Consider the following 57,671-nt stretch of genomic DNA (forward strand, 5'->3'; position numbering starts at 1 on the left):
ATAAATAAAAACCTCTCCCTAACCCTCTCCTAAAAGGAGAGGGAACATTTCAATATTGATCTAAATCTTACCGAAACTAACTTTTGCAAGAAGTCTATTGATTTCACTATAAATGATGCTATTGCATTAAGTGATATAGATGTTGCCGTTGAGTGAGAAGTTTATATTTTAGAATGATATGACATATATAAAACTCAAGATAAATTATTTATATTTTCACAATGTTATTATTTTTTAAAGGACTAAAATATGACCTGTTATGCAATTGATGGTGTGATTCCTGTCGTCAGCCCAAAAGCTTATGTACACCCCACAGCAGTCTTAATTGGTGATGTGATCATCGAAGAAGGCGTATATATCGGACCTTTTGCATCCTTACGTGCTGATTTTGGTGGCATTCACATCAAGAAAAATGCCAATGTACAAGATAACTGCGTGATTCATGGATTCCCCAATAGCGTGACTGTTGTGGAAGAATATGGACATATCGGACATGCTGCGATTTTACATGGCTGTCAAATTGGCAAAAATGTTTTAGTAGGAATGAACAGCGTGATTTTGGATTATGCTGAAATTGGTGAAAATACGATTATTGGGGCGAACAGTACCGTCAAAGCCAAAGCGATCATTCCTGCCAATGTTTTGGCTTTGGGCAGTCCTGCAAAAGTGATTCGTGATTTGGAAGCCAAAGAAATTGCGTGGAAAAGCAAAGGGACTGAGGAATATATTCACTTGGCACAGCGTTGTTTAAATACATTGCAAGAGGTTGAACCCCATACAGAAATACAAACAGGGCGTTTGACGCATGAAGTTTTTGGTGGGCAGCATCAATATAAAAATTAGTCCTGTTTGTTGTATAAATCGTAAACTTGAATAAATTACAATAAAAAGCATGAGAATTTTCCCATGCTTTTTTATTTTGTTTAGATCGCTTTTACAGTATTTAATGCATCTGCAATCGCTTTCTCTTTCAGTTCAGCCCCCATATTTACACCTTCGGCACGGATCACTTGAATATCAGTCACACCAGTGAAATTTAATACTGTGGTTAATAAACCTTCTTGGAAATCCGCAGGGCTATTTTCACCATACACACCACCACGGCTACTTGCAATATATGCTTTTTTATCACCTGCTAAACCAACAGGACCAGTTTCAGTATATTTGAACGTTTTACCTGCCACACTGATACGGTCAATCCACGCTTTTAATGCTGATGATAAACCAAAGTTATACATCGCAGCACCGATCACCACAATATCTGCATCTAAATATTGTTGGATCAGTTTTTCGCTCAAAGCTGTTTGTTGAGCATTTTGCCCCATTAAAATCTCACCCGTTAAATGTGGAATGTGTTGGGTTGCAAGATCTAGATATTCGATGTCTAAATCAGCATGTTTTTGCTGTAATTGTGTCATAATCGCTTGGCTAAGCTGACGAGAAACAGAAGCATCCGCTAAAATACTTGAATCAATATGTAGAACTTTCATGTTTAAAACCGTGTTATTTAGAATATAAGTACAATATATCAAGGTTTTAGAGCTGAAAAATTCGTATTACTATGACACAGTGTTCTATTAATAGAATAATATTGATAATTAAGGCTAATTGTATTAAAAATAATCAAAATTAATAATCTTAAATGTTGATACTTAAATAATTGAATTATAATTAAAAATATTAATCTAAGTTGTTAAGTCATCGGATCAATTTTATAATGACATCAATCTTCCTTTTCTGTTTATTGAATTATGCGCCAAGAACTTGAAATCTCTCTATACCAAGATGCAGAAAACTTATCAGCGCAACATAAAAAATTTAACCGTTTGCTGAAAAAATTAGAACAACAAAATACTTTATTAAACGAATGGAAAGCTGCGCAGCAAGATATTCAGCACAAGGCACGACAAGAATTGCTGCCTAAGTATGCAAAATTACATCAGATTTTATTTCAACAACTTGAAAACTTATGGGCGCATAAAGCACAAAGTAAATTCACAGCAAGACAAAAAATTTTATTAGATGGCATGATTAAAAATCTTGCTGAACAATTATTAAATGTAGATAGTTTGTCAGAAGAGCAGTATCAAGACGTTGAACACATTTTTGAATATTTTCATAAAAGACAAACTCGAAAAAATTTTGTTTATCATGAAGATAATGTAGAAATTCAAAAAGAAAATTTAAAAAGTGTGATTCATGAAGAACTGGGGATAGAAGCTGATTTTATTGATTTTGAGTTTGATCCAAACGATATTGAAGATTTCATGGATAAACTGAATCAAAAAATTGCTGCACAAGAAGAACAGGATTTTTTAAATCAATGTACAGAGGAAGATCGTCGTGAGTTTGAAAAACAACAACAGCGAGAACATGCTAAAGAGAAAAAACAGCAAGAAAAGCGAGAGCTTGCTCAAAAAATGGCAAGCCAGTCTTTAAAAAGTATTTATGCCAAAATTGCAGCTGTCATTCATCCTGATCGAGAAAGTGATGAGCAGAAAAAGATAGAAAAAACGGAACTGTTACAAATCACAAATCAAGCCTATGAAAATAAGGATTTATTTACATTATTGAAATTGCAAATGCAGTATGTGACAAGTAAAAAACAATCAACAAAAGAATTTGATGAACAATTAAAATATTACAATATTTCTTTACAAGATCAGATTGAACGAATTGAAATGCAAATCTTTGAAATCGTGCATACTTTTGATTGGAGACGACATTCTTTTTCAACTCATAAAATTCAAGTTAAAGATCTATATAAAAAATATAAATCAGACCTGCATGAGATTCAAAAAAATATTGAACAGGCTGAATTTATATTCAAACACAGCCAAGATAGTGAAAATCTAAAAGTGATGATCAAGAAGGGCTATTTATAAAATGATTATTGTTTAAAAATAACCTTAATATATGTTTAATAACTTATTGGTATCGAATTTTCTGAGAAAATTTATTTAGATTGAAGACGGTATCTTATACTTTTAATGTGTGGGGAGCGCATAAGTTCCTGTAACATGTGCTACCGCATTTTCATCACCCATAGAAAATATTGATACTTCGCCCATCGTTAAAGTTTTGCCAACTTTCATCAATTTACAAATAGCATGTAAGTTTTGATCACCTACAGGTTTACGCAAAAAATTGATGTTCAAATTGGTGGTCACTGCCAATGACACGATGCCAATTTCACCCAAAATCGCCACATAAAGTGCCAAATCAGCCAATGCCATTAGTACAGGACCTGCAACTGTTCCACCTGGACGTAAAGACTGTGTATCCACTTTATAATAGAGTTCAGCAGATTGATTTCCTACTGAATGAATCGTAAAGTTATCATTCACTTGTGGAAAAATAAACTGTAAAAATTGTTGAATTTCTTGTTGAGTTGCAGGCATTTTTGTCTCATTTTTATTATATTAAGATTTTAGACTTTTGATTTTGTAACATGATTAACAAATTACACAGTAGAATTATGTTCTTGCTCTTTTGGTGAAATTAATTGATTTGACAATAACTTGATCACATCTAAATACGTTGGCGGCTGTTCCACAAAACCACGATCACGTAATAGTTTATGCATGCGAGGTAATTTGAAGTAGGGTACAGATGCCATCAAATGATGTTCTTGATGATAATTCACATGAATCGGTGCAACCAAAGCACGTGCAATCAGATTGGCTTTCGTGGTTCGAGTATTGGTTAAGGCATTATGACTGGTTTGCATGCCTGCATGTTCTGCCATAGAACGAATACGAATGAATAGCGGAAATGGTGTGATATATGCAATTGGCCACAACCAATACAATTTAGCATGACCAGATTTTTTCAATGCATAATATATTGCAGCATTAGTCAGAATGGCCCCTGAACTATTTTTCAGTAATGTTTTGGCAAAATCTAAAACCTTACGATTTCCTACAGGAATTTTACGTTGATCATTGGCAACTGTCCATTCAAGCAATTCTAGATCCATGAGCAGACGTCCAAACAAAAATTTTGCACCTGTTAGACCTGTGATGTCACGGGTGAATTTACGTATCAGCGATTTTCTGCTGATTGGAAAATTATCAACGAGGCTTAAATCAGGATCTTCAGGCAATGACGTTTTGGCATGATGACGCATGTGATGCGCACGATATTTGTGTAAATCATTCCAAATTGGTTTGGCACAAAACCAGTCAGTCGCATCATTTAACCATTTGCTTTTAAACAAACTATGATGTGAAGCATCATGCATTAAAATTGCTAAACATAATTGACGACCTGCCAAAACTGCCAAAGCCGCAGCAATCATCAGTACTTTGCCCCATGTTGGTAAATATTCCCAAGACACCGCCACGCTTGCAAAAGTCCCTGCAATCACTGCCCATGTTGAACCCACCGCCCATAAGCCAGCTAAGTCAGATGGCGTGGTAAGTTCATTAATTTCTTCACGAGAAAACAATTCTGTGACACTGATTCGTGCATTCATTTTAGTCCTTTAATATTTTTATTGGCTACTTTGGATTTTAGATGAATAAATATTACAGTCAATTTGTTTTTATAAAAAATATGTAATGAAATTATTTTTCATTTTAAATATATATAAAACAGTTGTTTAAATTGAGATTAATGGTTGAGCTTATGCCATGTTTCTTGTCCAATATGGTCTAAGGCTAAAACAACTTTAAAAAACTCACTACGCAGTTGTTCATCGACAAAAGGTGAGGGCAATAAAGGATCAGTCAGCATCAATGCGATAGTTTCTCGACCCAATAAAAAAGATTCACGAGCAATATTTTCGATATCCATGTTTTGATAATGTGTTAACCATTGACTAATTTTCACATGATATTTTTGATAGCGTTGGTTTAATTGTTGACTTTCCCATAAGGTTGGAATTTTGCGATGAATTGCCTGATCAAAATCAGAAATTTGTAAAAATAAAGCATCTTTTTCCAAACCTTGCTGAATAAGTTCATGTTGTAACTGATTTAAATCAAGTGATAAATTGTCTGGGCGAATAAAAAAACCTATTTCTAATTCACGAAAACCTGCACGATGTAAAATTTTTTCTCGTTGATTCAATGCTGTACGATCTGTGCGTCCTAAAGTTATCGTTAAAACAGCGATGTAATGTTGATTCCATATTTTAGTGCTGCGAATTGCCACATTACGATGGATGATAATCGAACCCCAATGTTCAGTATTCGCGCTTAATTTGTATTGCCCACGTGCGACAGCTTCGATTTTATTTTCAGCACACAAGCGGGTAACTGCAACACGAATATTATTTTCACGAATGTCTAATAGTTTTGCAGCTTGTAGTAACTGTTTGATTGATAAGGTTTGACCACCTGAAGCGAGTAATAAATCGATAATAAATGATTTGGCATTGAGTGCGGTCATAGCGTACATATTTTGTTTTACATCGTTGAATAATATCAAGGAATAATCAATTTTCGCATATATTTTTATTATGTAGAATTTTTACCCATGAGATAGAGATTTATAAATAAAATTATAAATCTCCATCTTGGCGATTATTCTGCTGTTTCAGTTGCAGTAGCTTCTGAAGCTGAAGTAGCCGTATCAGGTGTTACAGCTTCTGCATTTACTGTTGTTTCCGTTGATTGTGTTTCAGCAGCAAAAGTTTGTGCAGCAGCAATCAAAGCAACCCCTACAAGTGCAAATTTAACAAGTTTCATATCTAGTCCTTTTATTTAAAATTCAAAGTGTACTGGTGAGTACACTTGGCACAATATACGTATAAAATTAGATTTAAATGTTAAATTTTGTGTTGCTTATGTGCATTATTTTTAATGATTAGAAAATTTTAAGAGTAGAGTTGATATAAATACAAATGAAATATCATTTATATTATTGAATTTAAATTAAAAAATTATTTGCGAAAATCACTGGGTGGAACACCCAATTGTTTTTTAAACATCGCAGTAAAAGCACTACTACTATGGTAACCAAGTTTATGGGCAATATGTGAAATTGGTAAATGCTCAGACAAATAGCCTAATGCCAAAACTACATGCATACGTTGTAACCATTGGCGAAAATTCAGCCCAGTTTCTTTTTGAAACAGCCGAATTAAGGTACGAGAACTAGTACCAATTTGATCTGCCCATGTATCCATATTTTTTTGTGTATCAGGATGATCAACTAATTCTGCACAAATTTGAATTAAGCGAGGGTCGCTTGGCCAAGGAATATCTAAAGAAAAATTTAGAGATTGTTGAATTTCATTGAAAATAAGCAATTGTAATGCTTGGTCTAAAGCCAGTGTTTGTGTATTTTCAACTATTATGGTGGCATTTGGGCGATTTAAACGTAAGACCAATTCACGTAATAATGGACTTATTCGAACCAAAAAACAGTTTTCGCCTAAAGTCTGTGCTGCATTTTCCTCCACCATCGCAGAGTTGAGTACAACTTGCCCATAAGAAAGGACACTATGTTCATAATAGGCAGGAATCCACAGTGCACAATGTGGTGGAATAATCCAAATATGTTCCGCCGTATATACACGAATATGACCTTCAACCGCATATAAAAGCTGCCCACGATCATGACAATGTTTTGGAATCACACTGCCATGTTTGCGTAGCGAAGCCAATGATGTCACTAGAGGCAATGCTGCCGTTTTTGCAAGATTGATCATAAACTATTTCTTTATAATGTCAGTTAAGCGATGATTTTTGGAATATAAGCTTTGATATGACGAATTATAATGCATTTTCCTAAAGTTAGTATAGGAAAATGCAGCATGCAAAATCCGCAATCGAGTGAAATCGGCACATCGAATATAACTTCGACCCAGCCCTCACAAATGGTGACATCCATGATCGCTGCTGTCGCGATCGCACATTTGCTTAATGACCTCATTCAGGCAGTCTTACCTGCAATTTATCCAATGTTGAAAACAGATTTTCAACTGAGTTTTACACAAATTGGTCTGATTTCATTGGTTTATCAAGTCACAGCATCCTTATTGCAACCGTGGATTGGCTTTTATACTGATAAACATCCTAAGCCTTATTTGCTTCCTATGGGAATGGGTGTGACTTTAATTGGGATTGCAGGATTGGCTTTTGCCAATAGCTTTAGCATGTTATTGCTTGCATCTGCATTAATCGGAATAGGTTCTTCAACTTTTCATCCCGAAGCTTCACGGGTAGCACGTATGGCATCAGGTGGAAAATTTGGTACTGCACAATCGGCATTTCAAGTTGGTGGAAATTCCGGTTCAGCGATTGGTCCATTATTAGCCGCAGCAATTATTATTCCCAATGGTCAAGCGGCAACTGCATGGTTTATGTTATTTGCACTATTGGCAATTTGGGTGCTGTATCAAGTCAGCAAATGGACGATACAGCGTAAAAAACATGCAACCACAAATAGTATTGTGAATACAGCTCAAGTCAAATTACAGGGCAAAACCTTGTATCGTGCTTTGGGATTGATTGCGATTTTAATGTTAGCCAAATTTACCTATATCGTGAGTTTAAGTAATTATTACACATTCTATTTAATGGAAAAGTTTGATCTTTCCTTAAAAATGGCACAGTACTATTTGTTTGGTTTTTTAGCTGCTGTTGCTTTAGGAACTTTTGTGGGCGGACCAATTGGAGATAAAATTGGACGTAAAGCAGTCATTATCATTTCCTTTTTAGGCATGGCACCTTTTGCACTGATTTTACCTTATGCCAATCTTACATGGACACTGATTTTATCTGTGATTTCTGGATTGGTGATGTCCTCTGCTTTTTCTGCAATGGTGGTTTATGCGCAAGAAGCTGTACCAGGACGTGTAGGCATGATTGCAGGACTCATGTTTGGTTTGATGTTCGGAATCAGTGGCATTGCTGCTGCAGCACTGGGTTATCTTGCAGATCATCAAGGCATTGAATGGGTATTTATTTTGTGTTCATTTTTACCTTTACTTGGTATAGGTTCATTATTTTTGCCAAATACGAAGAAATAAAGTGACTCATATTTTTCAATTCAATGTTTAAGACAAAATCAATAAAATATCGTGTAAGTGTATAATTTATAGCAGCATTTACACGATATGCTTTAAAGTGGTTGATGTGATGAGTTGAGTGTAATTTATGCAAAACACCAAATTTTTAATCCTAGATTATTGATTTTTATATTGAAAAATATAATAAAATTTAGACCTAAATCAGCACTATTTTATATTTAATAATTTGATTTTTAATATTTTTAATAAATAGCATATTGTTATCACAATTTAAAAATTCATAATTTTTCATAATAAAAGCACATCTTCATATTTCTATTTTAAAAAATCATCTTCTACTATTTGATCAAGTTGTTATAACAAGTTGATTGAAATGTCTGACTCAGCCAAATTTAGCCCATTGCCATTGTATGAACAAGTTAAAGTCCAGTTACAGGAAAAAATTCAAGCAGGTGATTATTCAGCTTTAAGCCAGTTACCTTCTGAAAATGAGTTGTCAGAACTATTTGCAGTGAGCCGTATTACTATTCGGCAGGCTTTACATAAGTTGTCGCAAGAAGGGTTAATTTTTAAAGTGCATGGCAAAGGTACTTTTGTCAGTAAACCGAAAGCTTATCAAAATATTACCCAATTACAGGGTTTTGCAGAGGCAATGTCATCAACAGGGCATCAAATTCTGAATGAAGTGTTGTCAATGGAGTTAATCGAAGCACCACTCAAAGTTGCAGCCAAATTAAAGCTGCCTGTGCGAATTCAAGTTACTGAAATTAAACGTGTTCGCTTGTTGAATAACGAACCTGTGTCGTATGAGTTGACTTATTTACCTGAAGTCATAGGGATAAAAATACAAGAAAAACAGGTGGATTTACGTGTTAGCGATATTTTTACTGTACTTGAAAATGAGTTGGATCTGCCACTAGGTTATGCCGACCTTAATATTGATGCCATTCAAGCAGATGATGAACTCGCACAGTTACTTGCAGTTGATGTACATAGTCCAATTTTACGGGTTGAACGACTGACTCATGATGCACAGCAACAACCGATTGACTACGAATACTTGTACTTCTCAGGCGAAAGCTTCCAGTACCAGCTACGTATTTTCCGCTAATTAGAATAAAAGGTAAAAAGAAATGAAAACCCAATATTTAGAATATGACATTGTGGTGATTGGTGGTGGTACAGCTGGTCCAATGGCAGCAATTAAAGCCAAACAGAAAAATCCAAATCTAAAAGTATTACTGATTGAAAAAGCCAATGTAAAACGCAGTGGTGCAATTTCGATGGGTATGGATGGTTTAAATAATGCCATTATTCCAGGTTATGCCACACCAGAACAATATACCAAAGAGATTACGATCGCCAATGATGGTGTGGTGAATCAGACTACAATTTATGAATATGCCAAAAATAGTTTTAAAACCATTCAACAACTTGACCAATGGGGCATCAAGTTTGAAAAGGATGAAACTGGTGAATTTGCAGTCAAAAAAGTTCATCACATGGGGGCATATGTATTGCCAATGCCTGAAGGGCATGATGTGAAAAAAGTACTGTATCGTCAGATGAAACGAGCACAAGTGAAAATTAATAATCGTATCGTCACCACCAAATTGTTGAAAGATAACAATGGTGCAATCAATGGTGTACTTGGTTTTGACTGTCGCAGTGGTGATTTTTATGTGATCAAAACTAAGGCAGCAATTTTGTGTTGTGGCGCTGCTGGACGTTTAGGTTTGCCATCTTCAGGTTATTTGATGGGAACTTACGAGAACCCAACCAATGCAGGGGATGGTTATGCCATGGCATATCATGCAGGGGCGGAACTTTCTAATCTTGAATGTTTTCAAATTAATCCATTAATTAAAGATTATAACGGTCCTGCCTGTGCTTATGTGACAGGTCCATTAGGTGGTTATACCGCCAATGCTAAAGGTGAACGCTTTATTGAATGTGATTACTGGAGTGGTCAGATGATGTGGGAGTTTTACCAAGAACTTGAAAGTGGTAATGGTCCTGTATTCTTGAAAGTTGATCATTTGGCTGAAGAAACTATTCAAACGATTGAAGAGATTTTACACACCAATGAACGTCCTAGTCGAGGGCGTTTCCATGAAGGTCGTGGCACAAATTATCGCTCGGATATGGTGGAAATGCATATCTCTGAAATTGGTTTTTGTAGTGGTCATAGTGCTTCTGGGGTTTGGGTCAATGAAAAAGCGGAAACCTCAGTGAAAGGTTTATATAGTGCAGGTGATATGGCTGCTGTACCACACAATTATATGTTAGGTGCATTTACTTATGGCTGGTTTGCAGGCGAGAACTCAGCGCAATATGTTGAAAATGTGACTGAATCTGAACTCAATCAAACAGAAATTGAGGCTGAGCGTGAACGCATTTTTGCACCATTACAGCGACAGGAAGGTTTGCCTTCCGATCAAGTGGAATACAAGCTACGCCGTATGGTGAATGATTATTTACAACCTCCAAAAACTCGTCAAAAAATGGAAATTGGGTTACGCCGTTTTGAAGAAATTAAACGGGATATTGACCAAATTGTGGCAAGAAATCCACATGAACTCATGCGTGCAGCCGAAGTTTCAGTCATCCGTGATTGTGCAGAAATGGCAGCTCGTGCATCGTTATTTCGTACAGAAAGCCGCTGGGGTTTATACCACTATCGTGCTGATTATCCGCAAAAAAATAATGAAGATTGGTTCTGTCACGCACATCTTAAAAAAGATCAAAATGGCGACATGGTTAGTTTTAAAAAGCCCATTGAACCTTATGTGGTTGCAATTGATCAGTTAGAACAACAGTCCTATGAACAGTTGCGTATTCAACAGCCACAGCAAGCAGATTTAGCTATCGCAAATTAAAAAACGAATAAAAGGAAAATGATTATGGCGCTTATTTTTAAAGAAGTGAATCACCGCACAGTTGCACCTGTTTTAGTTGATGAAGACAAATGTATTGCGGATAAGGGTTGTACGGTTTGTGTAGATGTTTGCCCGATGGATTTATTGGCAATTGATCCAGAAACCAATAAAGCATTTATGCAGTTTGATGAATGTTGGTATTGCATGCCGTGTGAGAAAGATTGCCCGACAGATGCGATTCACGTCAATATTCCTTATCTTTTGAAATAAAAATATGGGAATAGGGCGAAATTTAAATAAAAATTGATTAAATAGAGATTAAACATGCACATTATTCATTCTAAAAAAACGATATTGAGTACATTAACAACATTGGCTTTGCTTGGGGGATTACAAGGTTGTGATCGTCAAGGCACAGCTCAAGATCAAACAAGTACAAATGCCAAGTCTGAAACAGTCCGTGTTGCAATCGGAACACAAGATACAACGATCAACTGTGCAACAGGTGGTTTACTGATTCGTGAATTGAATTTATTGGATAAATATTTACCGAAAGAGGGGCAATATAAAAATGTCAAATATGACATCCAATGGAAAAACTTTACTTCAGGTGCGCCATTAACCAGTGAAATGGTGGCAGATCGTTTAGATATCGGTGCAATGGCTGATTTTCCAGCTGTCAATAATTTGGTGGCTTTTCAGAAAGCGGGTAAACAAAGTTTATTTTTAAATCCGTTGTCAGGAAGCCCGACAGGCAGTGGAAATGCCATTGTTGTACCGAAAGATTCAAAAATAAATTCGATTGCTGAGTTAAAAGGTCAAACAATTTCGGTGCCTTTTGCTTCGACAGCACATGGTTTGCTATTACGTGTGGTCAAAGAACAAGGTTGGGAACTAGATAAAGACATTAAAATTATTGCACAAGCGCCCGAAGTGGCAGGACCTGCATTAAAGAGTAATAAAATTGCCGCACATGCAGACTTTGTGCCTTTTGGTGAATTGTTTGCTTATCAAGGATTTGCTCGCAAAATTTATGATGGTGCACAGTCTAAAGCACCCACTTTTCATGGTTCTATTGTGGCAAAAGACTATGCTGAAAAACACCCTGAAGTGATTAAAGCTTATTTGCAAGCGACTATTGAAGCGGATCAGCTGATTCAAAAAGAACCTGAAAAATATAGCCAACTTATTGCAGATAAAACAGGTATTCCAGCGGAAGTGGTGTATTTATTTCATGGACCTTTAGGTTTGCAAAACCGTGATTTGACATGGAAACCTGAATATCGTCAGGCAACACAAACGGCTGTAGATACCTTAAAAATATTGGGTAAAAATGACGGTAAGATTGACGTTAATAGTTTTATTTCCGATCAATATATTAAAGAGGCATTTGTAGCATCTAAGCTCGATTATTCACAAGCCTTAAAAAATTATGGCAAATCACCTTTAGTCGCTAAAGATGCACTAACAGGACAGCCAATTCAAACTTTTAAACATGTCACACAAATTTGGGTCAATGGCGAAGATAAAGTCCGTAGTTATGAAACTGCTGAACATGCTTTTAAGGATCTAAAACAAATTGAGCAAACAGGCAAAAAAATCCGTGTGGTTTATAGTCAGGATTTTCAATCCGATATTAAATTATTGTCTAATCTTGCATGGTTTGCTACCAATCAAACAGGACAAATTCAAGCGTTTTTACTCAAAGATGATGCAGCACAATGGGCAAAGGCACAGGGTGGAAAAGTCTATGATTTTAAATCCGTTCAGCAACTTGTGAAATAAAAGCAAGCACATTGTCCAGCTAAGTTGCCAACAATGAGGAGCAGCGTTATGAGAAGTTTAGTTGAAAAAAATCAAAAGGTTGTACATCCAACCTTTACAGTGAAATGGGATGCTAGGCACACACGATCTGTACATCAGTTTTTGCTGGGGGCAACATCACTGATTTTATGCCTTATCTTTTGGCAAGCTTTGGCACAGTTTAAGGTTAATTTAGGTTTAATAAATTTTAGTAATGTGCCAACACCGCTTGAAGTTGTAGATGCTTTTGTGCAATTTTTTCAAATGCCAACTGCTTTGGCTCATTTAAAAGCCAGTGTACTGCGTGTGTTGATAGGCTTTGCTTTAGCGGGTGTGATGGGTGTCATTTTGGGGTTAATCATTGGACAATATAAAAAAATTGCCACAATTTTATTCACACCGTTAGAAGTGTTACGTCCTATTCCTGCGGTGGCATGGATTCCTTTGGCAATTTTAATTTTCCCATCATCGGAAACATCTATGGTTTTCATCACCTTTATTGGTGCTATTTTCCCGATTTTACTGAATACCATTCATGGCGTTGAAGCAGTCGATCCACGTTTGGTGGCATCAGCAAAAAGTTTGGGTGCTTCAAATTTCGCCATTGTCAAAGAAGTAATCATTCCTGGAGCATTACCAAATATGATTACAGGTTTGTCGATTGGTATGGGCACATGCTGGTTTTGTTTGGTGACAGCGGAAATGATCTCGGGGCAGTTAGGCATAGGTTATTTTACGTGGGAATCATTCACCCTGCAAAATTACAGCAGTATTGTGGTGGGGATGTTGTTGATTGGCGCATTAGGTATGTTCAGTAGTGCCTTTGTACGTTGGGTTGGTAAGAAATTTACCCCGTGGTATCAATTGAGGAAATCTTAATGTCGAGCAAACAAGGTGCAATTGATATTCAAAATTTGTCACTCCATTTAGGACAAGGACAGCAACGCTTTCAAGCGTTAAATCAAGTCAATATACAAATTCAAGCAGGTGAGTTTGTCTGTCTTTTGGGTCCGTCAGGCTGTGGAAAATCGACCTTGCTCGGTGCATTGGCAGGGCATTTAGGTTTTACCTCTGGTGAATTAAAAGTCGATGGTGAAGCTGTGCATAAGCCACATCCTGATCGTGGTTTAGTGTTTCAACATCACACTCTATTTCCGTGGAAAAGTGTGATTGAAAATGTGGCATTTGGCTTAAAAATGAAGGGCATTGCACAAAGCAAACGTTTAAAACAAGCACAATGTATGATTGATTTGGTCGGCCTATCAGGCTTTGAGCAAAAATTTCCAGCGGAATTATCGGGCGGGATGCAACAACGTGTGGAAATTGCTCGTGTATTGATTAATCAACCTAAAGTGCTGCTCATGGATGAGCCATTTGGTGCATTGGATGCCCAAACTCGGATTCGTATGCAGCAATTATTGCTTGATATTTGGCAAGATATTCAAACCACAGTGTTGTTTATTACCCATGATATTGATGAAGCTTTATTTTTAGCAGATCGTGTGTTGATTATGAGCCATCGTCCAGGGCAGATTATTGAAGAAATTCCGTTAAATTTTAGTCGTCCACGTGACATTGATATTGTCACTACGGCAGAATTTACCCAATTAAAGAAACACTGTATGCATGCGCTTAAACGGGAAATTTTAGAAGATATGAGCCGTCTCAATCCATTAGGCATTCCTAAAAAAGCTACAGCAGAAGGATAAGAATATGCATTTTCATTACCCAGAATTAGATCATTTAGATGACGATGATTTGGGCTTTTTAGAACAATTAAATCAAGCTGATGAGAAACGCCGTTTTGTCACTTTAATGAATATCGCTGATGAGGAACGGGAAGATTTATTGCCTTGGTTGCATTATGCTGTAGCACATGATCCATCTGCTTTGGTACGTGTTGAAGCAGCAAAAAGGCTTGAAGGTTGGGAGGACTCGAATAGTTTACAGGCTTTAGCACAGGCTTTATTAGATAAGGATGTTAGTGTGGTTAATGCAGCAACACAAAGTTTAAGTGAAGTCAAACAGGAAAAATCTGCTGATGTTCTAGTTACTTACCTCTCTAATGAAGTAAGTGTTGTAAAAGTTGCCATTTTAAGAGCACTAAAACCTTTACGTTATGTTGAGGCATATGCTCAAATTACTCAACATACGCAACACAGCGATGCTTTGGTTCGACGAGAAGCTGTGAGTACACTCAGTTGGCTGCAACAAGAACAAGCTGTAGACAATCTAAGTCAAATTGCACAGCATGATTCTGATTTAGAAACTCGCCGTATTGCGACAGGTGGTTTGGGTTATGTCAAACAACCCTCTGATGCTGTGATTCATGCCTTAGCACAAGGTTTACAATCAGAAAATTGGCAACTTAGGGTGGAGGCAGCATTAACCATTGGAAAATTAAAGTTGCAGATGCTCGAATCTGATCTCATTGCATTGCTATATGATCGCTATTGGCAAGTGAGAATTGCGGTGACACGCAGTTTAGGTGTATTAAAATCGGTGCAAGCCTTAGATGGTTTGGCACACAATTTTGATTTTGATCTAAGTAATTTGCGTAAAGAAGTGGCATTGGCTTTAGGCGAAATCGGTGGAGAACGTGCTGAAAAATTATTACAGGCACATGCTGATGACGCTGATCCTGAAGTACGTAAAGCCATTCGGATTGGTTTAGGACAAATTGTGGAGCGTGAACATGCACACTAATTTACCCACAAAACCGACAGATATTCGGTTTGATGTTGAACATGATTTAATTCATTTTATTTGGGAAAATGAAAAAACAGTGACATTAAGTCATGATCAATTACGCCAAGCCTGTCCATGCGCTTTTTGTCGTTATAACAAAATCAAAAAATTACCAATTTCAAGTATGCAGCATGTACAAGTCATACAATTAAACAGTCAAGGTTATGGCATACAGATTTGTTTTAATGATGGACATGATAAAGGCATTTTCCCATGGGAATATCTTAAAAATATGTCATAAGAATTTGTAAATGCTTTTATATTTCACATTTAATACCAAAAGCCAAATGCTTTTATTCACATTTGGCTTTTTGCATTTTTGATTCAAAATGTATTCGTTATGAATTACTGAACTTTGGCAGGGAAACCATCTTCTGCTAAAGCATTGGTAATTTGATCAGTACTTGCAGTGGTATCTACAGTGACAATTTTGCTTGCCAAATCTACTTCAACTTTAGCATTGGCATCTACATCTTGAATGGTTGCAGTTACACCACGTGCGCAACCACCACAAGTCATATTTTCGATCAATAATTTCATTTTCATTCTCCAAGAGAAGTATCGTTTAGAGCAAGTCTAAACCTTAACATGGTGGTAAGGTCAAGACTTAAAATCTATTTAAAAAATCGCTTGACCTTACCATGATGTCAATCTGTATGCTTAAAACAGAATTTTAAATGGGAGGTCGAATATGAGCTCGCAACAGACTACAGCATCACAATATCAGGAAACATTGTCGATTGAGGGGATGACATGTGCTTCATGTGTTGGGCGTGTTGAAAAAGCTTTGAAAAAAGTTGAGGGGGTAGAAACTGCAAATGTGAATCTTGCAACTGAAAAAGCAGTGATCAGCTCATCAAAACCCTTAAAACGTGAAGATCTGATTAAAGCTGTTGAACGTGCAGGTTATGATGTAGCTGCAAGCCCCGTCATTGAACTGACGATTGAAGGAATGACGTGTGCATCGTGTGTAGCACGTGTGGAAAAAGCACTGAAAAAAGTTGAAGGTGTACAACAAGCCAATGTTAATTTGGCAACTGAGCAAGCATGGATTCAAACAGATGCTCATGTCAGTAGTGAACGCTTAATCCAAGCGGTGCAAAAAGCAGGTTATGATGCCAAACTTGTTTCCAGTAATAAAACGGAACAACAAGATAAAAAAGCCAATGAATTACAAGAGTTAAAACGCGACTTAATCATTTCACTGATTTTGGCTTTGCCTGTTTTTATATTGGAAATGGGTTCTCACATGATTCCTGCATTTCACATGTGGGTTATGCATAATATCGGGCAATATCAAAGTTGGTTGATTCAGTTTGTACTGACAACTTTAGTATTGATCTTCCCTGGGCGCAGATTTTATCAAAAAGGTATTCCTGCACTGTTACGTTTTGCACCTGATATGAATTCGTTAGTGGCAGTAGGAACCTTTGCTGCTTATAGCTTCTCATTAGTGGCAACCTTTTTACCGCAAGTTTTACCGAAAGGTACGGTGCATGTTTATTATGAAGCAGCCGCGGTTATTGTCAGTTTAATTTTGCTAGGGCGTTATTTTGAAGCAAAAGCCAAAGGACGTACTTCCCAAGCCATTCAGCATCTAATTGGTATGCAGCCCAAAACTGCCCGTATTCACCAGAACGGACAGATTTTAGAAGTCCCAATTTCTGATGTGACAAGTGATACCATTGTCGAAATTCGTCCAGGTGAGCGTGTGCCTGTAGATGGTGAAGTGGTCGAAGGACATAGTTATATTGATGAATCTATGATTACGGGTGAACCGATTCCTGTTGAAAAAGTTGTAGGTCAATCCGTGGTTGGTGGCACGATTAACCAAAATGGCACATTGAATATCCGTGCGACTGCGATAGGTGAATCATCAGTTTTAGCACAAATCATTCGCATGGTTGAGCAAGCGCAAGGTTCTAAACTACCGATTCAAGCTGTAGTGGATCAAGTCACCATGTGGTTTGTCCCTGCAGTGATGGGTTTGGCACTTTTAACATTCTTTGTTTGGCTGTTTTTTGGTCCTGATCCAGCGTTGACCTTTGGTTTGGTGAATGCAGTTGCGGTACTGATTATTGCCTGCCCATGTGCAATGGGTTTAGCAACACCAACTTCGATCATGGTCGGTACGGGTCGTGGTGCGGAGATGGGTGTATTGTTCCGTAAAGGCGAAGCATTACAACTTTTACAAGATGTGCAAGTCGTTGCTGTGGATAAAACAGGAACATTGACCGAAGGCAAACCGACTTTAACTGATTTTCAGGTGATGGATGGCTTTGAACGTGGTCAAGTTTTGCAAATTGTCGCATCGGTTGAAGCAAAGTCTGAGCATCCAATTGCATTGGCGATTGTAGAAGCAGCGCAACAGGAAAATATCAGTTTCTTGCCTGTCACAGCTTTTGATTCAGTAACAGGTTCAGGGATTCAAGCTGAAGTTGCAGGGCAAGCGGTACAAATCGGTGCTGACCGTTATATGCATGAGATTGGTGTAAATGTTAGTGCATTTGAAGCCGAAGCAGCACGATTGGGGAATGATGGTAAATCTCCAATTTATGTGGCAATTGGGCAAAAGCTTGCGGCTATTGTTGCTGTCGCTGACCCGATTAAAGAATCAACTTATGCTGCGATCGAAGCATTGCATCAACTCGGTTTAAAAGTGGCAATGATCACAGGCGATAACCGCCATACTGCTCAAGCCATTGCCAAAAAGTTAAAGATAGATCAAGTCGAGGCTGAAATTCTGCCTGATGGCAAAGTCGATGTGGTTAAACAATTACAGCAAAAATATGGTCGTGTGGCATTTGTGGGTGATGGGATCAATGATGCACCTGCATTGGCACAAGCAGATGTTGGTATTGCCATAGGTACAGGTACCGATGTTGCGATGGAAGCTGCTGAAGTCGTCTTGATGTCAGGCAATATGCAAGGTGTTCCGAATGCAATTGCACTCAGTAAAGCGACGATTCGTAATATTCACCAGAATCTATTTTGGGCATTTATTTATAATATCGCGTTGATTCCGATTGCCGCAGGGATTTTATATCCAAGCTTTGGTATTTTACTGTCACCAATCTTTGCCGCAGGTGCGATGGCATTATCTTCAGTATTTGTCTTGGGTAATGCTTTACGTTTAAAATATTTTCATGCAATCAAATTTGACGCATAACAAGTCGTATTTTCAGGGTTTAAGTCATCAGATTTGAACCTTGAAAATCAATCAGGAGCTGAATATGAATATCGGTCAAGTGTCTAAGCAGTCTGGCATTTCCAATAAAATGATTCGCTATTATGAGCAAATCGGTTTGTTGGATGCTGCAAAACGTGCGACTTCAGGTTATCGAGTTTATTCAGAGCAAGATTTAAAAACTTTAAATTTTATTCGCCATGCTCGAGATTTGGGTTTTTCTTCTGAGCAGATGAAAGAATTGCTGTCTTTGTGGAAAAATAACGAACGTCAAAGTGCTGAAGTAAAACAACTGACCTTACAGCATATTCAAGTCTTGAATGATAAAATTGCACAATTACAAGCAATGGTCGATTTGCTACAACATTCAGCTAATTGTTGTTCGGGTAATGATCAGGCGGATTGTGCAATTTTAAAAAATATTGAGTTGGGTAGTGTAGAGAAAAGTTAAGCTAGAATATTTTATCCTATATTTTTGTTTTTTATATATTTAGAAAATCTGAAGTAAGATACTTCAGATTTTTTTGATTTCATAAATTTTAGACTATCGAATGTTTTTTATTTATATTTTTAGCTTTAAAATGAATGAGTTTATCACCTAATAAATGAACCATTAATCCAAACATCACCACGCTTGAGCCTAACCATTGCCATATATTTAAGTGTTCATCTAAAAATAAATAAGCAAAGATCATGCTAATTACAGGAACCCACAAAGACAAGGGACTAATTTTAGCAACAGGATATTTAGCCAATAAATAAACCCATAAACCATAACCAATAATCGTGGCAAAATAGGCTAAAAAAGCTGCTGCTGTTAAGCCTTGCCAAGATATATTGAGCAAATCATGCTGTACACCATGCCATCCTTGTTGCTGAACTGCTAAAAGTAAAAACCACAGAGGTGTGAGAATATTGCCCCAAACAACTAAGCCGATGGGATTAATTTTCCCAATCCGTTTCACTACAATATTACCAAAAGCCCAAGCCAGTGCGGAACATAATACTAAGAGCAGTCCGATCAGGGGAATATTTGTATGCTGCTGCCCAAAAGCGATAATGAATAGTCCAATTGCTGCAATTAGGATTGCAAGCCATTGATTCCATTTAACTTGTTCATTTAAAAATAAAAAAGCAATGACAACGGTAAAAAACGCTTGTGATTGAACCACCAAGGCCACTAAGGAAGTGGGCATTCCAGTATGGATAGCACTGAACATAAATGCAAATTGAGCAAAATTGCTAACGATGCCGTAGAGCAATAACCATTTCCAAGAGGTTTTAGGGATTTTAACCAATAAAATTGCAGGAAAAATAACCATCAAAAAACGTAGGAAACCGAGCAACATCGGACTAAGATCATTTACACCGAGTTTCATAAAAAAGAAATTGATGCCCCAAATAAAAATAACAGCAAAAGCTGCTAGCTTATCTTTTAATAGCATAGAAAAATTCCTAAGAGGTATGCGGTCATCGGTGAAATGACCGCAGAATGTAAACGAATGATTAGGCTTTGTTTGATGGAGAGGTCGTGAGAAAGGCTTCTGAATACTTACGGCGTAAACGAGTGAGTTCGATATAATCTTTGATTAGGAAAATATTGAATAAAATACCTAAACTAGCTAATCCGAACCAAAATGCTTTTTGTAAGTTAGGAATAAAAGCCATTGCGACTAAAATACAGATCATGCCCAAGATTGCGACATAGCTGAGATAAGGAAAGCACCACATTTTAATTTTTAAACGTTCAGGTGCTGTACGTTCAAGATCACGGCGTAGACGAATCTGTGAAAGTGCGATCAGAATATAAACAAATAATGCAACTGTACCGTAGGATTCAACAAGGAAAGGAAAGACGCCATCAGGTGAAAAATACGAAGCTAAAATAGAAATATAGCCAAATAATGTACTGAATAAAATGGCACGAATTGGAACTCCATTTTTAGATAACTTGGTCAAACTGCGTGGTGCATCGCCATTTTTAGTTAATGCAAATAGCATACGGCTTGCAGCATATACACCCGAATTTAAACAACTTAAGACAGCAACTAAAATCACAGCATTCATAATGCCAGCAACATAAGGGATATCTAAAACCTTTAATGCACTGACATAAGGCGTTGCCATATCTGGGCTATTCCAAGGAACAATACATACAACTAAAAATATGGAGCAAACATAGAAAATTAATACACGTGTAATCACAGATTGGGTTGCTTTTGCTACTGATTTTTCAGGATCTTGTGTTTCAGCAGCAGCAATAGTGACAATTTCAGCACCAAAATAAAAGGCTGTTGCGGCAACTGCACCTGATAAAACAGGACCCCAACCATTTGGCATAAAGCCACCATGACTCAGCATTTCGCCAAAGCCATTGGCTTGGTGATCAGGCCAAAACCCTATGAGATATAAGCCACACAGAAAAATAAACACCACGATGGCAGCAACTTTGATAGATGAAAACCAAAATTCGAACTCTCCAAAAGACTTCACGGAAAATAAATTTGTTGCAGTTAATAACACAAGAAGAACTAGACTAATGATCCAACTCGGTACATCTGGTATCCAATATGCCATGAGCTTTGCACCCACAATGGCTTCAAGAGCGATGACGATGACCCAAAAGTACCAATACATCCAACCTGTCATAAAACCAGCCAAGCGTGATAAAAAAGGTGAGTCTTTAAATGCATAACGAGCATATGCATAAAAAGAGCCTGTTGCAGGGGATGCAGTCGCCAACTCACCCAACATTCGCATCACTAAAATGATGAGTATGCCTGTAATCAAAAAAGATAAAATAGCTGCTGGACCAGCAGATTGAATTACAACGGAGCTGCCTACAAATAGCCCCATACCAATCACCCCGCCCAATGCCATCATTTGTACATGGCGAGGTTTTAAACCACTTTTCAGTGAATGTTCAGAATGATCCATGCTATACCACTCCTGTAATTGTATTGATAATTCATTCAGTTAGAAGTTGTTAATAAAAGCCTAAAATGTTTCATGTGCTGTTTTACAAAATCTCATCTTGTAGGTAATACCAACGATAGAGCAAAGCTTGCCCCATACGGCGAAAAGGGCTAAATAGATGTGATGGCAGTGCAGTACGATAAATTGGTAAATCGAATTGCTTACGTTGAATACCCATGACACGCTCTGCTAAACGTTTTCCTGCCATTGCTGAAAATGACACGCCATTACCACCATAACCGATGGCGTAATAGATTGTTTCATCAGGATTTGGTTGTACAATGCGAGGCATCATGTCATGACTCACATCCACCCAACCCCACCATGAATATGCAATAGGTATTCCACGTAGACTTGGAAACTTACGATATAGTCCTTCTTTTAAACGTTCTAAATGAATCGGATTATGCGCATCTGCACCTGTAAGTGCACTACGACTACCACATTGCACAGAACCATCAGGCAATAAACGGTAATAATGACGTAAGGTTCGAGTGTCTGTAATAAACGTTGTACTGTGTAATCCAGCGTCTTTGAGTTCCTGTGCTGTTAATGGACGAGTGACGATCGAATTGGATAAGATCGGCATAATTTTTCCCGTCAAACTTTGATGTAAACCATTGGGGGTGTAGCCACCTGTCGCAACAGCAACACGCTTTGCTTTTATAATGCCTTGTGGTGTTCTCAGATAGTGCACACCATTGCGTGTTTCCCAATCCAATACAGGGCTAGAGGTATGTACTTTGGCACCTGCTGCACGTGCACGTTTAAGATAACCAAAAGCAAGTTTAAGCGGATGTACTCCCACACCTTCAGGTTCAAATAATGCGCCAACCGCTTCTTGGTCATTCACAAATTCTTCTTGCAGAGCTTGTTGTGATAGCATGCGGGTGTTATAGCCAAAGACATTTTTCATCACTTTGGCTTCATTTTCTAAAAATGGAATTTTCTTACGGCGATGTGCTGTATATAAATGTCCTTTATCTTGAGCATCACAGTCGATACTTGAGGCTAAGCTTTTAAAATACTCAAATCCATCTCGAATTTCTGCATCTAATTGTTTTGCAGTATCAAGCCCCCACTTCTGAATCCATTGTGAACGATAGAGCCGTCCAGAAGCATTCTGACCTTGTCCACCATTACGACTGGTACAGCCCCATGCACTTCTATTGGCTTCAAGTACCAGTGGAGCAGCGCCATGTTCTTCTGCTAAGGCAAGCGCCGTTGCAAGACCTGTAAAGCCTCCGCCGATGATGACGATATCCGCCTCAGTATCCGTTAAAATAGGACCATCATCTTCAGGAGGAGTCCCTGCTGTAGCCACCCAATAAGTGGGTGCATAGTTTTCATTACCTGTTAAGATTTTATCAGTAAGTGGGTCGAAATTTGGATTGTAGTCTTTCAATATTTGCTGTTGCTGTAATACATGTCCATGCAGTGAAAAACTTTCGTTTTGCATAGAAGAGGGTGATATTAATTTTTTATTCATTGTCTTCATTCCTTAGTTGTAAAATTTTTCTTTTGCACAGGGCGATTTTTTCTAAAGGCATTTTTGATCAAAATTTTATCGTCTTTAAATGTGAAAACATCAACCATATTTGCTTCAATCAAACCACCATCTGGTGCTGTTGCCACAAACGTTGTTTCAGAAATCCCACGTTGCTGATCTGCGCTGAGCCAATGTTGCCCATTCAACCATTGCGCATCAGGAAAGCTGGTAAATGTTTTACTAAATGCTTCACGAACGGCTGTAAAACCTGAAATACGTTGTCCATAAACATCATCACCAGCAACTGTTTCAAAAATACAATCCTCATGCATACATGCCATAAGTGTCTCTACATCATGTTCATTCCATGCTTTTGAAAATTTTTTGAGCAATGCCAATCGTTGATTATTTTCCATGAGTTTCCCTTAGTCTTTTGCTGAAATATTGCAGTGATTACAATGTAGATAAACTTTAAAAATAGGCGTAGACCCAGTGACCTACTTTTAATAGAACCAGATATTTAGTCACATTTAATTGATTTTTATATATTTTTATTATTGTGTTTGGCATGTTTAATGCATATTTCTTTTTTATTTTTAAATTTTAGTTGATTAAGGCTTTTTTATAAATTATTGCACTATTCAGGTGAAATATACTTATAAGTGCTCAAATATGGGGATTTTGAGAATGACGCATCTCAATATGATACCGATGACTTGGTCTCGTTTATATCAAGAAACCATAGACCTTGGCTTAAATTTACAAGGCAGAGTTTGCCGTATGATTTTTACTGCGATTAGTACAGGATTTTTAAAAATAGGTGAGCCTGTGCCATCGAGCCGTTTTTTTGCTGAACATTTGGGAATTGCACGTAATACAGTGATTATTGCATTTCAACAATTGGTGACGGAAAATATTTTAGAGTCACGACACCGTAGTGGACATTTTGTACATTTTGACTGTCATATACTGTATCAAACTCAGCAACTCAATGCGCTAAATCCTAATAAACAATATGATTGGTCAAAACGTCTCTCTAAAAAACTATCCCAACAAAATAATTTAATTAAGCCTTTGGATTGGGAAAATTATCCATTTCCGTTTATCTATGGACAACATGATCCAGAAAATTTTCCTGCTGCTGCATGGAGAGAATGTTCTCTCAAAGCCTTAGCAACAAAAAATGCATCATTATGGGCACAAGATTTAACACAACAGGGCGATGATATGCATTTAATTCAAGCAATACGACAGCATATTTTACCTACTCGAGGCATATTTGCCGATGAAAATGAAATATTACTTACTGTTGGTAGTCAGCATGCTTTGTATATGATCGCTGATCTTTTATGTCATCCTGATGCTGTAGTAGGTATAGAAAATCCATGTTATCCAGATGCTTATAATATTTTTTCGATGCGTACTAGTAATATTCGAGCATTAGATATCGATCAAGACGGAATTCATCCAGAACAGATCCAAGGATGTAACTATGTGTATCTTACCCCCAGTCGACATTGTCCAACTGGAATCTCAATGTCAGCACAACGTCGTACAGAACTGCTTGAATTGGCTGAAAAATACGACAGTATTATTATAGAAGATGAATATGATGCACAAATTTCTGTGCAAAAAAATATGTTGCCCTCGCTCAAAAGCCTAGATCATTGTGGTCGTGTAATTTATGTGGGGAGTCTATCTAAGCCACTCGCGCCAGGATTACGTTTAGGTTATATCGTTGCAAATACGGAATTGATAAAGGAATTACGTTTTTTAAGACGATTAATGCTCAGACATCCAAATCTGTTCACCCAACGTGTTTTTGCATTTTTTATTGAGATGGGGTATTACCACAGTATGTTACGCCGTCAACATGAAGCTCATTTAGCGCGCACATCGCTTTTGATTAAAACTTTAAACGAACATTTCCCAGAGTGGATTGTAAATTCTGCCAATGGTGGCTCATCCTGTTGGGTCAATACTCGAAATATCAATACACAATCATTGGCTCAACAGGTAAAGGAGCAAGGCGTATTTATCGAAACAGGTCAAGCCTTTTTTATCAATTCAACAATAGATCATTTGTGCTATTTAAGAATGGGGGTTGGTTCTATTGAACAAAGTAAAATTGAAGAGGGTATACAGCGTATTGCACAATGTGTAGCGAAGTTTAAATCTACAAAGCTATCTACATAATTAAGATAAGTATTATTTTCAATTGCTTATTGTTAATTATACGCGAGTATTTTCTAGGTTTTTTCAATATTTATTTTTATATAGTTCTCATTAACTTATACAAAGTGAATTTTACTCAGTTTCACCTTAGATTAAATCATTTTTATTCATGTTAGGTTTCAAGTATAAATATCTGCATTGAAAGAATTTAGATTTATTTTAGAAATTAGGTGGTATTTCCCATGAGCCAAAAATTTGCATGTTCTCTTAAACGTATCCGTTTTGATGAAAACTATCTTCCAGCAGACAGCACACGTCTAACAACTAACTTTGCCAATTTAGCACGTGGCGAACATCGTGAAGAAAACTTACGTAGAACTTTGGCGATGATTAATAACCGCTTTAATACTTTGGCGAGTTGCGATAATCCAAATGCAGATCGTTATTCACTTGAAATTGATATTATCTCTGCGGAATTAGACGTAGAGGGTAATGGTCAAACTTTCCCATTCATTGAAATGTTGAAAAGCACCATTACCGATCATAAAACCAATGAACGTTTTGAAGGTATGATCGGCAACAGCTTTTCTTCTTATGTACGTGATTATGACTTTAGTGTGGTATTGCCTAATTTAGGTTGTAAAACCAATGAAAAACCAGAAGATTTTGGTGACTTACACGGTAAGTTATATCAACACCTTGTGACTTCAGATGTATTTACAGCTGAGTTTAAAAAACAACCTGTAATTTGCCTAAGTGTTTCAACATCTAAAACATATTACCGCACTGCAAATGTACATCCTGTACTTGGTGTGGAATATAAAAATGATGAATATTCACGTACTGATGATTATTTTGCAAAAATGGGTTTAAGCGTTCGTTATTTCAAACCTGAAAATGCGACTGCACCTTTAGCATTCTATTCTGCAAATAACTTGCTTACTGACTATACCGATTTTGAATTAATCAGTGCGATCAGCACCATGGAAAGTTTCCAGAAAATCTACCGTCCTGAAATTTACAATACTAATTCAGTTGCAGGTTTGGTCTATCAACCGAGTTTGAATTATCAAGATTTCTCGTTGACTCGCGTTGTGTATGACCGTGTTGAACGTGGTCAATTGGCAGTAAAACAGGGCAAATGGACTGAAGAAAACTTCATTCAGCCTTATAAAGACATTCTGAATGAATGGGCTGCTCACTTTGTTGCAAAAACAGCACAGCAAGAAAGCGCTGCAGCGTAACCACAGCTTAATTTTAATATTGGATTTCTTGCATATTATTTAGTTCAATTTTTTGATTTGTATTGGAAGTTCCCTCTCCTTTAAAAGGAGAGGGTTAGGGAGAGGATTTATATGAACCCTCATCCTCTTGCGGAGTTACCTCCTCATCTCTGAGCCATATATGGCGCAAGAGAAGGAACTATAGGTATATTTTCAATAATCGTGGTTGTTTAAATATTTAGTTCTTTTGAGCTTATGCATGAATCCTACGTTTTTTAGATGAATTTAAAGATAGAAGATTAAAGATGACTCAACGTATATTACCTACATCTACAGCAGGCAGCTTACCGAAACCTTCATGGCTTGCAGAGCCTGAAAAACTTTGGTCGCCGTGGAAATTGCAAGATCAAGAACTTGTAGATGGTAAATTGGATGCACTGCGTTTGTCATTACATGAACAACAACAAGCGGGCATTGATATTGTCAGCGATGGTGAACAAACCCGTCAGCATTTTGTAACGACTTTCATTGAACACCTTGATGGTGTGGACTTTGAAAAACGTGAAACGGTGAAAATTCGTGATCGTTATGACGCAAGCGTACCTTCTGTGGTGGGTGCTGTATCACGTCAAAAGCCTGTATTTGTTGAAGATGCTAAATTTTTACGTTCATTGACTGATCAACCGATTAAATGGGCACTTCCGGGTCCAATGACCATGATCGATACTTTATATGACGGTCATTATAAAAGTCGTGAAAAATTGGCTTGGGAATTTGCTAAAATCTTAAACCAAGAAGCTCGTGAACTTGAAGCTGCGGGTGTGGACATTATCCAATTTGATGAACCTGCATTTAACGTGTTCTTCGATGAAGTGAATGACTGGGGTGTTGCAACTTTAGAACGTGCGCTTGAAGGTCTGAAATGTGAAACTGCGGTACACATTTGCTACGGTTATGGCATCAAAGCCAATACCGATTGGAAAAAGACTTTAGGTTCAGAATGGCGTCAATACGAAGAGGCCTTCCCTAAACTGCAACAGTCTAAAATCGATATCGTATCACTTGAATGTCAAAACTCACGTGTACCAATGGATTTGATTGAACTGATTCGTGGTAAAAAAGTCATGGTGGGTGCGATTGATGTAGCGACCAATGTGATTGAAACACCTGAACAGGTTGCAGATACATTGCGCAAAGCTTTACAGTTCGTCGATGCTGATAAACTTTATCCTTCAACCAACTGTGGTATGGCGCCACTTGGTCGTGAAGTTGCACGTGGTAAATTGAAAGCCCTCAGTGCAGGCGCAGAAATTATCCGTCAGGAATTAACGCGTTAATCCGACATTTAAATCATTTATTGAAATTACATTCAAAGTTCCTTTTTCTACGAAGAAGAGGGAACTTCCGATACACAGTTAGATCTAAACAGCACAGTATTTCAGAATTTAATTCAAATACAATGTTTTAGGCGAATAGGAACACGGTCATGGTTGATGCAACAGACTTTAAAAATGCAATGTCTTCGTTAACGAGTGCGGTCAATGTTGTGACCACCGTTGGCGAATCTGGTTTTCATGGCTTTACAGCCTCTGCTGTGTGCAGTGTAACTGATACACCACCGACATTATTGGTCTGTATGAATAAATCATCACGTTCTCATACGCATTTTGTTGAAAATAAAGTTTTGACTGTGAATGTTTTAGGTGCTCAACATGAGCAACTTTCCAATGCATTTGCATCATCTAAACTCAGTTCAGATGAGCGTTTTGCACTTGGAAAATGGTCTGAACTTGAAACAGGTTCACCTGTGTTGGCTGATGCTTTGGTCAGTTTCGATTGTAAAATTTCAGATATTCAGGAAGTAGGCACACATACCATTTTTATCTGTCCAATTGTTGCGATTCAAAAGAACCAGGAAGATCAAGCTTTGGTTTATTTTAATCGTGCTTATCATCAGGTTGGTGAAACAGAAATCGCTTAAATCCAGGGTTTGTCATTCGTCTGTGTATTTTCAAACCCTATACGCTGTGTGTGCAAACCTAACGCTCCAAAATCTTATTCTCTCAATTTATAAAGTCAGTAACTCGTGGAACTCATCATTTTTTTAATCATCGGCGCATTTGCAGGATTTGCAGCTGGGCTGTTTGGCGTGGGTGGTGGTACCATCATTGTCCCGCTTCTATATATCGTCTTTAGCCAAATGGGCTATGATCCCAATGTTGTCATGCATCTGGCATTGGGTACTTCACTTGCAACGATCATTGTCACTTCAGTCAGCTCGTTAATGGCACATCAAAAGAAAGATGGCATTATCTGGTCGGTATTTAGAAATCTTGCACCGGGTATGGCATTGGGCTGTTTCTTTGGAGCAGGGATTGCAGGTTGGTTATCTGGGCTTCATTTGCAAATGATTGTTGGCGTATTCTTGCTTTGGGTGGCGTACACCATGTTTATGGGCTCGAAAAAGGTCGTGGACAATACTAAAACATTACCGTCGACACCGGCACAAATTAGTGCAGGAGCGGGGATAGGTATCGCTTCCGCAATCTTTGGTATTGGTGGCGGGAGTATCACTGTGCCATATCTCACGCATTATGGCGTGGTCATGCAAAAAGCAGTCGGTACTTCAGCTGCATGTGGTCTACCAATTGCGATTTCAGGTGCTTTAGGGTTCATGCTTTTTGGAATGAATGCGCAGGTGAATGTGCCTAATACCATTGGTTTTATTCATGTTTATGCTTTTTTAGGCATCAGCGTCATGAGTTTCTTTACTGCAAAATTCGGTGCAAAAGCTGCGCATGCATTATCACCAGCAATGTTAAAAAAATGTTTTGCCGTTTTATTGCTCTGTGTAGGCAGTTTCTTTTTGGTGAAAGGCTTTCTTTAATATTTTTGCTAGACAATAAAAAGTCTAATGTAGTGTCATACTGAATTATTTCAGAAAAATATCTCTTTCTTCTCTTGCAGAGTTTTACGCCTCATTTTAGAGCTATATAGAGTGCAAGAGAGGAACTTTATGATGGATTCATTTACTTTCTAATGATAAAAACTTTGAAATAAAAACTCAGTGACAATGATCGTAATCAAGCCACTGATGATTAATATTAAAATAACTTCAAACTTTACATTCACATCTAAGCCTTTGAGTTTCTAGATAAACTTCACTTTTAACAATCTCCGTCTTATTCAAAAGTAAATTTTACTCATCCATCACAGTATGGCGTTCTTGATGGTAATCTTCTTCTGTTGCTCCTTGTTTCCAATATGGCACAGCATATAAATGTGATTTTTTGACCTGATATTGCTGTCGAAATAATTGACCAAGTGAAATAACACGTGAATTTTCACCTGCCAAAGTCACAGAAATACGTTGTGTATCCCAGTTTAATTGTGCCAAAGAGTCTTTAATAGATTGTTCTACATCAGTATTTTTTATCAACCAATGCACTGTCATTGCTGTGGGGTGTGACAATGGAATTTGATCTTTTGCATCATCAATTTCAATCCAAATATCACCTTTTGCATGATTAGGAAGTTGCGACAATGATGCCGCAATCATTGGAAGGGAGGATAAATCACCGATAAAGACCCAATAATCTGCTTGAGGATTAAAGCGTTCTCGTCCCCCTGGACCTGCTAAACCTAAGGTATGACCTTTTTGGGCATGTATCGCCCAATCTGCTGCAATACCAAAATCAGTGTGACGGACAAAATCCACCACTAAGAGTTGTTCTTCAAGCAAAAAATCACGAATAGTATAGGTACGTGTTACAGGTTTTTTGCCCTCAGCCCAAATCACTTTACCTTGTGCATTACGTGTTGGGAGTAGCGGTTTAAGTTCCGCCTGTTCAGGAAAAAATAATTTAATGTGTGCACCATTCTGATTTAAGGGAAAGTCAGAAAAATCATTACTGGAAAAATAGATCCGTTGCACATGTGGCGATAGCTGCTCAGATGCCTGTACATAGATATATCGTGGTGAGGGGAGAGAAATATTTGCCATATGTAGTCCACTCTTTGAAAAATGATATGTGAGGCGACAAGATTTGACTGATCGAGGGCAAATCGTGTGGCTTTAGTGTAATGTTAATAAATATCATTTGCAAATGATAATAATTATATTTAATAATTTATATAGATGCTTGTATAAGCAAAAAAGCATTTAAAGTTTTTCAATAAATATAGTGAAAATTTTTATAGACCATTATAAAAATTGTTTGATTTAGGCGATCACTCATGCAAACAATGCAATCTCTCGCACCTTTAACTCGTGCACAACACAGTATGTGGAAAGGGCATCATTATCATGGTAGCTATCCATTTCATACCGCAGAATGGTTGGTGATCGAAGGACCACTGAATCGAGAACTTTTTCATCAAGCGATTGAAATGACACTCAAAGAAGCTAAAGCTTTACATTGGCGTGCACTAGAAATAGAGGGTAAAGCTTATCGTGTTGATGATGTTGGTTTGCGAGCAGCACAATTTGTTGATTTATCACATTTAGATGAACAAGGCATTTTAGATTGGGCGGATCAAGCCGTTGAACCACCGTTTGACCTAAGCACAGGTCATCTATACGACTATATTTTTGCTCATTTAGCTGATGAAAAATATGGTTTATTTTTTAGAGCGCATCATGTGGCATTGGATGGTTATGCTTATGGACTAATGATCAGCCGTTTTCTAGATTATTATCAAGCTTTAAAAAATGCGACAGACTTAAAAAATAAAGCCTTTGAGCATTTTGATAAATTTTTGGCAGATGAACAACGTTATTTACAATCTCCCAAAGCAGAGCAAGATTTACAGTTTTGGCGGGACAATTTTTCCAATGATCTTGCCCCCAAAAAACGTCTAAAACGCAAACTCAAACAGCCTTTTTACCAAGGTCCTCGTTATGAGGATGTGATTGATTGGGATACACAACAAAATATGAATCGTTTGGCAGCTGAATTAAAACTGCCCAGTGCTATGGTGGTCATGGCGGTCATGATGCAGTATCTTGCCAAACAGTCAGGTGATCGTCAGCAATGTTTTGGTGTGCCAATGATGTCACGTTTAGGTACGGCTGCAATGCGTATTCCCTGTTTAGTGATGAATATTCTACCTTTGCGTTTAGCAGGAACAGGACAGGAAAATTTAGCTGAAATAGTACAACTCTTGGCACAGCGTTTTAGTGAAATTCGTCCCCATCAAAACAGCTATTTTGAGCAAATGCGTTATGTGCTTGATGGTTTTGAACCGATGGAAAATATTCTTTTTGGTCCGATTGTGAACTGGATTCCCTATCCATTGCCTGAACAATTTGAAGGCTGCAAACTCACCAAAACTACGATTTCCGCAGGTCCAATTGAAGACTTTGATATTGCCATTACCAATAAATTTGTCGATGGTGTAGAGCGTTTATACCTCGCTGTGGATGGTCATAAAGAACTTTATGATGTTGAGTCTTTAGGTGAATATTGGCATGATTTTATGCGCATGTTACGCCTCTGGTTGCAGCAACCTGAGTTAACAGCAGATGATTTAAGCATCGAAAAAAAACTGCCAGTATAAATCTGGCAGTGCTGATACAAAAACCAATTAAACGCCGAGAGTTGCACCACCATCAACGACCAATTCATGCATAGTAATTTGTTGAGCTTGATCTGAAAGTAAGAACAAAATGGCATTGGCGACATCTTCAGGTTCAGCCATTTTCCCAAGTGGAATACCACTACGGTATTGTTCAAGATTTCCCTCAACAATACCACGAGGGGGGTGCTCATCTGTCCATAATTGTTTTTGCATTTGCGTCAGCGTTGAGCCTGGTAAAACTAAATTACAACGGATCCCATGTGGTGCAAGTTCTAAGGCTAAATTTTTAAAATAATGGCTCACGGTTGCTTTGGTCGTGGCATACAGTCCCATATTCATACGTGGAATGAGTGCTGCATTGGAACTAATACTGACAATTGCACCTGTTTTGTGTGGCATCATCTGCTTGGCAACCCACTGTGATAATAGGGCGGGTCCCATAAAATTCACTGCTAAATTGTGCTGCCATTGTGCTGCTGTGGTATCGAGCAGACTGCCCATTTCCAAAATACCTGCGGCATTGACTAAACCTGTTATAGGTTGATCCGCCCACGGTGACTGTTGAATATGTTCAATTAAGCTATTTGTTTGAGAAATGTCATGTGCAATCGCATGAAAATTTTGTTGTTGTGCTGGACTAAGTTGCTGCACGATGTCCCATGTGTTTAGTTCAGAATTAAGATCAATTCCAATGACTTGATGATCTTGTTGAAGTAATTTTATGGCAACAACAGCACCAATTCCACGTGCAGCACCTGTCACAATAAAGACTGAAGACATTTAAAATCCTTATGTTTATTTACAAAAAATAACGATTATCATTAATAAATGAGAATAATAATCATTATATTAGTCGCGTTCAGCTATGTTAGTCAAATATCTACAGTGCTGAATTGTTAAAAAACATAATTGAAAATGCGAGCGCAAATATGTTGCCAGTAGAACCATCAGTATTTAAAAACATGATTGGAATAACCAAGGAAGACTTAATTGAAGCCGATGTAGCAGGATTCGTATTTGCTACACCTACAGGGGCGATTTCTAGTAAAAAGCTGCTAGAAAATATTCAATTTGAACGTGATACAGCGTTGTCTTTTGAGGAGCAGCAACACGCATGGTTAAAGCATGCACAACAGAAACTTCAACAAAAAATTCAAGAGATAGGTAATTCTGAGCTGATTTTGGTCGGGAGTTTACCTTTTGATCATCGTGATTTACCTGAGATGTCGATTGCTGAAGCAAAAAATACTTATGTTATAGATGGTTTGGAACACTCAGAATCAAATGAAGCACATTCACAAGTTCAGGCAACCCTTGTGCCGCCACAAGCAGATTATGTCAATGGAGTGACGAAACTTGTGGAGTTAATGAAAAGTACTGCATTGGAAAAGGCGGTTTTAGCACGTGCGATTGATTTGCACAGCACGCATAAATTCTCCGTGGTTGAATTGTTCTATCGTTTATTTCACAACAATCCCGAAGGTTATACCTTTGCTTTGGCACAAGACCCGAAAAAATCAGGTTGGTTCATGGGAGCAAGTCCTGAACTCTTGGTTGCCAAACAAAATCAGTATGTGTTTAGCAATCCTGTTGCAGGGACATTAGCAAGAAGTGTTGATGCAACTGAAGATCAAGCACAGGCGGAGCGTTTATTGGCTTCAGCGAAAGATCAACATGAACATGCTGTAGTGATTGAAGCGATTGCAGATCAACTATCACCTTTGTGTCAAAGTTTAACTATTCCCAAAATGCCATCTTTGATCAAAACCCAAACTGTATGGCATTTGGCGACACAAATTAAAGGCACATTGAAAGATCCTAAAATGCATGTTTTTGATTTGGCTTCTATTTTACATCCTACACCTGCGGTTTGTGGTCAGCCAGCACCTTTGGCACGACAACTCATTTCAGAATTAGAGCCTTTTCAGCGCAATTTATTTGCAGGCACGATGGGATGGAGTGATGTTCGAGGCAATGGTGCGTGGGCTGTGAATGTCCGTTGTGGACGTATTTTTGAACATTCTGCACGTTTATATGCGGGTGCAGGAATTGTTGCAGCATCACAACCGACCAGTGAGTTGAACGAAACGATTGCTAAGTTCAAAACCATGCTGAATGCATTGGGTTTAAATGCTGATCAACTCAGCTATCAATAAGGTGCAGCCATGTCTGAACAAACATTATCGGAACAAAAATTAGAACAAAAGCTGTGGGATGGCATCGTGCAATATCCGCCAGAGTTTGTTGAAAAATATATTGCACAGGGTTATTGGCTTGGACAAACCTTAAGTGAGTTTTTCATCGAATGTGCAGATAAATATGCCGAAAATACGGCTTTAATTTGTGCTGATCGGCATTTTAGCTATAGAGAGTTACAAAATCGTATTGATGAATTCGCCGTGTATTTAACGAAAAAAGGCTATCAAATTGGCGATAGTGTCGTAATTCAGCTGCCAAATATTGCAGAATTTTTTATCGCTTATTTTGCTGCATTACGTATTGGAATGCGTCCTGTGATGAGCCTACCTGCACATCGTCATGCAGAAGTCAGCCATTTTATCAACCAAACGCAAGCAAAATTATATATCTGTGCTGATAAATTTATGGGCTTTGATTATCGTAAGTTAGCACAAGAATGCCAGACACGTTGTAATTCTTTGACACAAGTGATTGTAGTTGGAGATGCTGCAACAACAGGTTTTGATACATGGCCTGAAACGGCGCAATATCAACAGCAGCGCGTAGTATCGCCTGCATTAACTGCACGTCATGTTGCATTTTTTCAACTGTCTGGCGGTAGTACAGGTACACCAAAACTGATTCCACGTACACATGATGACTACTTATATAGTGTACGTGCTAGTGCAGACATTTGTGAACTGAATCAACATACTAAAATGTTAATGGTGCTGCCTGTAGCTCATAATTTCAGTCTGAGTTCTGCAGGCTCATTGGGTTTATTTTATGCAGGCGGAACTTTAGTTTTATCGCGAGATCCTTCAGCAAGTACGTGTTTTGCATTGATTCAACAGCATAAAATTTCGCATGTGGCATTGGTTCCTGCATTAGCAGCAACATGGGCTGAAGCTGTACAAAAAGGTGCTGACAATATCTTTGCACAATTAGAAGTTTTACAAGTCGGTGGCGCACGTTTGGCAGATGCTTTAGCACGACAACTAATAGAACACTATCAATGTCGTTTGCAACAAGTCTTTGGTATGGCAGAAGGCTTGGTGAATTACACCCGTTATAATGATGATATTGAACAAATTATTTCAACACAAGGCAGTCGTATTAGTGCTGATGACGAGATCAAAGTCGTGGATGATGAGGATCAAGAACTTGCGCAAGGTGAAGTGGGGCATTTATTGACTCGAGGTCCTTATACCATTCGAGGCTATTACAATGCGCCAGAACATAACCGTAATGCATTTACAGTAGATGGGTTTTATCGCACAGGGGATTTGGTACGGATCAATGCGGCAGGCAACATCATTGTAGAAGGGCGCAGTAAAGACCAAATCAATCGTGGTGGTGAAAAGATTGCCACAGAAGAAGTCGAACAAGTGCTGAACCAGCATCCGCAAGTGATTCAGTCTGCATTGGTGTCAATGCCAGATGCCATGTTAGGTGAAAAAAGTTGTGCCTATATTCAATGGCGTACAGATGAAGCCGATCCTAGTTCAACTCGCTTAATGATGCAACTTCGACAATATGTTCAAAACTATGGGTTGGCGACGTATAAAATTCCTGATCGTATCGAGTTTGTTGCAGACATGCCTTATACCGCTTTGGGCAAAATTGACAAAAAAGCCCTCAGACAACGTTTAGTTGCATAAATACATTTTTTAAATTTTATAAATAACTAGGTAAATCACACATGGCTATTCCACGTATCGCAAGCTATCCGATGCCACAAGTACAACATTTTCCCACCAATAAAGTGAATTGGACAATTGATCCGAGTCGTGCCGTACTGTTGGTACATGATTTACAGCAGTATTTCTTAGATTTTTATGATCAAAGCCAAGCGCCGATTCCTGAACTGATTCAACATTGTCGTCAGTTGTTAGATCAATGCCATGCACAAGGAATTCCTGTGTATTACACCGCTCAACCCGGTGATCAAAGTACAGAACATCGTCAATTACTCACCGATTTTTGGGGCAAAGGTTTGGCGGCTGACCCGAATATTGTACAGATTATTCCGAGTTTACAGCCTGAAGAACAAGATACCATTTTGACCAAATGGCGTTATAGCGCATTTAAGAAAAGTGATTTTGAACAACGGATTAAGGATGCAGGACGTGATCAATTACTGATTTGTGGCGTTTATGCACACATTGGCTGTTTATTAACTGCGGCTGAAGCCTTTATGTTGGATATGCAAGCCTTTTTAGTGGGGGATGCACTGGCAGATTTTAGTTTAGAAGAACATGAAATGGCACTGAAATATGCCACAGGTCGTTGTGCCAAAGTGGTAGACACCGCAACAGTATTGACTGAATTACAAACGGCGTTAAAAACAGAATTAAAAATGGAGACGGTAAAATGAGCCACGCAGATTTAACGTTAGAGGGATTACGTCAAACCATTGCAAAACAACTTGAAATAGACGCAAGTGAAATTCAAAACGATGACAATTTATTTATGTTGGGTTTAGATTCAGTCAGTTTAATGACTTTGGTTGGACAATGGCGTGAACTTGGCATCAGTGTTGAATTCCAAGATTTGGTTGAAGAACCTACTTTAGAAGATTGGCAGCGCCGTTTAAAGCTCAGTCCTGCATGATCAACGTATTACAAGAAAAGCGAGTGAATCTTCTATGCAACTAGAAAATTATTATTCATCACAACAATGGCAAAAAATCCAAAACTTTGCTGCCAATAAACCCAGTCCATTTTTAGTGGTCGATTTAGATCGGATTGAATTTAAATATCAGGAACTACAACAGAGTTTCCCCAAAGCACATATTTTTTATGCAGTGAAAGCTAACCCAAGTTGTGAAATTATTCAACGTTTAGATCAGCTTGGATCATATTTTGATATTGCTTCGATCTATGAATTAGACCGAGTGCTTGCCTGTGGGATTGCACCTGAACGCATTTCTTTTGGCAATACCATTAAAAAAGCCGCAGATGTGAAATATGCATACGACAAAGGTGTTCGTTTATTTGTTACGGATGCAGAGGCAGACTTAGCACAAATCGCACAGTGTGCACCAAATTCTCGTGTATTTGTACGTGTTTTGGTTGAATCAGGAACAACATCTGATTGGCCATTATCACGTAAATTTGGCTGCGATCCACAGATGGCAATTGATCTAATGGTGAAAGCCAAAAAAATGGGGCTACAACCCTACGGCGTATCATTTCATGTTGGCAGTCAGCAAAATGATGTCACCGTATGGCGTACAGCACTGAAAACGGTAAAGCAGGTCTTTGAAACCCTTGCACAGCAACATGGCATTCAACTTGAATTAATCAATGCAGGAGGGGGATTTCCTGCACAATATTTGGCAGATATTGACAGTATTCAAACCTATGCGCAGCAGATACAAGGCTATTTGGATGAATATTTTCAGCAAAAAATCACCTTGTTTTTAGAGCCTGGTCGTTCACTGGTTGGAGATGCAGGTGTGATTGTTTCGGAAATTGTGCTGATTTCCAATAAATCTGAGCAGGATGAAAAGCGTTGGATCTATACCGATGTGGGTGTATTTAATGGCTTGATTGAAACTTTGGGAGAAATGATTAAATATCCGATTTATACGCCTAAAATGCAAAATAATGCAGCTAAATCTAATGTGGTTTTGGCAGGTCCAACTTGTGACTCAACCGATATTATGTATGAAAAAATCGCTTATCCTTTACCTAAAGATTTGGTGATGGGGGATCGTCTATATTGGTTAAGTACGGGTGCATATACCACATCTTATGCATCGGTTGAGTTTAATGGTTATCCACCACTGAAAACGTTTTATTTAGAATAAAAATCTTATTCACATGAAAATCAACCCAATTTCATCAAGATTTAGTGATGCTTTTGGGTTGATTTATTCAACAAATCAACAATAATCTATATTCACCCTCATTTTCCTGTGGTGCTCGATGTACGCAAGGTAAAACCTGCTGTGTAGGATGATCGACTGCTAAACGCCACAGATGCCCAACACCTAAATTGGTTGGCTTTGCATCTATGTTCGGCTGATAATGTAAATCGAAAAAATATTCTTCTAAAAAGTTTTCAAATTCAGCATCTAAACCACCATGTAATTCTTGTAATTTTGCTCGAATTTCAGGAATTAAAATCTTTTGCTGAACCTGATCATTGGACACAATATCACTGGCAGCACCGTAATAAGTACATAAAAAGGTATCTGTTTCAATTGGTGAACGATCAACATGAAAAGAATAAACATCGGTTGAAATAAAATCGAGTTCCTCATCACGTTCATAATTTTTTAAAAGATTCAGTGTGGGCGATGCACCAAAATCAGTCAGTAACTGTATATCTTTTAAGATCATGTTTCGAGCAAGATTGGCATTTTCTGAAAGTTGTAAAGCACACAGATCATCGACAGAAATTTCAGTTATATTTTCATCTAATTCAAGTTTATTGACAATTTCTTTAAAATCACCCACTAAGTCACGCTGCCAACAAAGAGCATTGATCTCACCTTGAAATTTTGTGTTGGTCAGTGCAGAGAAAGTAGAAACCACGCCAATTTGATGATGATCAAAAAGTGTATTTTTCATATCAGAATTAAATAATAATAAACTGTGACTCATCATACACGTAGTGCATGAGAAATGAGAATTCATTGCAAAGATTGTAATCATGTAGCAGGCAAAGTGACGATGTTGCCTGCTACAAGAGGAAAAGAATATAAAGAATCTCAAAGAAATGAGGGGATTGCCTCAATCATAGGGCAATCCTACAGCCTTTAATGGTATTAACGTTTTGCAGAAATCTACTTTCGTTTTGAGCGAAATAAAAATCATCTAAAACTTACCAATCATATTTTAAACCAACACGGAAGTTTGTAGGTTCACCATAGTAGCTATTTAAAGTCGATAAATGATATTTTTCATCAAATAAGTTATTCACATTTAAATTTGCTGTGAGGTTTTCATTGATTTTATAACGAGCCATTAAATCAACAACAGTATAATTTTCTTGTTCAGATTTAAACTTATTGGTTCGTGTAACATATGCATAAGTATCGCTTTGCCAACGAATGCCTGTACCTATCGTTAAAGCTTGATCGAACTGCGGTAATGTATAAGAGGTAAATAATTTAGCAGTATTGCTTGGAATATCACTATTTAAGCTTTGACCTTTATTATCTTGGGAAAGATTACGTGCAAAACTGGTAGAAATTTGCCATAAATCAGTAAGTTTTCCAGTTGCTTCTAGCTCAAAACCACGACTTTTGGTACCTGATTCAGCACGGTATGGCGAAACTTTTTGCCCATTAGGCAATGTAATTTGTTCAGCCCCTGTGATTAAGATTGCTTTATTGTCTTCATTGGTTTGATAAATTGCAGCACCAAGATTCAGTTGGTTATTAAAGAATGCGCCTTTAATACCTAGCTCGGTACTGTCACCGATCACAGGCTCAATAAATTCACCATGAATATCATAACGGTCTTGCGGGTTGAAAATATTGGTATAGCTGGCATAAGCTGTCCAATTTGGCGTAACGTCATAGGTTAAGCCAATATAAGGAATAACTTCTTTTTCTGCTTGTTTTTTATTGGTTGCTATACCTCCTGTTTCTGGATTGGTTTTTGAAATCCGCTCCCAATCATCAAATCGAGCTCCAATAATCATCGCAAGTGGGTCAGCCAGTTTTAAACGTAGTGCACTAAAAGCGGACAAACTTTTTTCATCAGTACTATACCAACCATTGGTTTTAAGTTCTGGTTTAGGAGGATTATAACCATCCCAAGCGAAAATATTATCTATAGGACTAATATTCCAACCCGTTGAGCTAGGGCGTTTATTTTCACTTTTAGCATATGTTGTTCCAACGATCAGTTCATGCGTTTGATTAAATAAATCAAATGAGCCATTCAGGGTTAAATTAAATAAATCTTGAGTTGGTTTATAATCCCAGCGGGTGCCATACAGTACACTGCCAGCGCCTGTATCTTTATTTATGCCTGAACCTGAAAATACATAGCCAACTATTTCATCAGATGAGGTAATTGTCCGTGAAATCGTCCCTTTGGCTTTCCAATGTTCATTTAACTGATGCTCAATATTGGCAAAATAGCCTGTTGTTGAGCGGTCTGTATTAGACCAATTTGCAGAAGCAGAATCTGATCGTGACCAATTAATCGCTGTACCATCTGTGTAGTAAGTAGGTAAACCACTACGAGCAACACCAGTCATATCAATTTGTTGATAACTTATACCTAAGCTTGCTGTCGTTTTATCCGATAGATCTGCTTCAATAACACCATAAGCAACTTTTCGCTCTTCATTATAGCGATCAATATAAGAGTCACCATCTTGATAAGCAAAAACAGCTCGACCACGTACATTACCTGATGAGGCGAGCGGTGTGGAAATATCGAGATCTGTACGATATGTATCCCATGAACCCGCACTCGCACTAACTGAGGCTTTAAAATCTTTGAATGGTTTTTTTCGAACCATATTGATACTTGCACTGGCTGTACCTGCACCTGTCATTATGCCATTAGCACCACGAACGATTTCAAATCGGTCAAAAAGGGCAGTATCTTGGCTTTGGAAAATACTTGAATAAGAGCTAAGTAGCTTTACACCATCCAATAAATAATTGTCTACAGTTTGACCACGAGCATAAATAGGAGAATTATCTGAGCCAATATTTCCACCTTGTTTAATGGTTAAGCCTGCTGATTGGCGTGCGACATCTGTGAGTTGACTCAGATTTTGATCTTCCATTTGTTGGCGAGTCACTACACTGACCAATTGTGGTGTTTCTTTTAAACTGAGCGTTAAACCTGTCGAAGCAGTCGTGGCTTGAGCAGTATACAAGTGAGTTTCTTCTGTGGTAATCACATCATTTTTCTTTTTACTTGCAGTAAAAGTGACTGTGGGTAATTGCACAGGTGCATCCGAAGCGACATATACAGAATTACTTTGTCCATTATTCTGCATTTCATGTGTTTGCATTTTTGCTGTTTGATGCACTGCATTATCTTTTAATTCAATAATATAACCACCATTTTCAAGTTTAATTGCTTCAAGTTGATGTGGTTTTAAAATTAACAATAAAGCTTGTTCTACAGAATAATTTCCTTTGAGTCCATTGCTCGCTTTTTGTATGAGTTGAGCTGTGTCATAACTCATTGTAGTTTTCGTTTGAATTGCCAATTGTTTCAGAACTTGATCAAGCGTGCCTTTTTCTATCGAAATATTTTGTGCTGTAGCCGCATAACTGATAGATGGGATTAAATTACAACTGATTACTGGAATACCAATTAAAGCCGCTCGAATAGCTAAAATTAAGGAGTTTTTTACACGGAAATTTTGCATCAATTATCTCATCTGAAATCACATTTATCTAGTAAGTCGAATAAGATGAAAAAAGAGTTCATAATTAATTCATTTTTTATGATCTAATTGTTTAACATAGAGCATATACGAACTATAAAAATCTAATTTAAGCTGATGTGCAGAAGCGAGTGTTTCTAAACTTTGTTGGGGATCTGACAATGAAAATACCCCAGAAACAGGAATATCTTGAATCGCTTTATCTATGAAATAATGTCCTTCTTGATAACGATAAAGCTCATGTAACACTTTTTTTTAAGGGCCAATTTTCAGCAACCAGTAAATGCTGTGTCCAATAAGGTTGATCATTTTTTAAAGGAATCGATTTAGAAATAAAATGATCATCAAATACAGCACGATGCCCTTGTTGAATAACTTGAGTGGATGGTTGATGATGTGCATGAATTGCAACTGCATGCTGATATACATTGAGCTTTGTTTTATGGTTTTCGTGTAGGACTGAAAATTGTGTACCTAAAGCTTGCATATCGCCATATTGAGTTTCCACAATAAAAGGACGCTTTTTCTGATCTTTTGCGGTTTCTATATAAATTTCACCACTGATCAATTCAACCGTTCGAGTTTGATGTGAAAAATGAATATTGACATAGCTATTGCTTGCTAATGTTAATTTAGATCCATCTTCTAAAGGAATATTCTTAATTTCACCAATATCAGTGTGATAGTCAGCTTGCCATTTTGACCAAGGTAATTGATACAAAAAAAATGTGAGCATAGAAAGACCGATTATGCTCAATAACGTATTATTTTTTAAAGTTTGATGAAATTCATTCTTTGAATGAGCAAAAGATTGATGTTTTAAATTTACGGGTAGTTCATTGAGTCCTGAGATGAATTTTTGCACTTGCTCAATGGCAAGTGCATTTTCAGGTTTTTGATTTTTCCATTGTTCAAATTGCTGATATTGTTCACCAGTGACTTCTCCAGAATGTAGAATTACGAGCCAGTCAGTCGCTTCATCTAAAACTTGTTCGGATATTTTTTCTGGATTTGTCATAAGTGAATTAAAATTATTGTTGTTGTAAGTTTATACAAGCAAGAAAAGCAAGCTTCATATCACGTTTTACGGTTGCTTCAGAAATTTGCAACTGTTCTGCAATGGTTTTGTAAGTCAAACCATCAAGTTGTGATAATAAAAACACTTGAGTTGCTCGTGCGGGTAATTTTTCTAAGACTTTATGGACTTGAAATAAAGTTTCTCTAATACAGATTTCGTGTTCAGCAGATGGATAGTATTCAGCAGGCAATTGGGCTAATGCCTCTAAATATAAACGTTCAACTTGTTGATGACGCCAATGATCAATAATGACATGTTTGGCAATGCCGAGTAACCATGCTTTGGGTTCTTGAATATTTTCATGTTGATAATGGCTTTTTAGAGCACGATAAAAAACTTCCTGACTTAAATCTTCAGATTGATGATGATGTTGAAGTTTATGCTTAAACCAAGAGAGTAAAGTCGTTTGATGTGCTTGATAAACATGGCTAAACCATAACTGTTTATGTACATTTAAATTCATCGAATAGCCTTAAAAACAGAATCAATCAAATCCAATTTCAAGAAAGAAATAGAATTTAATAAAATATTTATTGAATCTTAATGATAATCATTATTAAATGCAATATTATTACTTACACAAAGTAACATTTATTTTGAGCTGTTTATCGATCTCATCCGTCTTAGTAGGTAACGATGCGTAATCACTGTATTACGTTTGCAATGTTAGTGGTCTAGTCATGAAATCCCATTCTTTCAAACTCAATGCTCAACAGCATTATCGATTTACTGTGTTTATACGCATTTTACTTGCCGTATTTGGTGGTTTTGGTGTGGCAAATTTAACAGTTGCTATGGTGGGATTATTCTTTCCAAGTCAACAGGCAATTGCCACATATACAGGTTTTTTGCTCAGTTTTATTGTTTGGTTGGTGTTGATCTTGGCTGTATTTAGTATGAAAAGTACTTTGAAAGCAGTCAACTTATCCATTGGTCTGTTATTGAGTCTTGGTTGTATCGTGAGTGCCTTAAAAACTTGGGGGAGCATATGAAAGAGGGCTTTCGTCAAAGTATGGCTTGGCTTCATACATGGACAGGTTTAGTTGTTGGTTGGGTTTTGTTTTTTGTATTTTTAACGGGCACAGCAGGTTATGTTCAAATTGAACTGACACGCTGGATGCAGCCTGAACAAGCTTTACAGTCCAATGTATTGGTTTCTGAAAAAGAACAGGTTGATAAAGCCTATGCGTATTTAATGCATCATCCTGAAGCACAAACAGCTGAACGTTGGGGGATTAACCTACAAACCAATCAACGTGGTGCAGATGCATTTGCAGTGAATTGGAGCTTGCCACCAAAAGAAGAAGGACAACGGGGTAAGTATCAGAAAGAAGTGCTTGATGTTTCATCGGGTCAACCTATTTCAGAGCAAATTAAACCACGTGAAACGGGTGGTGGTTTTACACTTTATCGTATGCATTATGCTTTGCACTATATTCCTTATGATTGGGGTATTCGGATCGTAGGCATTTGTACGATGTTTATGTTTGTTGCCATTATTTCGGGCATTATTACCCATAAAAAAATATTTAAAGATTTCTTTACCTTTAGACCCGCCAAAGGTCAACGCTCTTGGTTGGATGCGCACAATGTCATTAGTGTGATTGCTTTACCTTTTTATATCATGATCACCTATAGCGGTTTAATTTTCTTTGCCAATGCTTATATGCCTTTGGGTGTGCCAATCGTGTACGGCGCAGGTGAAAAAAATACAGACCGTTACTATGCAGAACTATATCCGAGTTTTCGGAACAATGATCATGCTATCGCTTCTCCAAATATGGGAGAAATTAAGCAGCAATTTGTCCCTATTCAACCTTTGCTTGCATCAGTACAACAACAATGGGGCGGGACTGATAAAGTCAGTCAAGTCAACTTTTACCCTGATCAAGGTAAAACACCTGCAAAAATTGAATTCTACCAAACGGGTAGTGACACGATTGCAAGAAAACGAACATCTTTAAGTTTTGATTTATATACAGGTCAAAAGATTGTTCAGGAAAAGTCCAATGAAGATAAAGCACCAATGGTCTTTGGTACAACAGTACTGGGATTACATGAGGGCTTATTTGCATCACCATTTGTACGTATTTTATATGTGCTGACAGGACTTTTAGGCACAGCCATGATTGCAACAGGTTTAGTGCTGTGGACAGTCAAACGCCGACCAAAACAATTAAAGTCAAACCGAATGAGCTTTGGGCATGCACTTGTTGAACGCTTAAATATTGCCATGATTGCAGGTTTACCTCTTGCCATCGCGGTGTATTTTTGGGCAAATCGTTTGATTCCTAGCGACTTTGCCAGCCGTGCCAATTGGGAAGTGCATTGCTTATATATCACGTTATTGTTGAGTTTTGTTTATGCCTTGAGTCGACCCATTGTCCGAGCTTGGATTGAGATATTGGCTTTTGCTGCTTTGGCTTATTTATTGTTGCCTATCCTTAATTTTATTACGACAGATCGTCATTTGGTTGTATCACTGCGTCATCAAGATTTCGCTTTAGCCAGTATAGATTTGGGATTTATTTTCCTTGGGGTCATCTTTGCGTGGGCAAGTTATCGCGTGTGGAGCAAGCGGGATTCTATTTTAAAACCTGTTGTTAAAAAAGCCAAAAAACCACGTGTTGCTCAGACAGATGATGTGACTGAAATTCCGCGTTCAGAGGAGTTGTCATGAGCATTGTGTCGATCAATATTTTAACCACGCTATTTCTGAGCTATATCGGATTATTCGCTTTGAATCTTTCAATGGAACGCAATGCAAAATTGGTTTTAAAAGCACCATTGTCTTTGAAAAAAAATCAGATCATCAAAGTTTTGGGATGGAGTTTTCTAGCACTTTCATTATTGCACTGTATCTGGGCATGGGGAATCTCTATAGGCATTGCTGCATGGTTTGGTGTGATTACGCTCATCGCTGGCATCATCGTCTTTATTCAATCTTATCAAGCACGATTGAATTTAAATTTATCAAGTATGGCTTTTTTGATTGTGATTGGATTGCAATTTTTTCGACTGTAAATGAGTGAGTTTTTATGAGTGATTCAACGGTAGATGTAACAAAGAAGCATCTTTCTTTTGGTCGAAAATTGAAATATGGGATTGGCTTTTCTTTATTGATTGTGTTGATTATTGGGGGGATGTATTGGAAAAAGATCTCCAATAAACCCAAAGAAGAATATAGCCAATGGAGTAAGCCTGTTCCTGTACGTATCGTCCCTGTACAGCGCAATAACTTAGATGTTGAAATTAAAGCCATTGGTACCGTTGTCCCTGTCCATACTGTGAATGTGCAAAGTCAAGTTTCAGGGGTATTGCAACAGGTTCATTTTAAAGAGGGGCAATGGGTGAAAAAAGGGCAATTGCTTGCTCAAATTGATCCTGCACCATTTACAGTGGCTTTGGCACAGGCTGAGGGTACAAGACAGCAAAATCTTGCACAACTGCAAAGTGCAGAAAATGAGCTTAGTCGTTATCAATTATTATTTAAGCAAGATTCTATTGCAAAGCAACAAGTTGAACAACAGCAAGCTTTGGTAAATCAGCTTAAAGGGCAAATCCAATCCAATCGTGCACAGGTTGATGCAGCAAAACTACAATTGTCGTATAGCAAAATTTATTCACCGATTGAGGGACGTGTTGGTTTTAAGCAAAAAGATGTAGGAAACTTGATTCAAGCCAATGAAAGCACTGCTTTGGTGACCATCACGCAAGTTCACCCGATCTATGTGCAGTTTGCCATCGCTGAGAATCATCTCGCAGGATTACGTGAAACCTTAAAATCAGGTCAACAGGTCAAAGTCAGTGCATGGGACAAAGCTGAACAGCAGCAGCTCGCAGTGGGTCATGTGCAAGCTTTGGACAATCAAATAGATGTTAGTACAGGGACTTTAAAGCTAAAGGCGACATTTGATAATCGTGATGATCGCTTATTTCCAAATCAATTTGTCAATGTTCGTTTAAATGCACAGACCATTCAGAATGCTGTCAGTATTCCGAGTGATGCCGTTCAGCATGGTGCAAAAGGCACGTATGTTTATATCATCAACAAAGACCATAAAGCCGAGGTTAGAAGCCTAAAATTAGGTTTAAGTAGCAATGGTCAGATCGAAGTTTTAGCAGGTTTAGACGGTACTGAAAAAGTGGTACTTGAGGGAATTGACCGACTTTCAGATGGTAAAGAAGTTCAAATTATTTCTGATGAGCAAAAACATCGTCCTGTAACGGAATCTGCTACTGGATAAATCATGAATATTTCAAGGTTCTTTATTTTACGTCCAGTGGCGACAACACTTCTGATGTTGGCATTGCTAGTGAGTGGTCTGCTTGTTTGGCGAATGCTTCCTGTATCTGCGTTACCGCAAGTGGACTATCCAATTATTCAGGTGTATACCTTTCAGCCGGGTGCAAATCCAGATACTGTGCAACGAACCATTACTGCACCACTTGAACGTGAAATGGGGAAAATTGCAGGCTTAAAACAGATGTCCTCCAATAGTTCAGTTGGGGCATCTGTGATTACATTGCAGTTTGATCTCCGTGCTGAATTGGGTGTCGTTGAGCAAGAAGTCCAGTCTGCATTAAGTACTGCGAGCAGTAAATTACCGAGTGATTTACCTACGCCACCGATTTATCGCAAAGTCAATCCTGCTGATGTTCCTGTGATCACCCTTGCGATTAGCTCAGAAACTTTATCTTTAACGACCGTGTACGACATGGTGGATACTCGAGTTGCGCAAAAGCTGTCGCAATTGACAGGTGTAGGAATGGTCAGTCTTGCTGGTGGACAGCGACCAGCAATCCGAGTGCAAATGAATCCAACTGCATTAGCAAGTTATAAAATGAGTGCTGAAGATGTTCGATCTGCCATTCATTCTGCCAATGCAAATCAGCCAAAAGGTAGTTTTGATGGACCATTTCGTAGCACAATGTTGGATGCTAATGATCAGATTCGTTCAATTGCGGATTATGAAGCTTTAATTCTTCGTTGGAATAATGGAGCACCCATTCGCCTTAAAGATGTTGCGACCATTATCGAAGGTAGTGAAGACCGTTATATGGCAGCATGGGCAGACAGCCAATCTGCAATTTTAGTGAATGTGCAACGTCAACCGAATGCTAATGTGATTCAGGTTGCTGATCAAATTAAACAGGTTTTACCTGAGCTACAACAGAATCTCCCTGACAATGTCAAAATTCGTATTTTGACTGATCGAACTGAAAGTATTCGTAGTTCGATTCATGATGTGCAAAAAGAATTGGTTTTTGCAGTATGCCTAGTGGTGATGGTGACATTTTTATTCTTAAGAAATCTCTCTGCCACCATTATTCCAAGTATTGCTGTACCGCTGTCGATTATCGGTACATTTGTTTTGATGCACTTTCTAGGTTTTTCAGTCAATAACTTAACCCTCATGGCGCTGACCATTGCCACAGGTTTTGTCGTTGATGATGCGATTGTGATGTTGGAAAATATTGCCCGACATCGAGAGTCAGGCGAAAGCTTGTTACAAGCGGCACTCAAAGGTTCACGAGAAATTGGTTTTACCCTGATTTCACTGACCATATCGTTAATCGCCGTTCTCATTCCTTTATTGTTTATGGGCGATGTCGTGGGGCGTTTATTCCATGAATTTGCCGTGACTTTAGCAGCGGCTATAGCATTATCCCTCGTCGTTTCTCTCACGCTTACTCCGATGATGTGCGCTTATTTACTTAAAAATACGAAACACACGGCTTCACGTAGCCGATGGAGTTTGGATTGGGTGATTCAGCAATATGGCAAAGGTTTAGAATGGGTATTTAAACACCAAATTTTCACTTTAGCAGTGATGCTGAGTACAGTCATCTTGGCAGGAGTCATGTATTGGATGATTCCAAAAGGCTTTTTCCCTGTACAAGACAGTGGCGTGATTCAGGTCGTGACAGAAGCACCTGATGATATTTCGTTCCAAGCCATGAGTGAACGTCAACAGGCTTTGGCACAACAAATTTTAAAAGATCCTGCGGTTGAAAGTTTGTCCTCCTTTATTGGCATTGATGCTAATAATCCGAAGCTCAGTAATGGTCGAATCCTGATTAATCTGAAACCTTATGCTGAACGTGATCCCGCATCACAAGTGATGACTCGTTTGCGAGGAGAATTTAATCAGATCAAAGGTATTCAAGGCTGGATGCAGCCTGTGCAAGAGCTGAGTATTGAAGATAAAATTAGCCGAACACAATATCAGTTGAGTCTTACTGCAACTCGCAGTGCAGATTTAGAGCAATGGACACCTATTTTAGTCGATGCTTTGCGTAAACAAGCTGAATTTGCTGATGTGACCAGTGATGGTGGCGGATTGGGCTTACAAGCTTTTATTGATGTCAATCGTGATGCAGTAGCACGTTTAGATTTAAATATTGAAGACATTAGTTTAGCGCTGCAAAACTTGTTTGCACAAAGACAAATTGCCACTTTATACACGCAGTCGAACCAATACCGCATCGTGTTGGAACTCGCTCCAGAGGCGACACAAGGTTTTGATGCTCTCGCACAAACTTATATCCACAATAAAAATGGTGAACCGATTCTACTCAGTTCAGTGGCAACAATTGTTCAAAAGCGTGTACCGATTCTGCTACAACAACAATCACAATTTCCAGCCAATGGGGTGTCATTTAATTTAGCACAGGGCGTGGCATTGGGTGATGCAATTCAGGTGATTCATCAAGTTGAACAGCAACTGAATTTGCCGATCGATGTCAAAGTGAAATTGCAAGGTGCTGCGGCAGCCTATGAAAATTCAAAACAACATACATTCTGGTTAGTGATTGCTGCGATTGTCACTATGTATATCGTATTGGGAATTTTGTACGAAAGCTTTATTCATCCTATTACCATTCTTTCGACTTTACCCTCAGCAGCAATTGGAGCTTTACTCGCCTTGTTTATGGTCAATCGACCTTTAGACATGATCGCTTTAATTGGCATTATCTTGTTGATTGGTTTGGTGAAAAAAAATGGCATCATGATGGTGGACTTTGCCTTAGCTGCTCAGCGCAATGAGGGTTTATCACCTCAACAGGCAATTCATCAAGCAGCACTCATGCGTTTCCGTCCTATTTTAATGACGACACTCGCAGCGTTGGTTGGGGCAATTCCATTGATGTTGGCATCAGGTGCAGGAGCAGAGCTGAGGCAACCGCTTGGCATTGTCATGGTGGGGGGATTGTTGCTTAGTCAGGTTCTGACACTCTTTACTACACCAGTGGTGTATTTGTTTTTCGATCGCTTACAGCAGTCATTTAGCCAATCAGATACAAGCTCATTTGTAAGTGATGATGTTGGGAGAGAGTCTTGAAATTACTCTCAGCTTTTATTCATCGACCTGTTGCAAGTGTGCTAATTGCCATTGCAATTGTACTATTAGGTGTTTTGGCATATTTGCGCTTACCTGTTGCAGCCTTGCCCCAAGCAGATATTCCAACCATTGTGGTGCGGGCAAGTTTACCCGGTGCAAGCCCTGAGAGTATGTCTGCTACAGTAGCAACACCACTGGAACGTGCCATGATGGGCGTGTCTGGGGTGAAAGCCATTAACTCGTCAAGCAGTCAAAGTTCAGCGCAAGTGGTGCTACATTTTGATTTGGCAACAGATATTAATGAAGCCGCAAGAGAAGTACAAGCCGCCATTAATGCTGCAATGTCTCAGTTACCCTCAGGTATGCCAAGCCCACCTGAATATTTCAAAGTTAATCCAAGTCAAAGTCCTATTTTCTATTTGGCATTGAGCTCACAGCATTTATCGGCAGGTAAATTATACGAAGTTGCCAGTGATCTGCTACAACCTAATTTGGCACAAGTGAGTGGGGTGGGGGAAGTCTCGATTGACGGTGCTTCTATGCCCGCTGTGCGGATTACCTTAAATCCCAATGCTCTGATTTCACAAGGGGTAAGTTTAGAACAGGTGCGTGAAGCGATTGTTAAAAGCAATCGTACACAAGCACTCGGTGTGATTGAAACTGAGCAATTACGTTGGCAAGTGGCACTTTCAAACCAATTAAAAACAGCTGAAGAATTTGCCAATCTTCCTATTCATAAAAGTGCTCAAACGATTGTACGGTTAAAAGACGTTGCAGAGGTTCAAGATTCAGTAGAAAACCGTTATGTCAGTGGTTTTCATAATGGTCAAGCTGCGGTCATTATTAAAATTAGCCGACAACCCAATGCCAATACAGTTGCAACCATTGAGAAAATTAAACAAAGATTGCCTGAATTACAAATGATGATGCCTGAGGATGCAAAACTCACCACAGTAATGGATGGTTCGAAAATTATTCGGGCAGGTTTGGACGAAGCACGAGAGACCTTATTATTTTCGATCATTTTAGTGGTGATTGTGGTGGCTTTGATGCTTGGGCGAGTACGAAGTGCATTGGTGTCTGCTGTTGCTTTGATTGTGGTGTTGATTGGTGCAAGCAGTTTGGTGTATTTGGCAGGGTTCTCACTGAATAATTTGTCGATTATGGCGGTCATTGTTGCCATTGGGCTTGTCGTTGATGATGCAATCGTGGTGCTTGAAAATATTGAGCGTCATATTGAACAAGGTGAGCAACCCATTCAAGCTGCTGTAAAGGGGATTCAGGAAGTCGGTACAACCTTGATTGCTATGAATTTAGCTTTGGTGGTGATCTTTATTTCTATTTTGTTTATGGGCGGTGTGATTGAGCGTTTATTTAGAGAATTTTCTTTAACTTTAGTGTTCATCGTTATTTTATCTGTTGTCATTTCTTTAATATTTACACCAAGTTTATCGGCACGTTGTTTGAAACCATTGCCAAACGATCAAGCTCAAACTTTATATCAATATAGTCATCGTTGGATGCAGAAGCTTAATCAGGCTTATATCACCTCATTAAAATGGATGCTCAGACACAGTTATCTGGCGATTTTATTGTGGATCAGTGCAATCGCAGGTTCTGTTTATGTGTATCAGACTTTGCCTAAACGTGTATTACCTGAGCAAGATACAGGGCAAGTTGATGCATTTATTCGGGGCGATGATGGATTCTCATTTCAAATTATGCAGCCCAAAATTGCGGCTTTTAGTGCGTACTTATTAAAAGATCCTGCTGTGCAAAATGTCGTAGGTACATCAGGAGGTTCAGGTGGTACAACCAATTCATCTTTGATGGTGAGTTTAAAACCTAAAGCAGAACGCGATGGTCAAAGTGCGCATGATGTTGTCGAGCGTTTGAAACAAAATGCGCCGTGGCAGGCAGGCGCAATTTTTTCGGCACGTGTAAAACAGGAACTTGAACTTGATGATCCATTTGGTGGTAGTGGTCAGGATTATATGTTGCTTTTGCAATCTGACAATGTGGCTTTGTTACGTGAATGGGTACCTAAAGTTGCTTTGGCAATGCAAAAACTACCTCAACTTGAAGAGGTTGAATCCATGGGCGATGAAGGTGCACAACACGTAACGCTTGATATTGACCGTGAGGCTGCTCAACGCTTAGGGGTAAATATAGAAAGTATCGCCGGTGTATTAAATAACTCATTTTCACAGCGTCAAATTTCAACGATTTATGATCAAACACAACAGTTTCATGTGGTGATGGAAGTCGATAAACGCTTTACTGAACAACCTGAATCATTAGCGCATATCCGCGTACCCAATCAGCACGGTGAATCAGTTCCACTGAGTAATTTTGCCACATGGTCTTATGGTATCAGCAATGATCGAGTTTACCGCCGTAATCAATATGCAGCGATGGGCATTGGTTATGTGGTTAAACCTGAATATAGCAATGAACAAGCCGATGCTGCGATTCGTTCAGTTTTACCTGAAGTCATATTACCAAACGAAATATTTATGACCAGTGATAAAGAGGCAGAAGCCCAAAGTCTACAAAGCGGATTAACTACACCTGTACTGATTTTAGCGGTGATCTTGTTGATTTATATTGTTCTAGGCGTGACTTATGAAAGCTTGGTACATCCTTTTACGATTTTATCCACCATCCCCGCAGTTGCCTTAGGGGCATTATTAACGCTATGGACATTTGGTTTTCATTTTAGCTTAATCGCTTTGTTGGGCATGTTTTTACTGATTGGTGTAGTGGTGAAAAATGCCATTCTGCTTATTGATTTTACTTTGAAGGAAAGGCGGGCAGGAAAATCAGCTAATCAAGCCATATTATCAGCTGCGGAACTACGGTTTAGACCCATTTTAATGACCAATACCGCAGCGTTATTAGGTGCTATTCCATTGGCACTCAGTTGGGGCGAAGGTGCTGAATTACGTCAGCCTTTAGGTGTCGTGATCGTAGGTGGTTTGGCGCTTGGGCAATTACTCACCTTATATACCACACCTGTGTTGTATCTAGTTTTAGAAAAAAGTGCTGAATTTTTTAAAAAATCGAAAAAAGTGCATGTAATTGGTTGAGGGAAATAGGAAATATGATGCAAAGTTTAGTTTATAAAAATGTGATCAGCCTCAGTTGCATACTCATTTTAACCGCATGTAGTTCTCATGTTGTCGTACATCCGCCTGAATATCAGATTCCAATTGTACAAGCAGATGATCAATATAAATATGCAGATTTAAATTGGACACCAACCTCAACCATTCAAATTTCTGCTGGGCAATGGTGGGAAATTTATCAAGACCCTGTCTTAAGCCAATTGATGCAACAATTAAATCTAGAAAATTTCACATTAAAGCAAGCTGAAGCACGTTATCAACAAGCACAGGCTTTACTTGACATACAACGTGCCAATCGTATCCCCAATATTACCGCAACGAGTTCTGCAAACCGTAATGGCGCAAAAAACACCTCAACAAGTAGTCAATTTGGCTTAGGTATTCAAGCCAGTTGGGTGCCAGATTTGTGGGGACGAGTGGCGAAAGCCATCGAAGGGCAACAAGCCAATCTTGAAGCAAATCAAGCGGATTTGGATGCGATTAAACTTAATCAACAGCTTTTAGCGACAGAAGCGTATTGGACGATTCGTGTACTAGATGCACAATCAGATGTACTAGGGCAAACTGAAAAAAGTTATCTACGTTCGGTTCAGATTTTAAAGAATCAATATCATGCAGGCATGATCGCACGAGCTGATGTGATTCAAGCAGAAACTCAATTAAAACAGGTACACATCCAAAAGATTGAAATTACCCGAAATCGAAATTTACAAGAAAATATTTTGGCTGTGTTACAAGGCAAAAGCGTTGCTCAATTCCAATTAAGGAAACAAAAGCAGACTTTGACTGTTCCACAGCTTCCAACACAGTTGCCAAGTCGATTATTAATCCAACGTCCAGATGTGATTCGTGCAGAACGAGAATTAGCATCCATACATGCTGAATTGGGTTTAGCGCAAACCGCATGGTTGCCTGATATAACAATAGGTTTAAATGGGAATTTAAATAATCAGATTTTTGCTCATCTTTTTTCATCACCACAATACTTGTGGTCTGCGGGTTTACAAGCGACAGCGATGCTTTTTGATGGTGGTAAACGTGATGCGGAAATCGCACAGGCACAAGCGCATTATGCTGAAAAATTAGCAGCTTATAGACAGTCGATATTAACGGGTTGGAAAGAAGTCGAAGATGCTTTATTACAGGCATCAAGTTTTAAACAGCAACAAGTTGAACAAAACAAATTATTGGCTTTGGCAATTGAAAATGAGCAAGTGGCAATGCGACGTTATAACGCAGGTTTAGTGAGCTATTTGGAAGTGATCTCAGCGCAAAATCTCAGATTACAGGCTGAGCAAACAATTTTACAATTACAGCAATCACAGTTAAATAATACGGCGCAGTTGGTTGCAGCATTGGGAGGAGGTTTACAATAAAATCATGATGATTTTAACCTTTATCCAAAAGCCAAGAGTTGTTTAAAGTCTTTGTATAATGTGATTTTTTTAATGAATGACAATACATCGTTGTGCAATCTCAGCAATGTTTTGATGATCAAGATTTACATGCTCCCATTTCTGCATTTGTCCAATCATCCATTCAAAATCTGAGGCTTTGGGTGTGGCATCTTGCGACACAAAATGCTGAATAATATGTTGAATTTTATGAAATTCAGGCACATGAACTGACTCAGAACAATCAAAACGAATAATGTTATAGTCAACGAGTATTTTCCACACTTCATTAATATTAATCGCAGAATCAATTGTAGACATCTGTTGCAAATCCTGTTGTGCCCTCATGATCGCTGTGCAAAGTGCATTGAGCGTTGCAGGATATTGTATTGCCCAATCTTGTGTGACCGCTAAAACTTTATCAGCAACTTCTGGAATAATCGCTTTACTTTCAGCAATGACATGACTATAACCCTGAATTTCAGCCTGAATATTCCAAGGCTCTCCAACACAAAAACCATCAATCGTATGTTTGGCAATGCTTTCAACCATATAAGGCGGTGGAAAAGTCAGTAATTTTGCTGACTGTGCAATGTGTTGATCCGCCAAAGCCAACCATTCTCTTAAACAATAATGATGAATTGAATATTTAAAAACATGTGCAAGATGAATAGTTTGCTGTTGTTGTATTGCCTGTACAATTTTTTCAGCAGATTGTTTTGGGCTATCTTGTGTTGAAATATTTAAATCAAAGCATAATTTTTGACTGATACTGATAAATGCACGATTGACACTTAATACCAACGGCGTTTGAAAGGGAATGCCAATGTGATCTGAACCCATCATGGCTGCTGGCAGCATTGTCGATAAACAATGTGCTGTATCTAAAAAACCAAAAGCCAAACGATCACGCAAACTTGCCCAAGAGGCTTCCTTGACCAAAGTCACATTTAAACCCTGTTCAGCAAAATAACCCTGATGCTGTGCCCATAACAGTGCAATACAGTCCAAAAGTGGGACATAGCCCAACTGAATATCTGTTTTTTCTAAATGATTCATTTTGCATCCTTTATTTGACCTTGTAGCAGTGCTTGCGCATCAATAAGTCTGCGTGCCATTTCACCAATGGTCATACGATGGCTCATGGCATTTTTTCGTAGCAACTGAAAGGATTGTTCTTCATTAAGCTGATGTAATTTCATGAGTAAAACTTTTGCTTTTTCAATATCTTTACGATCAGCAAGTTTGGTTTTGGTATCTTTTAAATCATCTTCAAGCTTTTTATGCTTTTTATATTGTTGAATGGAAATCTGCAAAATACTATCGAGTTTGTTTGGATCAATCCCATCGACAATATACGCCGTGACCCCTGCATCTATGGCATTTTTAATGGTGTCTTGATGACTGTTTTTGGTAAAAAGAACGGTCGGTAAATCAAACTGACCGACGCAACTTTCGATGACATCCCGTTGCGGGTGATCCATGTCCAATAAAACCACATCTGCTTGTATTTGTTGTAAGTAAAAAATATTCAGTTGGTCAGTGATCAGACAGGCAACCACGTCAAACTGATGTTCGATCAATGTTTTTTTGACGAATTCTGCACGTTCAGAATCATCATCAATCAAGGCTATTTTAAGTTTTGGCATGATGAATCAGGAAAAGCCTGAGGGTAATACAAGCCATAGCAATTATTATGCCATTGCAAAAATGGGTGGTGTGGCAAGTCAAGTACAGGTTTCTCAAACAATTTGTTCATTTATCCAGATGCTTATGCACTTGAATGATGCAAAATGCGCAAATTCATTGCATTAGCAAGCGTGGGCGAGAATATTTGTAATGACTTTAATTCATCAATTTATGTGTATTTTATTTCTTCAAATTCATTTTCTTTTTATTTGGTAAATAAAAACAATGATTTAAGATTAATTTCGAATATTGGCATAGTCATTGCTATATCTCCTATGAGTCAAAGACGACTCTTAAAATTTGTAAGACGGCCAACGACGTCCGCTCTGATCGATCTGAAAAGCATCATTTATTTTATTTGCTTTTTGGAAAACCCAATACGTTCAGTTCAGGTAGGAGATGGCGATGTCTTCAAATTTAGATACGAAAAAAGCCACAAAAATCAGTCTTTTTAATTTCAGCAGTGCAGCCATGCGTGCTTTCCACATGAGTTGGCTCGCATTTTTTGTCTGTTTCTTTGCATGGTTTGCCTGTGCACCTCTGATGCCTGTCATCGCAGGTGAATTTCATTTAACCAAAGATCAGATCGCCAATATTAATATTGCTGCCGTTGCGATCACGATTCTTGTACGTCTGATTGTTGGCCCACTCTGTGATAAATACGGCCCACGTAAAACCTATACCGCATTACTGATCATCGGCAGTATCCCTGTTTTTGGTGTGGCTTCTGCAAATAGCTATGAATCCTTTTTATTCTTTCGCTTATTGATCGGTGCGATTGGCGCAAGCTTTGTCATCACGCAATACCATACAAGCATTATGTTTGCACCGAATGTAGTCGGGACTGCCAATGCCACCACAGCAGGTTGGGGCAATGCCGGTGGTGGTGCTACACAAGCGTTAATGCCTTTGATGCTTAGTGCATTGGTGATGTTCGGTGTAGAGCAAGCGATGGGTTGGAGAGTTGCACTGATCGTACCCGGTGTATTGATGCTGATTGTTGGAGCGATGTATTGGAAATTTACCCAAGACTGTCCACAAGGTGATTTTAAAGAGCTGCGTACGCAAGGCATCCAAGTGGGAAGCGATAAAAAAGGTGGGATTGCCATTCTCAAACATGCAGCAAAAAATTACCGTGTTTGGATTTTATTTGGTGCGTATGCAGCTTGTTTTGGCATTGAAATCTTTATTCATAACATTGTCGCAATGTATTACGTAGATCATTTCCACTTTGGCTTAAAAGAAGCAGGGATGGCAGCAGGCATTTTTGGTTTATTGGCACTGTTTGCTCGAGCTTTGGGTGGCATTGTTTCCGACAAAGTTGCGACTCAAAAAGGTTTAGATGGTCGTACCAAAGTGTTATTCGCAATGATCTTGATGGAAGGTTTATTCCTGATTGTATTCTCACAAATGAATACAGCAATCCTTGCGATACTTGCAATG

51 protein-coding genes and 1 pseudogene (1 of these 52 running past the window's edge) are annotated in these 57,671 nt (G+C 38.3%); 33 read left to right on the forward strand and 19 right to left on the reverse strand.

The genetic code is table 11. The annotated features are described in order from the left end of the window. Nucleotides 1–249: 249 nt before the first annotated feature. On the forward strand, nucleotides 250–843 hold the full coding sequence (locus AVJ19_RS03700; protein ID WP_111858453.1) for a DapH/DapD/GlmU-related protein: 594 nt from the start codon (nucleotides 250–252) through the stop codon (nucleotides 841–843). A gap of 80 nt (nucleotides 844–923) precedes the next feature. On the opposite strand, the gene AVJ19_RS03705 is transcribed toward AVJ19_RS03700, so the two are convergent. Next, on the reverse strand, nucleotides 924–1,490 hold the full coding sequence (locus tag AVJ19_RS03705; protein ID WP_111858454.1) for an FMN-dependent NADH-azoreductase: 567 nt from the start codon (nucleotides 1,488–1,490) through the stop codon (nucleotides 924–926). Nucleotides 1,491–1,751: 261 nt separating this feature from the next. Between AVJ19_RS03705 and AVJ19_RS03710 the strand changes: the two genes are divergently transcribed. Next, nucleotides 1,752–2,885 carry a hypothetical protein gene (locus tag AVJ19_RS03710; protein ID WP_111858455.1) on the forward strand — a complete coding sequence of 378 codons (1,134 nt, stop codon included), beginning with the start codon at nucleotides 1,752–1,754 and terminating at the stop codon, nucleotides 2,883–2,885. A gap of 102 nt (nucleotides 2,886–2,987) precedes the next feature. Here the strand turns inward: AVJ19_RS03710 and AVJ19_RS03715 are convergent, their stop codons facing one another. The 5 genes from AVJ19_RS03715 to AVJ19_RS03730 all read right to left on the reverse strand — a co-directional run bounded on the left by AVJ19_RS03715 (nucleotide 2,988) and on the right by AVJ19_RS03730 (nucleotide 6,658). Beyond that, nucleotides 2,988–3,401: a PaaI family thioesterase gene (locus AVJ19_RS03715; RefSeq protein WP_111858456.1), complete on the reverse strand. Its 414-nt coding sequence runs from the start codon at nucleotides 3,399–3,401 to the stop codon at nucleotides 2,988–2,990. Nucleotides 3,402–3,463: 62 nt separating this feature from the next. Further along, nucleotides 3,464–4,477 (reverse strand): fatty acid desaturase family protein, encoded by a 1,014-nt coding sequence (locus AVJ19_RS03720; protein WP_111858457.1) that lies wholly within the window; start codon nucleotides 4,475–4,477, stop codon nucleotides 3,464–3,466. A gap of 137 nt (nucleotides 4,478–4,614) precedes the next feature. Beyond that, nucleotides 4,615–5,403 (reverse strand): PaaX family transcriptional regulator C-terminal domain-containing protein, encoded by a 789-nt coding sequence (locus AVJ19_RS03725; RefSeq protein WP_228203281.1) that lies wholly within the window; start codon nucleotides 5,401–5,403, stop codon nucleotides 4,615–4,617. A 125-nt stretch (nucleotides 5,404–5,528) separates the two neighbouring features. Further along, entirely contained in the window at nucleotides 5,529–5,693 is a 165-nt protein-coding gene (locus AVJ19_RS21980) for a hypothetical protein (protein WP_162626530.1), read from the reverse strand. A 194-nt stretch (nucleotides 5,694–5,887) separates the two neighbouring features. Further along, nucleotides 5,888–6,658, reverse strand: a complete 771-nt coding sequence (locus tag AVJ19_RS03730; protein ID WP_111858459.1) for an AraC family transcriptional regulator — start codon at nucleotides 6,656–6,658, stop codon at nucleotides 5,888–5,890. A gap of 168 nt (nucleotides 6,659–6,826) precedes the next feature. Here AVJ19_RS03730 and AVJ19_RS03735 point away from each other — a divergent pair, with 168 nt between their 5' ends. From AVJ19_RS03735 to AVJ19_RS03775, 9 genes are all read left to right on the forward strand, one after another. Then, nucleotides 6,827–7,981 carry an MFS transporter gene (locus AVJ19_RS03735; RefSeq protein ID WP_228203284.1) on the forward strand — a complete coding sequence of 385 codons (1,155 nt, stop codon included), beginning with the start codon at nucleotides 6,827–6,829 and terminating at the stop codon, nucleotides 7,979–7,981. A 373-nt stretch (nucleotides 7,982–8,354) separates the two neighbouring features. Continuing rightward, complete coding sequence (locus tag AVJ19_RS03740; RefSeq protein WP_111858461.1) at nucleotides 8,355–9,092, forward strand: GntR family transcriptional regulator; 738 nt, start codon at nucleotides 8,355–8,357, stop codon at nucleotides 9,090–9,092. Nucleotides 9,093–9,114: 22 nt separating this feature from the next. Further along, on the forward strand, nucleotides 9,115–10,860 hold the full coding sequence (locus tag AVJ19_RS03745) for a fumarate reductase/succinate dehydrogenase flavoprotein subunit (RefSeq protein ID WP_111858462.1): 1,746 nt from the start codon (nucleotides 9,115–9,117) through the stop codon (nucleotides 10,858–10,860). 24 nt (nucleotides 10,861–10,884) lie between these two features. Next, entirely contained in the window at nucleotides 10,885–11,130 is a 246-nt protein-coding gene (locus AVJ19_RS03750; RefSeq protein ID WP_111858463.1) for a 4Fe-4S dicluster domain-containing protein, read from the forward strand. 54 nt (nucleotides 11,131–11,184) lie between these two features. Beyond that, complete coding sequence (locus tag AVJ19_RS03755) at nucleotides 11,185–12,645, forward strand: ABC transporter substrate-binding protein (RefSeq protein WP_111858464.1); 1,461 nt, start codon at nucleotides 11,185–11,187, stop codon at nucleotides 12,643–12,645. A gap of 48 nt (nucleotides 12,646–12,693) precedes the next feature. Then, nucleotides 12,694–13,542: an ABC transporter permease gene (locus tag AVJ19_RS03760; RefSeq protein ID WP_111858465.1), complete on the forward strand. Its 849-nt coding sequence runs from the start codon at nucleotides 12,694–12,696 to the stop codon at nucleotides 13,540–13,542. Then, nucleotides 13,542–14,372 (forward strand): ABC transporter ATP-binding protein, encoded by an 831-nt coding sequence (locus AVJ19_RS03765; protein ID WP_111858466.1) that lies wholly within the window; start codon nucleotides 13,542–13,544, stop codon nucleotides 14,370–14,372. The genes AVJ19_RS03760 and AVJ19_RS03765 overlap by 1 nt, the downstream gene beginning before the upstream one ends. 4 nt (nucleotides 14,373–14,376) lie before the next feature. Continuing rightward, nucleotides 14,377–15,369, forward strand: coding sequence for a HEAT repeat domain-containing protein (locus tag AVJ19_RS03770; RefSeq protein ID WP_111858467.1), 993 nt, complete (start codon nucleotides 14,377–14,379; stop codon nucleotides 15,367–15,369). Then, on the forward strand, nucleotides 15,359–15,652 hold the full coding sequence (locus tag AVJ19_RS03775) for a DUF971 domain-containing protein (protein WP_111858468.1): 294 nt from the start codon (nucleotides 15,359–15,361) through the stop codon (nucleotides 15,650–15,652). Before AVJ19_RS03770 ends, AVJ19_RS03775 begins: the two co-directional genes overlap by 11 nt. A gap of 104 nt (nucleotides 15,653–15,756) precedes the next feature. Here the strand turns inward: AVJ19_RS03775 and AVJ19_RS03780 are convergent, their stop codons facing one another. After that, nucleotides 15,757–15,957: a heavy-metal-associated domain-containing protein gene (locus AVJ19_RS03780; RefSeq protein WP_162994930.1), complete on the reverse strand. Its 201-nt coding sequence runs from the start codon at nucleotides 15,955–15,957 to the stop codon at nucleotides 15,757–15,759. Between the two features lie 145 nt (nucleotides 15,958–16,102). Between AVJ19_RS03780 and AVJ19_RS03785 the strand changes: the two genes are divergently transcribed. Both AVJ19_RS03785 and cueR read left to right on the forward strand, forming a co-directional pair. After that, on the forward strand, nucleotides 16,103–18,580 hold the full coding sequence (locus AVJ19_RS03785) for a heavy metal translocating P-type ATPase (RefSeq protein WP_111858469.1): 2,478 nt from the start codon (nucleotides 16,103–16,105) through the stop codon (nucleotides 18,578–18,580). Nucleotides 18,581–18,644: 64 nt separating this feature from the next. Further along, on the forward strand, nucleotides 18,645–19,049 hold the full coding sequence (gene cueR / locus AVJ19_RS03790; protein WP_068975939.1) for a Cu(I)-responsive transcriptional regulator: 405 nt from the start codon (nucleotides 18,645–18,647) through the stop codon (nucleotides 19,047–19,049). Between the two features lie 88 nt (nucleotides 19,050–19,137). On the opposite strand, the gene AVJ19_RS03795 is transcribed toward cueR, so the two are convergent. From AVJ19_RS03795 to AVJ19_RS03810, 4 genes are all read right to left on the reverse strand, one after another. Next, nucleotides 19,138–20,043 carry an EamA family transporter gene (locus tag AVJ19_RS03795; protein WP_111858470.1) on the reverse strand — a complete coding sequence of 302 codons (906 nt, stop codon included), beginning with the start codon at nucleotides 20,041–20,043 and terminating at the stop codon, nucleotides 19,138–19,140. A 61-nt stretch (nucleotides 20,044–20,104) separates the two neighbouring features. After that, nucleotides 20,105–21,535, reverse strand: a complete 1,431-nt coding sequence (locus AVJ19_RS03800) for an amino acid permease (protein WP_111858471.1) — start codon at nucleotides 21,533–21,535, stop codon at nucleotides 20,105–20,107. 82 nt (nucleotides 21,536–21,617) lie between these two features. After that, a complete protein-coding gene (locus tag AVJ19_RS03805) occupies nucleotides 21,618–23,033 on the reverse strand; it encodes an FAD-dependent oxidoreductase (RefSeq protein WP_111858539.1) in 1,416 nt (471 codons plus the stop codon). 35 nt (nucleotides 23,034–23,068) lie between these two features. Next, the gene (locus AVJ19_RS03810) at nucleotides 23,069–23,479 is read right to left on the reverse strand and encodes a nuclear transport factor 2 family protein (protein WP_068975943.1); all 411 of its coding nucleotides are present in this window, start codon (nucleotides 23,477–23,479) and stop codon (nucleotides 23,069–23,071) included. Nucleotides 23,480–23,750: 271 nt separating this feature from the next. On the opposite strand from AVJ19_RS03810, the gene AVJ19_RS03815 reads away from it, so the two are divergent. The 5 genes from AVJ19_RS03815 (at nucleotide 23,751) to AVJ19_RS03835 (ending at nucleotide 29,348) form a co-directional block, all read left to right on the forward strand. Continuing rightward, nucleotides 23,751–25,259: a PLP-dependent aminotransferase family protein gene (locus tag AVJ19_RS03815; RefSeq protein ID WP_111858472.1), complete on the forward strand. Its 1,509-nt coding sequence runs from the start codon at nucleotides 23,751–23,753 to the stop codon at nucleotides 25,257–25,259. 221 nt (nucleotides 25,260–25,480) lie between these two features. Beyond that, the gene (locus AVJ19_RS03820) at nucleotides 25,481–26,482 is read left to right on the forward strand and encodes a putative oxygenase MesX (RefSeq protein ID WP_111858473.1); all 1,002 of its coding nucleotides are present in this window, start codon (nucleotides 25,481–25,483) and stop codon (nucleotides 26,480–26,482) included. Between the two features lie 284 nt (nucleotides 26,483–26,766). Then, nucleotides 26,767–27,798 carry a methionine synthase gene (locus tag AVJ19_RS03825; protein ID WP_087551947.1) on the forward strand — a complete coding sequence of 344 codons (1,032 nt, stop codon included), beginning with the start codon at nucleotides 26,767–26,769 and terminating at the stop codon, nucleotides 27,796–27,798. 149 nt (nucleotides 27,799–27,947) lie between these two features. Continuing rightward, complete coding sequence (locus AVJ19_RS03830; RefSeq protein ID WP_111858474.1) at nucleotides 27,948–28,442, forward strand: flavin reductase; 495 nt, start codon at nucleotides 27,948–27,950, stop codon at nucleotides 28,440–28,442. A gap of 105 nt (nucleotides 28,443–28,547) precedes the next feature. Continuing rightward, nucleotides 28,548–29,348 carry a sulfite exporter TauE/SafE family protein gene (locus AVJ19_RS03835; protein WP_111858475.1) on the forward strand — a complete coding sequence of 267 codons (801 nt, stop codon included), beginning with the start codon at nucleotides 28,548–28,550 and terminating at the stop codon, nucleotides 29,346–29,348. A 312-nt stretch (nucleotides 29,349–29,660) separates the two neighbouring features. On the opposite strand, the gene AVJ19_RS03840 is transcribed toward AVJ19_RS03835, so the two are convergent. Next, nucleotides 29,661–30,464 carry a siderophore-interacting protein gene (locus tag AVJ19_RS03840; protein WP_111858476.1) on the reverse strand — a complete coding sequence of 268 codons (804 nt, stop codon included), beginning with the start codon at nucleotides 30,462–30,464 and terminating at the stop codon, nucleotides 29,661–29,663. Between the two features lie 233 nt (nucleotides 30,465–30,697). Here AVJ19_RS03840 and AVJ19_RS03845 point away from each other — a divergent pair, with 233 nt between their 5' ends. Next, nucleotides 30,698–32,020 carry a condensation domain-containing protein gene (locus AVJ19_RS03845; RefSeq protein WP_111858477.1) on the forward strand — a complete coding sequence of 441 codons (1,323 nt, stop codon included), beginning with the start codon at nucleotides 30,698–30,700 and terminating at the stop codon, nucleotides 32,018–32,020. A 27-nt stretch (nucleotides 32,021–32,047) separates the two neighbouring features. Here AVJ19_RS03845 and AVJ19_RS03850 read toward each other — a convergent pair whose 3' ends face one another. Continuing rightward, nucleotides 32,048–32,821, reverse strand: coding sequence for an SDR family oxidoreductase (locus tag AVJ19_RS03850; protein WP_111858478.1), 774 nt, complete (start codon nucleotides 32,819–32,821; stop codon nucleotides 32,048–32,050). A gap of 149 nt (nucleotides 32,822–32,970) precedes the next feature. Between AVJ19_RS03850 and AVJ19_RS03855 the strand changes: the two genes are divergently transcribed. From AVJ19_RS03855 to AVJ19_RS03875, 5 genes are read left to right on the forward strand one after another with little or no spacing between them, the layout of a single operon-like run. Next, nucleotides 32,971–34,197 (forward strand): isochorismate synthase, encoded by a 1,227-nt coding sequence (locus AVJ19_RS03855; protein WP_111858479.1) that lies wholly within the window; start codon nucleotides 32,971–32,973, stop codon nucleotides 34,195–34,197. A 9-nt stretch (nucleotides 34,198–34,206) separates the two neighbouring features. After that, entirely contained in the window at nucleotides 34,207–35,880 is a 1,674-nt protein-coding gene (locus AVJ19_RS03860) for a (2,3-dihydroxybenzoyl)adenylate synthase (RefSeq protein WP_111858480.1), read from the forward strand. Between the two features lie 41 nt (nucleotides 35,881–35,921). After that, a complete protein-coding gene (locus AVJ19_RS03865; RefSeq protein ID WP_111858481.1) occupies nucleotides 35,922–36,596 on the forward strand; it encodes an isochorismatase family protein in 675 nt (224 codons plus the stop codon). Then, complete coding sequence (locus tag AVJ19_RS03870) at nucleotides 36,593–36,832, forward strand: phosphopantetheine-binding protein (RefSeq protein ID WP_111858482.1); 240 nt, start codon at nucleotides 36,593–36,595, stop codon at nucleotides 36,830–36,832. The genes AVJ19_RS03865 and AVJ19_RS03870 overlap by 4 nt, the downstream gene beginning before the upstream one ends. A gap of 34 nt (nucleotides 36,833–36,866) precedes the next feature. Next, a complete protein-coding gene (locus AVJ19_RS03875) occupies nucleotides 36,867–38,033 on the forward strand; it encodes a type III PLP-dependent enzyme (RefSeq protein WP_111858483.1) in 1,167 nt (388 codons plus the stop codon). Between the two features lie 67 nt (nucleotides 38,034–38,100). Here AVJ19_RS03875 and AVJ19_RS03880 read toward each other — a convergent pair whose 3' ends face one another. The 4 genes and pseudogenes from AVJ19_RS03880 to AVJ19_RS03895 form a co-directional block, all read right to left on the reverse strand. After that, nucleotides 38,101–38,799: a DUF1826 domain-containing protein gene (locus tag AVJ19_RS03880; RefSeq protein WP_111858540.1), complete on the reverse strand. Its 699-nt coding sequence runs from the start codon at nucleotides 38,797–38,799 to the stop codon at nucleotides 38,101–38,103. A 253-nt stretch (nucleotides 38,800–39,052) separates the two neighbouring features. Continuing rightward, a complete protein-coding gene (locus tag AVJ19_RS03885; RefSeq protein WP_111858484.1) occupies nucleotides 39,053–41,575 on the reverse strand; it encodes a TonB-dependent siderophore receptor in 2,523 nt (840 codons plus the stop codon). Nucleotides 41,576–41,644: 69 nt separating this feature from the next. After that, nucleotides 41,645–42,611, reverse strand: a pseudogene (locus AVJ19_RS03890) (FecR family protein). Between the two features lie 13 nt (nucleotides 42,612–42,624). Continuing rightward, on the reverse strand, nucleotides 42,625–43,134 hold the full coding sequence (locus AVJ19_RS03895; RefSeq protein WP_111858485.1) for a sigma-70 family RNA polymerase sigma factor: 510 nt from the start codon (nucleotides 43,132–43,134) through the stop codon (nucleotides 42,625–42,627). A 217-nt stretch (nucleotides 43,135–43,351) separates the two neighbouring features. Here AVJ19_RS03895 and AVJ19_RS03900 point away from each other — a divergent pair, with 217 nt between their 5' ends. Genes AVJ19_RS03900 through AVJ19_RS03930 form a run of 7 tightly spaced genes read left to right on the forward strand, consistent with a single transcriptional unit; the run spans nucleotide 43,352 to nucleotide 54,521 of the window. Next, a complete protein-coding gene (locus AVJ19_RS03900) occupies nucleotides 43,352–43,663 on the forward strand; it encodes a hypothetical protein (protein ID WP_111858486.1) in 312 nt (103 codons plus the stop codon). Next, complete coding sequence (locus tag AVJ19_RS03905; protein ID WP_111858487.1) at nucleotides 43,660–45,351, forward strand: PepSY-associated TM helix domain-containing protein; 1,692 nt, start codon at nucleotides 43,660–43,662, stop codon at nucleotides 45,349–45,351. The genes AVJ19_RS03900 and AVJ19_RS03905 overlap by 4 nt, the downstream gene beginning before the upstream one ends. Then, entirely contained in the window at nucleotides 45,348–45,695 is a 348-nt protein-coding gene (locus AVJ19_RS03910) for a DUF3325 domain-containing protein (RefSeq protein WP_111858488.1), read from the forward strand. Before AVJ19_RS03905 ends, AVJ19_RS03910 begins: the two co-directional genes overlap by 4 nt. 14 nt (nucleotides 45,696–45,709) lie before the next feature. Next, a complete protein-coding gene (locus AVJ19_RS03915; RefSeq protein ID WP_111858489.1) occupies nucleotides 45,710–46,918 on the forward strand; it encodes an efflux RND transporter periplasmic adaptor subunit in 1,209 nt (402 codons plus the stop codon). Nucleotides 46,919–46,921: 3 nt separating this feature from the next. Beyond that, nucleotides 46,922–50,017: a multidrug efflux RND transporter permease subunit gene (locus AVJ19_RS03920; RefSeq protein WP_111858490.1), complete on the forward strand. Its 3,096-nt coding sequence runs from the start codon at nucleotides 46,922–46,924 to the stop codon at nucleotides 50,015–50,017. Next, on the forward strand, nucleotides 50,014–53,106 hold the full coding sequence (locus AVJ19_RS03925) for an efflux RND transporter permease subunit (protein ID WP_111858491.1): 3,093 nt from the start codon (nucleotides 50,014–50,016) through the stop codon (nucleotides 53,104–53,106). The genes AVJ19_RS03920 and AVJ19_RS03925 overlap by 4 nt, the downstream gene beginning before the upstream one ends. 17 nt (nucleotides 53,107–53,123) lie before the next feature. Beyond that, nucleotides 53,124–54,521, forward strand: a complete 1,398-nt coding sequence (locus AVJ19_RS03930; RefSeq protein ID WP_111858492.1) for an efflux transporter outer membrane subunit — start codon at nucleotides 53,124–53,126, stop codon at nucleotides 54,519–54,521. Nucleotides 54,522–54,590: 69 nt separating this feature from the next. On the opposite strand, the gene AVJ19_RS03935 is transcribed toward AVJ19_RS03930, so the two are convergent. Beyond that, a complete protein-coding gene (locus AVJ19_RS03935; protein WP_111858493.1) occupies nucleotides 54,591–55,598 on the reverse strand; it encodes an ABC transporter substrate-binding protein in 1,008 nt (335 codons plus the stop codon). Then, entirely contained in the window at nucleotides 55,595–56,188 is a 594-nt protein-coding gene (locus AVJ19_RS03940; RefSeq protein WP_111858494.1) for an ANTAR domain-containing response regulator, read from the reverse strand. The genes AVJ19_RS03935 and AVJ19_RS03940 overlap by 4 nt, the downstream gene beginning before the upstream one ends. Between AVJ19_RS03940 and AVJ19_RS21985 the strand changes: the two genes are divergently transcribed. Together AVJ19_RS21985 and AVJ19_RS03945 are read left to right on the forward strand one after the other, a co-directional pair. After that, nucleotides 56,187–56,354, forward strand: a complete 168-nt coding sequence (locus tag AVJ19_RS21985; protein WP_162626531.1) for a hypothetical protein — start codon at nucleotides 56,187–56,189, stop codon at nucleotides 56,352–56,354. The genes AVJ19_RS03940 and AVJ19_RS21985 overlap by 2 nt on opposite strands. A gap of 273 nt (nucleotides 56,355–56,627) precedes the next feature. Continuing rightward, nucleotides 56,628–57,671: the 5' portion of an MFS transporter gene (locus AVJ19_RS03945; protein ID WP_171334154.1), read on the forward strand. Its footprint extends 339 nt past the window's final position; the window shows 1,044 of its 1,383 coding nt (coding positions 1–1,044); the start codon lies at nucleotides 56,628–56,630; the stop codon falls past the right edge of the window.

This window comes from Acinetobacter sp. CFCC 10889 (genome assembly GCF_003268395.1).
GTDB lineage: Bacteria > Pseudomonadota > Gammaproteobacteria > Pseudomonadales > Moraxellaceae > Acinetobacter.

Bases quoted from the DNA above. Each gene is read 5' to 3' on its own strand.
- AVJ19_RS03700 (WP_111858453.1), top strand. From the start codon at position 250: ATGACCTGTTATGCAATTGATGGTGTGATTCCTGTCGTCAGCCCAAAA.
- AVJ19_RS03705 (WP_111858454.1), bottom strand. From the start codon at position 1,490: ATGAAAGTTCTACATATTGATTCAAGTATTTTAGCGGATGCTTCTGTT.
- AVJ19_RS03710 (WP_111858455.1), top strand. From the start codon at position 1,752: ATGCGCCAAGAACTTGAAATCTCTCTATACCAAGATGCAGAAAACTTA.
- AVJ19_RS03715 (WP_111858456.1), bottom strand. From the start codon at position 3,401: ATGCCTGCAACTCAACAAGAAATTCAACAATTTTTACAGTTTATTTTT.
- AVJ19_RS03720 (WP_111858457.1), bottom strand. From the start codon at position 4,477: ATGAATGCACGAATCAGTGTCACAGAATTGTTTTCTCGTGAAGAAATT.
- AVJ19_RS03725 (WP_228203281.1), bottom strand. From the start codon at position 5,403: ATGTACGCTATGACCGCACTCAATGCCAAATCATTTATTATCGATTTA.
- AVJ19_RS21980 (WP_162626530.1), bottom strand. From the start codon at position 5,693: ATGAAACTTGTTAAATTTGCACTTGTAGGGGTTGCTTTGATTGCTGCT.
- AVJ19_RS03730 (WP_111858459.1), bottom strand. From the start codon at position 6,658: ATGATCAATCTTGCAAAAACGGCAGCATTGCCTCTAGTGACATCATTG.
- AVJ19_RS03735 (WP_228203284.1), top strand. From the start codon at position 6,827: ATGGTGACATCCATGATCGCTGCTGTCGCGATCGCACATTTGCTTAAT.
- AVJ19_RS03740 (WP_111858461.1), top strand. From the start codon at position 8,355: ATGTCTGACTCAGCCAAATTTAGCCCATTGCCATTGTATGAACAAGTT.
- AVJ19_RS03745 (WP_111858462.1), top strand. From the start codon at position 9,115: ATGAAAACCCAATATTTAGAATATGACATTGTGGTGATTGGTGGTGGT.
- AVJ19_RS03750 (WP_111858463.1), top strand. From the start codon at position 10,885: ATGGCGCTTATTTTTAAAGAAGTGAATCACCGCACAGTTGCACCTGTT.
- AVJ19_RS03755 (WP_111858464.1), top strand. From the start codon at position 11,185: ATGCACATTATTCATTCTAAAAAAACGATATTGAGTACATTAACAACA.
- AVJ19_RS03760 (WP_111858465.1), top strand. From the start codon at position 12,694: ATGAGAAGTTTAGTTGAAAAAAATCAAAAGGTTGTACATCCAACCTTT.
- AVJ19_RS03765 (WP_111858466.1), top strand. From the start codon at position 13,542: ATGTCGAGCAAACAAGGTGCAATTGATATTCAAAATTTGTCACTCCAT.
- AVJ19_RS03770 (WP_111858467.1), top strand. From the start codon at position 14,377: ATGCATTTTCATTACCCAGAATTAGATCATTTAGATGACGATGATTTG.
- AVJ19_RS03775 (WP_111858468.1), top strand. From the start codon at position 15,359: ATGCACACTAATTTACCCACAAAACCGACAGATATTCGGTTTGATGTT.
- AVJ19_RS03780 (WP_162994930.1), bottom strand. From the start codon at position 15,957: ATGAAAATGAAATTATTGATCGAAAATATGACTTGTGGTGGTTGCGCA.
- AVJ19_RS03785 (WP_111858469.1), top strand. From the start codon at position 16,103: ATGAGCTCGCAACAGACTACAGCATCACAATATCAGGAAACATTGTCG.
- cueR (WP_068975939.1), top strand. From the start codon at position 18,645: ATGAATATCGGTCAAGTGTCTAAGCAGTCTGGCATTTCCAATAAAATG.
- AVJ19_RS03795 (WP_111858470.1), bottom strand. From the start codon at position 20,043: ATGCTATTAAAAGATAAGCTAGCAGCTTTTGCTGTTATTTTTATTTGG.
- AVJ19_RS03800 (WP_111858471.1), bottom strand. From the start codon at position 21,535: ATGGATCATTCTGAACATTCACTGAAAAGTGGTTTAAAACCTCGCCAT.
- AVJ19_RS03805 (WP_111858539.1), bottom strand. From the start codon at position 23,033: ATGCAAAACGAAAGTTTTTCACTGCATGGACATGTATTACAGCAACAG.
- AVJ19_RS03810 (WP_068975943.1), bottom strand. From the start codon at position 23,479: ATGGAAAATAATCAACGATTGGCATTGCTCAAAAAATTTTCAAAAGCA.
- AVJ19_RS03815 (WP_111858472.1), top strand. From the start codon at position 23,751: ATGACGCATCTCAATATGATACCGATGACTTGGTCTCGTTTATATCAA.
- AVJ19_RS03820 (WP_111858473.1), top strand. From the start codon at position 25,481: ATGAGCCAAAAATTTGCATGTTCTCTTAAACGTATCCGTTTTGATGAA.
- AVJ19_RS03825 (WP_087551947.1), top strand. From the start codon at position 26,767: ATGACTCAACGTATATTACCTACATCTACAGCAGGCAGCTTACCGAAA.
- AVJ19_RS03830 (WP_111858474.1), top strand. From the start codon at position 27,948: ATGGTTGATGCAACAGACTTTAAAAATGCAATGTCTTCGTTAACGAGT.
- AVJ19_RS03840 (WP_111858476.1), bottom strand. From the start codon at position 30,464: ATGGCAAATATTTCTCTCCCCTCACCACGATATATCTATGTACAGGCA.
- AVJ19_RS03845 (WP_111858477.1), top strand. From the start codon at position 30,698: ATGCAAACAATGCAATCTCTCGCACCTTTAACTCGTGCACAACACAGT.
- AVJ19_RS03850 (WP_111858478.1), bottom strand. From the start codon at position 32,821: ATGTCTTCAGTCTTTATTGTGACAGGTGCTGCACGTGGAATTGGTGCT.
- AVJ19_RS03855 (WP_111858479.1), top strand. From the start codon at position 32,971: ATGTTGCCAGTAGAACCATCAGTATTTAAAAACATGATTGGAATAACC.
- AVJ19_RS03860 (WP_111858480.1), top strand. From the start codon at position 34,207: ATGTCTGAACAAACATTATCGGAACAAAAATTAGAACAAAAGCTGTGG.
- AVJ19_RS03865 (WP_111858481.1), top strand. From the start codon at position 35,922: ATGGCTATTCCACGTATCGCAAGCTATCCGATGCCACAAGTACAACAT.
- AVJ19_RS03870 (WP_111858482.1), top strand. From the start codon at position 36,593: ATGAGCCACGCAGATTTAACGTTAGAGGGATTACGTCAAACCATTGCA.
- AVJ19_RS03875 (WP_111858483.1), top strand. From the start codon at position 36,867: ATGCAACTAGAAAATTATTATTCATCACAACAATGGCAAAAAATCCAA.
- AVJ19_RS03880 (WP_111858540.1), bottom strand. From the start codon at position 38,799: ATGAAAAATACACTTTTTGATCATCATCAAATTGGCGTGGTTTCTACT.
- AVJ19_RS03885 (WP_111858484.1), bottom strand. From the start codon at position 41,575: ATGCAAAATTTCCGTGTAAAAAACTCCTTAATTTTAGCTATTCGAGCG.
- AVJ19_RS03895 (WP_111858485.1), bottom strand. From the start codon at position 43,134: ATGAATTTAAATGTACATAAACAGTTATGGTTTAGCCATGTTTATCAA.
- AVJ19_RS03900 (WP_111858486.1), top strand. From the start codon at position 43,352: ATGAAATCCCATTCTTTCAAACTCAATGCTCAACAGCATTATCGATTT.
- AVJ19_RS03905 (WP_111858487.1), top strand. From the start codon at position 43,660: ATGAAAGAGGGCTTTCGTCAAAGTATGGCTTGGCTTCATACATGGACA.
- AVJ19_RS03910 (WP_111858488.1), top strand. From the start codon at position 45,348: ATGAGCATTGTGTCGATCAATATTTTAACCACGCTATTTCTGAGCTAT.
- AVJ19_RS03915 (WP_111858489.1), top strand. From the start codon at position 45,710: ATGAGTGATTCAACGGTAGATGTAACAAAGAAGCATCTTTCTTTTGGT.
- AVJ19_RS03920 (WP_111858490.1), top strand. From the start codon at position 46,922: ATGAATATTTCAAGGTTCTTTATTTTACGTCCAGTGGCGACAACACTT.
- AVJ19_RS03930 (WP_111858492.1), top strand. From the start codon at position 53,124: ATGCAAAGTTTAGTTTATAAAAATGTGATCAGCCTCAGTTGCATACTC.
- AVJ19_RS03935 (WP_111858493.1), bottom strand. From the start codon at position 55,598: ATGAATCATTTAGAAAAAACAGATATTCAGTTGGGCTATGTCCCACTT.
- AVJ19_RS21985 (WP_162626531.1), top strand. From the start codon at position 56,187: ATGATGAATCAGGAAAAGCCTGAGGGTAATACAAGCCATAGCAATTAT.
- AVJ19_RS03940 (WP_111858494.1), bottom strand. From the start codon at position 56,188: ATGCCAAAACTTAAAATAGCCTTGATTGATGATGATTCTGAACGTGCA.